The sequence below is a fragment of the Weissella thailandensis genome (assembly GCF_005405465.1).
GTDB classification, from domain to species: Bacteria; Bacillota; Bacilli; order Lactobacillales; family Lactobacillaceae; genus Weissella; species Weissella thailandensis.
This window is the reverse complement of record NZ_BJEC01000015.1, coordinates 1-52,862: the sequence shown is the minus strand read 5'-3', so window position 1 is coordinate 52,862 and position 52,862 is coordinate 1. Positions and strand designations below refer to the sequence as shown.

Genomic DNA, 52,862 nt, shown 5'->3' with positions numbered 1-52,862 from the left:
AAATACTAGACCCAAATTAAATTACCGTTTAACAATCCACTCTGACCAGGGATTCCAGTATCAAAATTATGAATATGTCTCACGTTTGCAGAACAACCATGTGTTTCAAAGTATGAGTCGCAAAGCGACCTGTCTAGATAATGCTATGGCGGAGAGCTTCTTTCATCTCTTGAAGGTAGGAACTGTCCATAATAACCATTATCAAAACTATGACGAGCTGAAGTCTGCCGTCAATAATTATATCTATTACTACAACAATAAACGGATTAAAACAAAGCTGGCCGGAAAAACTCCGGTTCAATACCGAAGTCTTTCCGACCAGCTAGTTGCTTAAACTTCTCTCCAATTTTTGGGGTTCAGTTCAATCAGCGCAATGCTCATGGTACTTTATAAATCTATTTAATTAGAAGCTAAACTTGTTACCGTTATCTTCTTTGATGTACTTTGAAGTTAGACCTTCAGCTTCAAGGAACTCACGGAATGGTACAAGATCTTCTGCTTCGTACTTTTCCTTGTATGACTTAACAACATCTTCGCTGTACAAGTTAGTATCAAGCTTCAATGTTTCAACAGGGATTGGACGATCCTTAGTGATCTTAGCATCAATAACAACAACACGGCCTTGGTTGTAGTATTCAACAGCCTTCTTCATGACACTATCAATGTCTTCGATACGGCTAACAGTCAAACCAACAGCACCTTGTGCCTCACCGATCTTAGCGTAGTCAACGTCAGTAAAGTCAACACCGAAGTTGTACTCGTTTGTATCCTCGTACTTGTTCTTGATGAATCCATACTCAGTGTTAGTGAAGACAACGTTGATGACAGGCATGTCATAACGAACGTTTGTCACAACGTCTGGGTAAGTCATTGAGAACGCACCATCACCCATCAAGTTCCAAACTTGACGATCTGGGTAAACGTTCTTGGCACCGATACCACCTGGCAAACCAATTCCCATTGTTGCAAACAATGGTGAAGTACGCCACATGTTCTTAGGTGTCATGTGCAAGTGACGGATTGACATTTGTGTAACGTTACCAACATCAGTTGAGAAGATTGCATCTTCTGCAGCGTACTTGTTAATAGCATTGTAAACTTGGTAAGCTTGAAGATCACCTTCAGACTTTTGCTCAAGCTTGTTCATGTAATCGCGCCAGTTTTGCACGTTCTTGATGTTGGCAGCCCACCAAGCTGATTCTTCAACAGATGCAACCTTAGAAAGGATAGCATCGATTGCTTCACCAGCATCACCAAGGATAGCAACATCAGTTTCATGACGCTTACCTAGCATAGCTGGGTTGTTGTCAATTTGAATAAACTTTTCAACGTTACGGAAAGTACCCTCAACCTCAGAGAATGGGAAGTTTGTTCCGACGAACAATACTGTATCTGCTTCAAGAACAGATTCGTTAGCTGGCTTCCAACCAACACGGAATGTTGATCCAGTCAAAGCTTCGAAGTCCCAGTCGAAAGTCTCAAAGTTCTTACCAGTAGTAATAACTGGTGCCTTGATCTTACGAGCCAATTCTTGAACGGCTGGTCCATGTCCCATTGTACCAACACCAGCGTAAATAACTGGACGCTTTGCTTGGTTCAATAGTTCAACAGCTTCATCAATATCCTTCTCATCAACAGGAGCTGACTTGTAGTTCTTGAACTTTAGTCCTGAAGAATACAATGGTGTTGAGTAGATTGAGTCTGCATCAAGTTCAGCAAATCCAAAGTCTGCAGGTACTTCAAGTACGGCTACACCGCGCTTAGCAATAGCAGTACGGATAGCATCGTCAACCAAGTGAGGCAATTGCTCAGCAGTTGTTACACGACGGTTGTAAACGGCAATGCTCTCGTACATTGGGTTTTGGTTCAACTCTTGGAATGAGTCCATGTTCAATTCGCGAACTGGCTTTGAACCTAAGATTGCCAATACAGGAACGTTATCCATTGCTGCATCGTACAAACCGTTGATCAAGTGTGTTGCACCAGGTCCACCAGATCCAACAGTAACACCAAGCTTACCACTAAACTTCCATTGCATAACGGCAGCCATAGCACCAACTTCTTCGTGCTTAACTTGTAACCACTTAACGTTGTTTTCAGGATCACCCATGGCGTTCATGAATCCACTCAAAGTTCCAGATGGCACACCGTATACAGTGGGCACACCCCAACCTTCCATAACCTTCAAAGCTGCTAATCCAGCAGTTATCTTATTCTCTGACATTTAACATATCTCCCTACATGTTTGCGTTCTGGAAACGCTTTCTTACTTCTACAAATTCTATTGTATTTTAAATAACAGTATGCGTCAAGTTAGTTTTTGATTAGATAAATAAAAACAATATAAAAGTGCATGCGTCCAATACTACAAATAGACTATATTTGAAATCAAATTAATAACATATATAATACTTTAAGATTATTTTATATAATATTACTATGTGCAAAAAAATGTTTCATATATAAAATAATTGTTTTTTATTGTCATATTTATTTCATAACCCAGCACCTAATAATTAATGAACAATTTCACAAAACCTTCAAATGTTTAAAAAATACCGTTTTATAACAAGTTATGAAATATAATTTCAATTAATCGTTTTAAAATAGATTAATTGAAATTAAATTGCTATAACGATATAATGACTGCATAAAAAGAAACCGCTTTCATACAAGGAGAAATTAATGAATCTCAATGAACTAACTAACTTAACAACGGAAAAGCGAAATCAGCAGACCATGAACCTAGATAGCTTAACAATTCATGAAGCAGCCATTTTGATGAATAATGAGGATCAAAAGGTAGGTTTGGCTGTCGCTGAGGCCCTACCCGCTATTGAAAACGCGATTGCAAAGACAACCGCCTCCCTCCAATCTGGCGGTCGAATCATTTATATGGGGGCTGGTACCAGTGGTCGTCTAGGCGTCTTGGATGCCGCTGAATGTGTACCAACTTTTGGGGTCAGTCCTGATACAGTGATTGGTTTAATCGCTGGTGGTAATAAGGCCATGATTCATGCCGTGGAAGGTGCTGAAGATAGTCTGACTTTAGGTCCAAGTGATTTAAAAAATTTGAATTTAACAAAAAATGATACGGTGGTAGGCATCGCGGCGAGCGGTCGCACCCCTTACGTGATTGGAGGGCTAGATTACGCGAAAAGTGTTCATGCGGCAACGGTTAGTTTGGCGCTAAACACCGATGCTTTGATTAGTCAACACGCAGACACCCCCATTGAAGTTAACGTTGGCGCTGAATTTTTAACTGGCTCTACTCGTTTGAAATCAGGTACTGCTCAAAAAATGGTATTAAATATGATTTCAACTATCTCAATGATTGGTATTGGTAAAGTATATAAAAACCTAATGGTTGATGTCCAACCAACCAACGAAAAATTAGTCGAACGTGCAAAACACATCATCATGGAGGCAACAGATTGCTCTTTTGAAGTTGCAGAACAAACTTTTATTGTCGCAAATCAAAACGTCAAAGTAGCAATCGTTATGATTCTAACAGGCGTTGATCGTAATGAATCTGAAGAAAAATTACGACAGGCCAACGGTTTTATTAACAAATCAGTTTAATTACTTAATTGGGGAGATATTATTATGGCGAAAGAAGACTATGATCAATTAGGACAAGACATTTTCCAGCATGTGGGTGGTAAAGAAAATGTTTCAAAGTTAATTCACTGTATGACCCGCGTTAGGCTAACTTTAAAAGACGAAAGTAAGGCTGACCTTGAAGAATTAGAAGCACTCCCAGGCGTGCTCGGCGTTGTTGAGGATGAAACCTTGCAAGTCGTTGTGGGGCCTGGAAAAGTAAATAAAGTCGCCCAAAGCATGGTTGATTCTGTCGGGGTTAAATTGGGGGCAGATTTTCCAGGTCAAAATCAGACACCTGAAGATAACAACTTGAATGAACAGACGGATCAAAACAAAGCGGCTGCCAAACAAAAATACAATAAACCAAACAAATTTAAAAACGTTCTCAAGTCATTGGCAAATATTTTCGTTCCCATGATACCGGCACTTGTTGGTGCTGGTATCATTGCCGGAGTCGCTTCTATCCTGCAAAATTTACTAACTGCAGGAACTTTAACAGGCGATGCCATGACGCAACTTGTAACGGTTCTTAATGTTATTAAAAATGGTCTATTCACCTATCTAGCAATCTACACAGGTATCAATGCCGCTGCTGAATTTGGTGCAACACCAGCTTTGGGTGGTACCGTTGGCGCTGTCACCCTACTTTCCGGCGTGACCACGGATACGACTATTCAAAACTTATTTAATGGTCAAGACCTGGCTGCTGGTCAAGGCGGTATTATTGGAGTCATTTTTGCCGTTTGGCTACTGTCATTAGTCGAAAAAAGACTACATAAATGGGTACCAGATTCTATTGATATTATCATCACGCCAACTTTAAGTCTGTTGGCAATCGGTTTAGCAACTATTTATCTAATTATGCCAATCGCAGGTGTCGTATCAGATGGACTACTACAATTTATTAATGTTGTCTTAGACGTTGGTGGTCCTGTCGCTGGCTTTGTTCTGGGCGCCTTATTCCTACCAATGGTTATGCTTGGACTACACCAGATTTTAATTCCTATCCATTTAGAAATGATTAATCAAATGGGAAGTACCCCACTCTTGCCAATTCTAGCCATGTAAGGTGCTGGACAAGTTGGTGCCGCATTTGCATTATGGCTATTCCTCCGCAAAGATGATAAGCAATCAGGATTAATTGAAAATATTAAGGGTGCCTTGCCAGTCGGTTTGTTAGGTGTTGGTGAGCCATTGATCTATGCAGTCACATTGCCTCTAGGTCGTCCATTCATTACAGCTTGTCTTGGTGGTGGTATTGGTGGTGCAGTAATTGGGATGCTCGGTCATGTCGGATCGATTGCTGTTGGACCTTCTGGATGGGCATTAATCCCACTGATTGCCAATAATAAAACGCTATACTATATTATCGGCTTGATTGCTGGTTATATCGGTGGTTTTATTCTTACTTATTTCTTCGGTATTCCGAAAGAATTAAAGCATGAAGCGACTGCAGTGGCCACGCCAACAACACAAGAATCAAGTGTTACAAGCGAAGCTAATACAGCAACACATACTGCGGCTTTTGAAATCAAAGCACCTGCTAAAGGACAGCTAATTACTTTAGACAATGTTCCTGATGAAGTATTTTCTACAGGTATGATGGGTCAAGGAGTCGCCATTCAACCAAGTAATGGCGAAATATTTTCACCCATCAATGGTACAGTACAAACTATTTTCCCTACCAAACATGCGATTGGTTTAGTGGGTGAACAAGGCGCAGAAGTGCTTATTCATATGGGACTAGATACCGTTAACTTACAAGGAAAAGGGTATGATATTTTGGTCACAGAAGGCCAAACAGTCTCGGTCGGCGAGCCACTAGTCAACATGGATTTGCAAGCCATTCAATCTGAAGGCTATCAAACAATAACGCCTATTATTTTGACAAATAGTGCCGACTTTGACTCCGTAACCACTCAAGCGGAACAAGCTGTTGAAATTGGTGATGTTATCATACACGTTAATGAAATATAAATAATCGTCTCTTAAATCACAAAACGAGGTTAATCATGAATTCGTTATTTGTACGTTTATCTTCAGAAAAAAATTTCACAGCTAGTGAACGAAAAATAGCGAATTTTTTCTTAGAAAAACCGCAACTAGCTATTGATGCTACTGCTGGAAAAATCGGTAAACTTACTAGTACAAGCAGTTCGGCAGTCGTCCGCTTTGCAAAGAAGCTCGGTTACAGCGGTTTCCCTGCGATGAAATTAGACATCGCTGTTACAACAACCAATAATCAAAATAATAGTGATTTAACGGAAATCGAAGCAGAAGAATCAATTACGACTATTTTAGAAAAAACCAGTGCTCGTTTTAAAACAATACCTGATGTCATTACAGCGCAAAATGAAACTGCCGATTTTTCTAACGCAACAAAGTTAATAGAAAACGCCCGTCATATTTTCGTCTATGGCGTCACGGCCTCAGCGCTGGCTGCACAAGATATTCAGCAAAAATTCACTCGAGTTGGTCTAGATGTTATCTATCATGCTGATTTTCATCAAATGATGACAACAATGCAAGCAACGGCAACCAACCAAGATTTAGCTATTGTTATATCTGAATCAGGCTACACTTTCGAGACTTTAAAATTCAAAAAAATCAGTCTTGATTTAGAGTTAAAGGTCATTGTTTTGACCAATGAAATTGAATCTGAAATTTCTCGCGGTTGCGACGTCACGCTGACGACGACCTCGCAACAATTTGACAAGGTCCGGTTTGCATCAACGACTGGATTACTATCACAATTATATGTTGTTGATATCTTGTTCTACACCTATATTAGTAAACACTATCAAGAGTCACAACAAAAAGTCGAAGAAACACGCTCGCGCATCAGCAAGATTTATGACGATCATGATTAAATTTTAATACGATGAACTCATAAAGAGGTTGGGACAAATTAAATGTCTCAACCTCTTTTTAACTAACTAAAAGTTTGTAATTTAATTATTTTATCATTTAAATATAATATTTATCATTATTTTATTGACATTAGTCTGTTCCATCGGTACACTAAGCTAACAATATTATATATTGTTTCACCTAAATTTTAGGTAAAACAATTATACGGAAGGAAAAACGTATGTTACAAAAATACATCAGAATCCCTTTAATTGCTCGAATAATAATTGCTATTGTTATCGGTGTCTTCGTTGGAGTTGTTGCCCCTTCCTGGACCTGGATTGATGTATTAGGACAATTATTTATCGGTGCTTTAAAAGCCATTGCACCGTTATTAGTATTTATGGTTATCATGTCTTCGATTTCGGGATATCAAAAAGGTGCTCATAACCATTTTAAAACCGTCATTATTTTATATTTAGGAGCGACCTTTTTATCTGCCGTAGCTGCGGTCATTGCATCATATTTGTTTCCAATAAAACTGGCATTATCTAAGGCAACAACAGCTAATGGTGCTGATGCACCTAAAGACTTAGGATCAATCATGAACGATTTGATTACTAACATTGTCTCAAATCCCGTTTCAGCCGTGATGAAAGGTGACTACCTAACAATTCTATTTTGGTCTGTTTTGATAGGTATTGCTCTACAAATGGCTAGCCAAACAACAAAATCAGTTATTCAAGATTTATCAAGCATCATTGGTAAAGTTGCTAGTTGGATCATTCAATGTGCCCCTTTTGGTATTATTGGACTGATTCATCAAGCTCTAGTGGAAACAGGAACTGATGGTGTGATGCGTTATGGACAACTAGTTCTACTATTAGTTGGTACGATGATATTTGTCTACTTAATTGTTTACACATTATTAGTATGGGTATTGACCCGTCAAAATCCATTTCCACTGGCTTGGTGGACACTAAAAGTTTCAGGAATTCCTGCTTTCTTTACTCGTAGTAGTGCGGTTAACATCCCCATCAATTTGAATGCTTGCAAGAACCTGGGCTTAAATGAAAAAAGTTATAGTGTCTCAATTCCACTAGGTGGATCAGCTAATTCGGGTGGTGCAGCAATTACCATTTCAATTATGACGCTTGCGGCCACTCACACATTAGGTATGGAATTTTCAATTCCGCTTGCTTTGATTCTATGTTTCCTAACAGCCATTGCTTCAACCGGTGTCTCAGGTATCGCTGGTGGCTCATTATTGTTAATTCCAATGGCATGTAGTCTATTCGGTATCGGCAATGATATCGCAATGCAAGTTGTTGGTATTGGTTTCGTCATCGGTGTTATCCAAGATTCTGTCGAAACCGCTGTTAATTCAGCTTCCGACTTATTATTCACTGCAACAGCCGAGTACAGTGACCTGCGTAAAGCTGGTAAACCTGTTAACATTAAGGCCGCCGTGGCACGTGCCAACCAGGCAAATTAAATAAAAACAACTCCGATCTGGTAAGTGTGTCTGTAAACTTACTGAATCGGAGTTTTAATTTAGTTACTAATTGCTGGCGCTTGACGAATAAATTCTGTACTATCTATCTGTTCTAGCATAAACCAAGCTAAGTTAGCCCGTGATAATTTGGCCTTAAATTTATCTCTGCCTAGATAGCCAACTTGCACATTTCTAGTTAATGATGCATTAGTCAATAAGGATGCAATTCTAAGTAATGTCCAATCACATTCAGACTGACGTACTAATTCCGTATATTCAACAATGGCTTCATAAGAGCTAGGGCTACCCTTACGAATCATTGTCCGTCTTAATCTAAATTTTATACTATCAATATCATATGGATCTTGCGCACTTGTTGTTGATAACGCAATAAATCGTTTGATGCCAAGTTCATCAAGCGCAATCAAAATATTACCAATCCCCAAACTAATCTGTTGATCACTCGCTTCTTTACCAGTCGGTCCTAAAGCACTTAAAACAGCTTGACTACCTGTCACTGCCCCTTTAATCATATCCAAGTCGTTCAACTGACCCTGGATAATTTTTAAATTCGCATCCGTCACAGATAACTTTGCTGGGTCTCTGACATAAGCAACAACCTGATAACCACGACTTAGCGCTTGTTGTACAACCTGTTGACCAGTTTTACCACTTGCCCCAAAAACCGTCAATTGCATGATATCATTTCCTTCCTTTCATCATAAAAATAGTATTCATCCCCCACCGCTCCACTACTTTTAGCGTTTTAAATATGGATAAGCAGGTCGTAAATCGATAACGATCAAAAATATTTGTGGCCTTAATTTTAACATATCTCGTTGATCTAACTTAATAAAATAAGCCCCGTAAATTTTAGAAAACACTTTAACTTACAGGGCTCTGTTTATCTGCGAAAATAACCTTTCACAGACATTTTCATTACATATTTATTTGAAATACGCTTTCAATTCATCAACCTTGTCCAAACGCTCCCATGGCAAATCCAATTCTGGACAACCGAAGTGACCGTAGGTAATTGTAATGTTTTAAGATCCTAGCATGTTATTCGTATGATGATAAATGCTTACCTATGATACGATATAACTAATTATTCAACAACTTTGACTGCAATAAACGGAGGTATAGTTTTGTCTGATATTGATAGTGCCATTAATAAAATTGGCCACTTTTTAAGTCGGCGAGATATTGATGATTTACAAAAGGAAATGTTGGCAAAGAAATACGGCATTGAACAAGTAGATGTAATGGTACTTTTTGGGGGTAGTATCATAGCTGGTGGCGATGTTCTTGCCAGAGCAATTAGAAACCATGTTGCTAAACATTTTATCATTGTCGGTGGCGCAGGACATACCACAAACACTTTACGTCAAGTGGTGGATAATCTTTATCCCGGTATAAAAACGGCAGGTTTAACAGAAGCCCAAATTTTTCAAAACTACATCAAACAACGTTACCACTTAGAAGTCGATTGGCTTGAAATGGAATCAACAAATTGTGGTAATAATATTAATAATTTATTAAACCTATTAAAAGAGCACCTACCCGATTGGCAATCAATTATCTTAGCACAAGACGCCACCATGCAAGTTAGAATGTACGCTGGATTAAAAAAATATGTTCAGGATTCAAAACAGATTATTAATTACGCCACATATCAAGTAAACATTAAGGACGGAAAAATTGTTAATCCCCCACATGGGATGTGGACATCACAACGATACGTGAATCTATTAATGGGTGAAATTGCAAGATTGCAAGATACATCAACGGGTTATGGACCTAAAGGGAAAAATTTTATCAGTCATGTAGATATTCCTGATGAAATTTTCCAGGCATTTGAGACGATTCAAACAGTATTACCAGATAGTATTAGAGATGCTGATTCTCAATATGCCAATTAGATAGTTTGCACTGACAATCGTACATAATCGCCCTGTAACAATTTCAATACCTTTCATTTGGCATAAATACGATATGATATTTACATAGACACTTTGTATGCTAAGCTATTGTCCTTTTATACCATGCTATAAATGACCACGATTGAATAATCAAAAAAGAGATGTGAAAATAATTTTTCACATCTCTTTCTTATTATAATTTATTTATTAAAGTAAGCTTTCAATTCATCAACCTTGTCCAAACGCTCCCATGGCAAGTCCAATTCTGGACGGCCAAAGTGACCGTAGGCAGCAGTTGCTTCATAACGTGGCTTACGCAAATCTAAGTCTTCGATAATTCCAGCTGGACGTAATTCAAACAAATCACGAATAGCGGCAACCAAATCATCATCTGATACCTTACCCGTACCGAATGTTTCAACATTAACTGAAACTGGTGCTGCCACACCAATAGCATAGGCAACTTGGATTTCAACCTTTTCAGCTAAACCAGCAGCAACAATGTTCTTCGCAATGTGACGAGTAGCATATGCGGCTGAACGATCAACCTTCGTGGCATCCTTTCCAGAGAAAGCACCACCACCGTGACGAGCATAACCACCGTAAGTATCAACGATGACCTTACGTCCGGTCATACCAGCATCCCCTTTAGGCCCACCAATAACAAACCGACCTGTTGGGTTAATCAAGTAACGTGTCTCGTCGTCAATCATATCTGCAGGTAGAATTGGCTTAATAACAAGATCACGTACATCATGACGCAATTGCTCCAATGATACCGATGCACGATGTTGCGTTGACAAAACAACTGTATCAATACGGAATGGCTTACCGTTCTCATCAAGTTCAACAGTTACTTGTGCCTTTGCATCAGGTAACAAATAATCCAAAATACCAGCACGACGAATATCAGCTTGCTTCTTAACTAACTTATGTGACAAAACAACTGATAATGGTAGATATTCATCGGTTTCATTGGTTGCAAAACCAAACATCAAACCTTGATCACCTGCACCAATTTGGTCAAGGGGATCAATACCACCATCTTCACGTTGTTCAATAGCTGTATCAACACCCTGCGCAATATCTGGTGATTGCTCATCAAGTGTAACGCCCACGTGAATATCATCAGCTAAGAAACCAGCATCAGGATCATCGTACCCAATACGCTTCAATGTCTTACGTACAATATCATTAATATTGACGTATGCTTTTGTTGATATCTCACCAAACACATTAACATAGCCGGTAGTTACCGATGTTTCAACAGCTGTACGTGCTTGTGGATCATCTTTTAAAACCGCATCCAAAATGGCATCTGAAATTTGATCAGATACTTTATCTGGGTGTCCCTCCGAAACTGATTCTGATGTAAATAAACGCTTTTCTGACATGATTTATTAAATATCTCCTTTACGTAGCGAAAAATCAAAATAAATAACCCCGACGACCACACATAGGCGGCACGTCGGGGTTCAGTCGATATGCGCCCATCTGCTAGAAATTACCACATCACCGTACGGTAGTTGGTGTCAGATCACGGGGTCTAGTCCCTCCCTGACTCTTGATAGGATGTCGAGTTATTTACTTTTTAATACTTAACCTATAATACTGATTTTTTTATCATTCTGCAAGTTATTTTTGGCATCTCACATCCTTGTTAATTTTCAATTAATCCTAATGCACTACTCACATAATCAAACATCGCACTTGCCCCAGGATTATTTGCTACCTTGATCTGCCTACCAGACCGGCGCAGACGATGAGCCGCTGTCACCGTTTCGTGATGGGCACCTCGCATGACAATTAATTCAAAATCATACTGTACCTTATTCATCTCATGCATAATTTTATCATTACTAATATCTGATGGATCCAGCCAAACAACCTCTATACCAAAATAGTTTAATTTTTTAGCCGCATTTTTAACAGTCTCACCCCACCAAGAAATTATTAAAACTTGCTTGTTCATCCATCGTACTGGCACATCATTTTCATTTTTATGATTCTCAATTTGACCATTAGTAACCTGTTTGTTTAATTGTCTAATCAACATGATATAACCCGTATCGGAACGTTGACGTGCGGAATAATAATAATTAGTTGTCAATGTCTCTGGTATGATGCCATTTAAAGATAATTCAGATAATTCATAAGCCTGACCATTTTGATCGATGAATTGCCATTGATTATCAACCTTTACGAAATGACCTTGCATTTGCTGCCATAAAACTAAATCTTCAGCAACTAATTCATTATATTTATGCACCAAACGAAGTAACGGATGGTAATCGTCAATACAAGTTAAATCTAACTCGCTAGTTAACTGCCTGATTTTCTCTGAACGACTGACTTGCAAACTAGAAGAACGCTGTTTCCTATATAATTGTAATTCGTGTTGCGCTTTGACAACTTGCTGATGTAAACCAGCGATTTCTTCCTTAAAGAACTTATCATCTAATTTTGGACAGACATGCTCGGTAACCTCAGCTTGTTTCACTAATTTTTTTTGTTTCTGTTTTATCTGTTTAATACGAAATTGTTCACGAATAAGGCCCATTTCATCTTTTTGCTTGGTAAACTCAAACTGATAATCTTTAATTTTTTGCTCGAGTTGTTTAATTTTTAACTGTAACCCCTGATTTTGTTTATCGCTAATCGCTAATTGAGTTAACTGCTGTTTTAACTGTGCTTGGGCATCTTCATATTGTGATGTTAGTTGAATTTTTGTTTCTGTTAGCTGTCTAATTCGTTGTTTCAATGATTGATTCGCCCGGTTTGATTTATCTGCTGTTTCTACTCGTACGCTTGGTTCATATTTCATCATAAGATTATCATAGAAACCATGCTCAGAAATAACTTCTGTTAATAAAGCATTGAGTTGACTCAAATATTGGTAGATTTCGGCTACCTCACCTGTCGGCAAAATAACGTGTAATTGTCTTGACCGTAAGTCATTCTTATAAACAATCAATGATAAATCCAATGGTCGATTTGGTAATTTTTGATCCAAACGTGATTGCAATGAATATAGCATCACTTGACCTGTTTGTGTCAATTTGGTCAATTGCTGTCGTGATAATAAACTATCACTTGTAGACATCTTCTTTACAAAACGATCAAATTCTTTTATTTCAGGAATTATCTCATTCTTGTTCCCTAACACACATTGTTTTTTTAGCTTCATAAGGTAACCTTCCAGCAAATAATTATAGTCACATGTTACTTTGTTTTTATTTATAAAACAATATTTTTCATGACGTAAAATTATGTAAACGTTAAAAAATAGTTCGTTCTTATAAAAATCCCCCATAATTGCTAATTTTTACATCTAACAATTATGGGGGATTCCAATTACTGTACTGCTCTTTACATCACGATGTAATAACAGTAGTTTCAAAACGATTTTATTTAACTACTTTTTTAAATTGCTAACAAAGTTTTGGATGTTTTTGTCCAGATAATCCTGATCACTAATGACTATTGAAGTATTTGGATAGGCTAGTTTTAATACCGCCTGTGAAAAATTCATCAACACTAAATTGCTAATTTCCATTTCAAGATTATTTTGAGCACTTAAATGTCCTTGTTCAATTAAATTACGAAACAATTTAAGTAACATTTCTTTTTGTATAAGTAATAATCTTTGAATCGCTTGACCTAACTCAGGAAATTGTGAGCTCTCCCGTAAAGCTATCAAAAAAATGCTTTTATGTTGTTCAATAAAATATTGATAAATACTGATAGCATGACGAATGTCCATTTCCACATTCCCAGTGGTATGAAAAGAAAGCTCAGCTTTATTTATTTCATCTTGATACCGTTCAATTAGTGCTTTTAAAATACCTTGCTTACCAGAAAAATGTCTAAAAATCGTGCTTTCATTTACACCAGCCTGTTGCGCAATTTTACGGGTCGTCGTTCCCTTATATCCGTAAGATCCCGCTAAATTAGCAAAAGCATCCATAATTTTTTGATCAACTACGTGGTTATCCATCATGCTACTCCCTATACTCACCATAATTTGCAAAATATTTTACTCTTTTAAAGCATGGCTAATTATAACACGCACTATTTTTTGCAAGCAAGTACTTGCTTGCATTAAATAACCATGTTACGATGTTTTTGTTGAAAAGATTAATAACACTATACCGTGACCAAAAAGGAGCTAAATCAATGTATCGTAAATATATGTCAAACGAACAATTTAATTTTCAGGTCAATCGTTTTATGGAACCTTACTATGACGATCCAAAAGTGCAAAACGTAATCCAAGAAGCCGTCAGTCATATTACTAATCAAGAAAACTGGTACCAGACGTGGTATGACTTAGGGAATCAAACAGAAAAACAAAAGCAATATGATTTAGCTTCTGCTTATTTCCAATTAGCTGACTTCTTTTTAAGTGAAGAAGATGAGCGTAAAAAGGAAACATATCGCCGTTTTTCAGAAGATTATTATAAAAGCATCGACACGTCACAGTTAATCTTTGATAAAGTTCCTTATGGTGCTGGTTATATGCCAGTAGTCCGACTCAATCACAAAAATGCTACGAAAACGATTCTTTTCCATGGTGGTTTTGACTCATATATGGAAGAAATCATCCGTCTAACACTTTCCCAAGGATTATACGACGCCCTACCAGATTATAATTTCATTTTATTCGAAGGTCCCGGACAGGGTGTTTGTGTACGAACTGGGGTGCCACTCACTTCAGAATGGGAAAAGCCCGTCGGAGCATTATTAGATTATTACCACATTGAAGAAGCCGATATTTTAGGCATGTCATTAGGTGGCTACTTAGCAACTCGTGCCGCTGCCTATGAACCACGTATTAAAAAAGTACTAGCTTTTGATGTGATGTACGACATGGCCGATGCTTTAATCATGAAGATGCCTGGAGCTGACAAAATCATCCCTAACTTAACTGGCAATGTCGCCTTACAAGAAAAATTTAATGATACACTCATCGAAAAAGCTAAAAACAACGTTGACCTTGCTTTTAAAATGCGTAAAGGAATGGATATAACTTTTGCTAAGCGTCCCGTCGACTTTGTTATGGAAGCTACCAAGTATTCCATGGATGGTAAACTTGATCGGATCACGCAAGATGTTCTCTTAATTGGTTGTTCAAAAGATTTGTACGTTCCTGCTGATACAGCAGCTAAAGAAGCATTACAATTGACAAACGCTCGTTCAATAACCAGTAAAGTCTTTACTGAACGTAGTGGTGGCGAGCGTCACTGCCAAGTTGGTGATAAACCCCTAGCAGCTAAATGCATTATTAGTTTTTTAAACGGTAATTTTTAATTTTAAAATTTTAAAAGGATGAGTCAGGCAAAAAAAATTATTGCTTGACTCATCCTTTTCTTTAGCAGTTATCAGAAATTCCTGATACCAGCTTTTTAGTTAATTTAATATACATGTATTAATAAACAGAAATTTCACTCTCAGGATCAAAGAAATGTGACCGATTCAAATCAAAACCAAGTTTTAACTCTGAACCAGTTTCTTTAATATCACGTCCATCTACTTTAGCAACTACTTCTGTACTCCCAATTTTACTATATAATTGTGACTCAGCACCAAGTAGCTCGGAAACGACAACTTTAGCAGATACCACCGCATTAGGGAAAGTATCCAAAAAAGCATTTTCTGTATGTAAATCTTCGGGACGAATACCAAAAATCAATTTTTTACCTTGATAGCCTTTATCATTTAAGACTTTAACACATCCTTGTGGCACTTCAAGTTCAAAATTACTATCTTCATCAGTAATTTTGTTACCCTCAAAAATCACATTAAAGAAATTCATTGCTGGTGATCCAATAAATCCACCAACAAATACATTTGCTGGATTATCGTAGACTTCTTGAGGCGTTCCAACTTGTTGGATTTTAACTTCTTTCATAATAACGATGCGATCTGCCATTGTCATTGCTTCAGTTTGATCGTGAGTCACATAAATTGTCGTTGTATTTAACCGTTGATGCAATTTTGCAATTTCTGCACGCATTGAAACACGCAATTTAGCATCCAAATTAGATAAGGGCTCATCCATCAAGAAGATTGGTGCATCTCGCACAATCGATCGCCCTAAAGCAACACGTTGCCGTTGACCACCAGATAAAGCGGCAGGCTTACGTTTTAAGTAATCACTTAATCCTAAAATATCAGCAGCATCCTTAACTCGCTTATCAATTTCAGCTTTGTCATACTTACGTAATTTAAGGCCAAACGCCATATTATCATACACCGTCATGTGTGGATACAAAGCATAATTTTGGAAGACCATCGCAATATCACGGTCTTTTGGAGACTCATTATTAACAATCTTATCTTCAATTTTTAACTCGCCCTCTGAAATATCTTCCAGACCAGCAATCATCCGTAAAGTTGTTGATTTTCCACATCCTGAAGGACCCACAAAAACAATAAATTCTTGATCTTTAACATGCAGATTAAAATCGGTCACCGAATAATCCGAAGCGTTTTCGTACTTTTTATAAATGTGATCCAGCGCTATTTGAACCATTTGAACATCACCCTATCCTTCTATAAACTCTTCTTGAACACTTAGTCCAAATTATCATCCAACACATCAACGATTTCTAAATCCTTTTGTGGCGTTTCAACAAATGAGCGAATGAAAAAATCATTAGCTTTTTTGATGATACTTGGATCAACTTTCGGTTCGTGATCAACCGTTAACAGCCCATTAACTTCTTGTTCCGTATCTGCCAATTGTGTATAAACAATTCCGTATAAGCAATGTGATTGACTGACAGCGTTTATAATTCTTTGATACTCACTGATAAACTCCTCATCAGATTTTGCGCCTGTATAACCCCATCCTTCTGATGGTGCTTGTTTATTATAGCCAATGCCCCCAAATTCAGTTAACAAGATAGGTTGACCTTTGTATGAAAAACCATCAGCAAAAATATCCCATACCGGTGGATTCCGTATGATTTTTTCCCACGAACTTAATGTTTCCGTGTAATAATTATACGTTTCCGAATCGTCCTTCGTACCATGCGCATAATTATGAACAGCACAAATATCCGTTTCTGTCTGTGCCCAACCATCATTTGACTGTACAAGTCGCGTTGTATCTAATGAATGGATCATATGGTACAAGGCCTGTGTAAAGTGTTGTTGTTGTCGGTCAATGTGTACTTGTGGTACACCCCAACTTTCATTAATTGGCACCCATGTCAAAATTGATGGATGATTATAATCTCTTTCAATAATTTCTAACCATTCTTGATACAATGTTGTTTCAGCTTTTGGTGTAAAGACTGGTGCAGCAGCACATTCCCCCCAAGTAATAAAGCCTAACTGATCTGCCCAATATAGAAAACGTGGATCTTCAACTTTTTGGTGTAAACGAGCCCCATTGACTCCCATCTCCTTTGCTAAGGCAATATCCTTCTTAAAAGCTTCATCATCAGGAGCTGTCAACAATCCTTCCGGCCAATATCCTTGATCTAATACTAATTTTTGATAGTATGTTCGATTATTTAAGTAAACCATCCCCTTAGATGTGTGGATTTTACGCATACCAAAGTATGATGACACTTGATCAGTTTGTGCACCTGGTGCTGTTGTTTGGAAATCAACCGTGAACAAATTAGGATGTTCCGGTGACCACAACCAGCCCTCGTTGTGATAACCTATCCGGAAAATATGCTTACCCAACACATTAACACTTAATTCAAATGAACTTTCTTCTGGATAAATAGCTACTTTCGCTAATTGTTCATCTTTAAATTTAATATTGGCAACAACTTCTGTTCCAGAAACAAAATTAGCGATTTCTCCAGTCATGTGAACAGTACCTTTATCGATGTCTGTCACATACTTAATGTTTGCTAAATTAGTTAACGGTTTCATTTCTAACCAAACGGTCTGCCAAATCCCGGTTGTGTTGGTATACCAAATACCAGCGCTCTCACCTGTCCAGTTTTGTTTACCTCTAGTAAGTTCTTCATCACGAACTGGATCTTTTGCACGAACGGTTAAAATCTGTTTTTCACCAATTTTAATATAATCTGTAATATCAAAAGAGAAGCTCGTATGACCAGCTAAATGAGTCCCAATGTGCTGTGCATCAATCCAAACGTCTGTTTCAAAATCAACAGCACCAAAATGTAAAATCGTTGCAATATCAGTATTGTCTTCAACTGTGAAATCGCGTTGATACCAAACAACCCCGTGTTCACTTTGATCATCAATACCACTTAATTTTGTTTGATAAACAAATGGCACTTCAATCGTTTGGTCAAAATCATGTTGCTGATACCAACTTTCCTTAACACCTAAATTTTGATCATCAAAAGCAAATTGCCAAGTACCATTGAGGTTCATCCAGTGATCTCTTTGAAATTGCGGTTCTGGGTATTCTGTACGATACATACTTTTTCTCACTTTCTTTACTGCGTATTTGCTAACCTTTGTCTTTTTTTCTTTAGGCTAATGATAATCGCTGCTGGCACCAAGGTACCAACTGCAATTACATCCATACAAAAGTATGAAATAATAATTTCTATCACTAGTATTGGCATAATCCATTTATTGATTTCTTTTTGTGACAGGAAATAATGAGCAATCAACAGATTTGTTAATCCGGCTAAGATAAACATTGTCCCGACTAGACCATTAAATGAACTAATTGGTAATGTGCCGCTGATGTCACTCATCTTCATCATATTCAGAAATCCTAAAACAATCGTTATCATCCCGTCGATAAATTGCCATGTCGCACAAGCAATCAATATTTTTTTATCCCACTGCTTATCTAACATTAACAACTATCCTTTCACACCTACAGACAACGACATTGATTGTAGGAAGTATTTTTGTGCAACAAGATATAAGATAAATGTTGGGATAATTGCAATAATCGCTCCTGCCATTAATGTTGGAATATCTGCAACATACATACCTTGCAATAACTTTAATCCTGGCGTAATTGGCATCTTATTAATATCTGAAAAGACGATTGATGGCCACAAAAAGTCATTCCATGATCCTGTAAATGTAAATAATGCAACCACAAATAAGACTGGTTTAATTAATGGTAAAATAACGATTCTAAAGATTTGCCAATCACTGGCACCATCAATTCTCGCAGCTTCATCATATGCGATAGGAATATTATCCATAAATTGTCGGATTAAGAAAATATTAAATACGCCTGTTGCAGCTGGAAATATCATTGCCCATGGCGTGTTTGCCCAACCTAAAGTTGTCATGATTTTATATAGAGGGATAATGTTCATAACTGGCGGAAACATCATCGTTGATAACAAAAACATAAACAAGACATTACGACCTCTAAAGCGTAAACGTGAAAAAGCGAATGCCGAAAGTGATGTCACAACTAATACCAGCAAAGTTGATCCACCAGAAATAATTATTGAATTTAAAAACCAGCGAAATACTGGTGTGTTCGATGTATTTTGTAGTAATCGTGTGTAATTAGTAAAAATCCAATTGATGGGCAAAAATTTAAATCCTACCGATTGCATCTCAAGATTACTCTTAAATGATGACATCAAACCATATAACAATGGTGTAATCCAAACAATTCCTAACACAATTAGGAAAATGAGGGATAACCATTGAACTGACCCTTGTTTTTTATTCTTCATGATCTTCTCACCTTCCCGTATTAATCTTTATTTCTCAGTAGAAATAGTTGAACCATTGAAACAATAGTTATACAAATACCCAAAATAACGGCCATAGCTGACGAAATACCAGCTAATGATTGCCCCGATCCAAAGGCATTTTGTTGAACATTCATCATTAATACAGTTGTCGATCCATTTGGCCCACCATTGGTCATCATTAATGGTTGTCCATATATATTAAATTGCGCAATTGTTGTTGTTACGATGGTAAATAACAATTGCCCGCGAATGCTAGGCAATGTGATGTGAATAAATTTTTTCCATCGTGAAGCACCATCAATATCGGCTGCTTCATAATAATCTTGTGGAATACCGTTTAAAGCTGCTTGGTAGATAATCATATTTCCACCAATAGTCCACCAAACTGTCAAAATAACGATCGTCATCCATGCCCATGGTTGTGTACCTGTCCAAACTTGGTCTAAGTGAAACAACGTGTTTAAGGGGCCGTAATTAGGATTAAAAATTAGTGACCAAACAATAACCACTGCCGAAATTGAAAATAGACTGGGCAAATAGAACAATCCTTGAAATAATTTTGCAAAAGCTGGTTTTGTATTTAACACCACCGCCAAAAGTAGTGGTACCAAAATACAAAATGGCACTGAAATCAACACAAACAAAATTGTGTGCCATAGCCCACTCGTTAATTGGTCATGAAATATTGAGTCTGAAAATAACAGTGTTTTGAAATTATCCCATCCAACAAACACAGGTGTTCGAACTAAGTCCCACTTCGTAAAGGCTATATAAATACCAAAAATTAATGGAATTAAAAAGAATATTGTGAAAACTACTAAGTGCGGTAGCAAATATAATATAGGGAAACTCTTCCCATGCAAGTGCCACGTCTTTTTTCTATTTGTACTAACATTTCCTGATTTAGAAGAAATATCTGCCATTTGTTTTTTACTCCTATCAATATGTTGCAATAAAGTTACCTTTTGACTAGTCAGTCATTTGTGCATCCACTTCATCCTGAACAGTGTTTTGTAACTTATTCAAATAGCTAGAAATACTAGTCTTACCAAAAACTGAATCATAAGCATACCGGTCTAAATAGTCTGCTAAGTATCCGTTATATCGGTAATTAAATATCTTTAATGATTCTTGTTCAGTCTTATCAGTTAATAAGAAAGACTGTTGCATTTTTTGATATTCCTTGTCTTTAGTAATTGCCAACGTTGCAGGGTTTTGACCAGCCTTTGCCCATTCTAATGAATTGGTCCGTACCCAACTAAGAAACTTCAAAGTCGCCTCTGTCTTAGCTTTATCACGCTTTGGTTGTTTTAATAGTACAAACTGATGGCTTGAGGACCAATTAACCATTTTGTCGGGATCATCTGATAATTGCGCTGCGTTAGTAACCCCATACTTCACATCGGATTCTTTAATTTGATTGTTCATCCAAATACCTTCTGGGAAAAATATTTCTTTATTCGTCAAGAACAATTGCATTGGATCTTGACCATCTTGAGAAGTAATTTTTTTATCATAAAGCCCTTTATAAATTTGGAGAACTTTTCGTGATGTTTGATTATTTAAATTAGGATTTTTGCCATCCTTTGTTAATTGCCCCCCAATTGGCCATATAGTGATAAAAAGTTAGGCTTCCACCAGGTTAATCCTATACCTGTTATTCCATCCTTCTGAGATTTTTCGCCAGCTGCTTTAATTTCATCAAAAGTGACGATATTATCATCAAGCGCATGTGGTGCATACTTTTTAACTAATGCCTTATTGTAGTACATAAAGGTTGTATGTATATCTAATGGCACACCATACCGCTTCCCCTTATAGGCTCCATTATTCCAAGCCTCAGGTACATAATTCGATTTATTAATATCAGAAAAATCGTCTAAGTAAGGATTATAGTTGTCCAATAACCCGTTATTCACATAATCCTTAATGCGCTCCACATGCACAATCTGTAAATCGGGTATTCCCTTTTTAGAATTAACAATTGTTGGAATCTTAGAATACATATCCGCCTCAGTCAGTGACACATTCTTCACTTTGTATTCAGGATTCGTCTTGTTATATTCATTCACTAACTTTTGCATGCTCGTACCATCTGGACCAGTAAACGGATTCCAAAAAACAATTTCTTTGTTAGAGTCCGCATGAACCACTGGATTAAACACTTCTGTTAGCCCAAATGATAAAAAAAATGATGCAATAATTGCACCAAAAATTTGTGCCTTTTTCATAAATATCCCCTCTTAATAAACCTACATTGTTAAATAATTAACATCATTATTAACCATCCCAACGATTGAATTATCACGCTTTATGAAAGCGATGTCAATACTATTGAAACGGTATTGAAAACGGTTGATCATATTGACAACTAAACACTTTATACGGATAATTGTCTTTATAATAATTAACATAAAGGTTAACAAATTTGTTAAGGAGACAAATATATGGATATTGATATTAGTCCAAATTCTTTACATGTCTATCAGGCCTTGGACTCCGAGGTTAGATTGGAAATTCTGGAAATCATTTCCGGCGAGACAGTAACTGCTACTGAATTAGCTCAAAGAATGAATATCAGTAAAGCAGCAATCTCTAAAAATTTACACATTTTAGAAAAAGCAAATATCATTAGTTTCAAAAAAAATGCTGATAGTCGAAAAAGTTATCCAGTTATGAATATCGACCAGATTAATATTCATTTTCCACAAAAAATATTTCCAGAGTACCATAAAAAAGCTTACGACATTCCCATTGGTAACTATTTTGCAATCAACCATGTCGTGCCATCTTGTGGTTTATCATCTGAAAGCTCACTGATTTCTAAAATGGACGACGTGAATGCCTTTTTCTCAGCTGAACGTTTTCGTTCACAAATTTTATGGATTACTCAGGGAACGATTGAATACATCATCCCAAACGAACTACCATCCGATAGTAAAATTGAGATGATTGAATTTGAGTTAGAAATGGCGAGTGAATTTCCGCTATCTAACAATAACTGGCACTCTAGAATCGGCTTTTGGATCAATGATAACTATATTGGTGAAACCGAACTACCTGGTAATTATTCTGATGTTCAAGGTAATTACACGCCCGATTGGTGGCCAGAAAAGTTTAGCCAATACGGTCTACTAAAACACCTCCGAGTCGGTGAACTTGATACTTCTATTGATAGTAATAGTATTTCAAACGTTAAAATTAGCGACTTAAATCTATCTGACAGTTCACGGCTAACCTTAAAAATGTCGGTGTTACCAATTAAAAATGATGTCTATGGTGGTCTAACACTTTTTGGTGAACATTTTGGTAATCATCGTCAAAATATAAAAGCAAATGTTTACTATTCAGACTAAATAAAATAGGCGATATTTTTATTGCAGGAAGAACAATTTGGAGGAACAATGTCTTTAACTCATATCACGCGCTTTTCAGCAGTTTTACAAGAACATTTAAAAATTAGTGTTATCTTACCGGATAATCTATCTAACAAGCCCCTACCAACTATTTGGTTGCTACATGGACTAGGTGAAAACGGATCATGTTGGTATCGTTTTACAACTATTGAAAATCTGGCAACGCAATATCAAGTTGCCGTGATTATGCCTAATGTATACCGTAGTTTTTACATGGATGAAGTCAACGGCCTATCCTATTGGACTTATTTAACCGAAGAACTCATGCCTGAATTACGCCGTATGCTACCACTAAGTACATTGCGTAATCAAAACTTTGTCATAGGTAATTCCACGGGCGGCTTCGGTGCATTAAAACTTGGCTTTAAACACCCAGAATGGTTCAGTGCCATTGCAGCGCTGTCTCCTGCTGTTAATTTACGTGATATCATTCCAATCATGTCCGATATCTCACGTGTTTTCGGTCCAAATTTACCTGAAAACTACTTAGAAAACTTAGCACTAGCAGCGCCAAATGAACAGCTTAAAGAAATACAGTGGTATCGATCAATTGGTGATCATGATTTTATGCGTGATTCTAATGACCATTTCACTGATTTTATGAATTCATTAGACATTAACGAAACCTACTCTGTTACTCCTGGTTATCATGATTGGAACTTCTGGGAAAACGAAATTAAAAAAGTTTTCGCTTGGTTACCTCTTTCTTCTAATTAGAATTCATAGCAATAAATACCAAATCTAGACAAAAAAGCAACTAAATTCATAATGGATTTAGTTGCTTTTTTAATTATTTAATTCTGAGATCAGTTCCATTTGTACAAATAATACAAATTGTCATTTCTAGTTCAACACCAACTTGACGTTAGCAAACTCAAAGAGTCCCCAATCACTGAGTTCTCTGCCATATCCAGAGTCTTTCACGCCACCAAATGGTACTTCGGCTTGTTCATCTAGTACTTGATTAATTGCCACTTGTCCGGTTTCAATCTTGGTAGCTAATTCGTTACCATGGGCAACGTCAGCTGTATAAATTGCACCGCCTAACCCATAACGAGAATCATTAGCTATCTTAATCATCTCTTCTTCCGAACTTACACGATAAATTTGTGCAACTGGTCCAAATAATTCTTCGTCATACATTGGATTATCGTGAGTCATCCCTGCCAATATTAATGGCGAAAATTGAAAACCAGGACCTTCATTTTTAGTAAGGTCACCATACAATATTTCAGACCCACCCGCAACAACTTTCTCGACTTGTTCTTGCAAATTATCTTTTGCACTCTGCGATGATAGTGGTGCTAAAGTAGTTTTCTCATCTAGTGGATTACCAAATTGATAACTATCAAAGGCTTGTTTAACCTTATCCAAAAATTCATCATAAACTTCGTCACTAACCAAGTATCGTTTTGCCGCAGTGCAAACTTGACCTGCGTTAGCTAGCCGAGCTTCAGCAGCATCTTTGGCTGCTTTATCAATGTCTGCATCAGGCAAGACTGCAAAGATATCCGTACCACCTAATTCTAAAGTAGTTTTCATAAGATTCTTTGCGGCCTTAGCAGCTAAGTTTCTACCTGCTCGTTCTGAACCGGTTAAAGCAAATCCTTGCACACGTGGATCGTCAATAATCTTATCAATTTGATCGTGGGTCGCAAAAATATTAGCAAACGCACCTTGAGGTAAGCCCGCTTCTTGACAAGCGTCCGCAAATGATTGGGCAGCTTGAGGCACAATACTTGCATGTTTTAGAACAACTGGATTACCCAGCATGAAGTTTGGTGCAAACACGCGCATCACCTGAGTGAACGGAAAATTCCATGGTTCCACAGCTAAGACGATACCAATACCGGAAAATTCAACATGAGCACTCGAACCCACAGACAATTTATCATAATTCTTTTGTTGTAAAAATTTTGGCCCTTGTTCAGCAAAATAACGAGCATAACTCACAATTTTTTCAACTTCGGTGCGTGATTCTCCAATCAACTTCCCCATGTTGGTGGATGCCAAACGCGCATAATCATCTAAATGGTTTTCAAACTCATCCGCTAATTGATTGAGTAGCTCCGCACGCTTAGAAAAAGAAACTGATTTTTCTTTTTGGTAATAATTCTCAGCTTGATTCAAAATATCATGAATTTCATTATCTGTTGTATTCGAAAATTCTTGGATAACCTCGCCATTATATGGATTAATAGCAGTATATGCCATAATTGATATTTCCCCTCTTTCTTTAATTTACCACCATCATATCAGTCATTAAAAATAACAACAAAAATTTAGCGTACACGATTTACTCGGTACGCTAAACTTTTAACCTTAATACTAATAGATACTTAAATCATTCCAATTAGGACCTATGCTAAGGCTGCAACAACAGCTTCGTTGAATGCCGGAATATCTTTAGGTTCACGACTTGTAATTAAATTACCATCAACAACCACTGGTTGATCCTCAATACGTGCACCTGCATAATACAAATCTGGTTGTACAGTTAGATAAGAAGTCATTGTACGACCATGTACCAAACCAGTTTGAATCATCAATTGTGGACCGTGGCAGATACTTGCAGTCAACTTATTCTTTGATAAGAATGACTTTGCAAAGTCAACAAAGCGTTGATCGGCACGTAATTGATCAGGTGAAAAGCCACCAGGAATAAACAAGGCATCAAAATCTTCAGGTTTTACATCAGCGATAGACTTGTCGATGTTAATCTTAGTACCATGCTTACCTTCCACAGTGCCCTCTTCAAAACCAATCGTTGTCACATCATGTCCTGCGTCCTTGATTGCTTCAACCGGATCAGTAAATTCAATATCCTCTACTAAATCGGTAACCACAACTGCAACTTTCTTTGTCATAATTAACAACCTCCTTTATTATGGTATATAATTTATACCTAATAAAACCATAACACAATAACGCACTTTTTTGTGCGTATCAACGCTAATATGAACGGAGTACACCTTATGACTGATGTCATCAGAAAATATGCCATTGAAAAAATTCAAAAAAAAGATTTTAATTGTGCCAAAGAATATACCCTATCAATGTTTTCAGGCAAATATAAAATCGTCATTATCTATCATTTATCACATGACGGCCAAATGCGTTTTAGCCAAATCCAACAACTTTTAGATAACGCAACCCATAAAGTATTATCACAACAACTCAATGAATTAGTTGAAGATGGTTTAGTAACCCGCCATGAAACACTCGTTAAAAATCGCAAAGCTGTGTTCTATGCTTTGACAACAACTGGAGAAAGCTTGATGCCAATCATTGAATTAATGTTTACTTGGGGAACAGAACGGTTAGCGACACTAGATGTTGATTATGAACCGAAGATATAAAAGGAAACAATAAAAATTATTTTTAATACATTAAAAGGGCTGCCAACCTACCAATTATTAGTTAGGTCAACAGCTCTTTTAATTTGTATTAATTTTCTACCTTAATCACGCAAAATGTAGCGATCAATCAATGCCCCAAAAATCGAACCTACAAATGGTGCCGTTAGATATACCCACAAATCGTCCATGGCCATACCACCAGCGAAGAGTGCTGGGAACAATGAACGAACCGGGTTCATTGATGCACCAGTTAAGTTACCAGCAGCAAAGACCAAAATAGCGATTGTTAAACCAATGGCAATTGGTGCCTGTAGATTATATACCTTAGTTTTATCATTGTTCAAAACCAAGACAACCACTAACAATACTGTGGTCAAGACTACCTCAACAAGAAATGCCATGCCGGCAGAAATGTTAGGGAATACTGTTGAATTCAAGTTATTCTTAGCGACTTCAGTTGCCCAGCTCAAGCCAGCCCCCTTTAGGTAAGCTTTATAGGTCAAGACCAAGAACAAACCACCAATCAAACCACCAACTAATTGTGAAACGATATAAATAAGTGTTTCAGCGGCTTTCATTTGTTTTGTTAAAAACATCATCACGGTAACAGCTGGATTAAAGTGAGCACCTGATAAAGGACCAAATGCGTAAACCAAAACGGCTAGTGAAATACCCCAACCAAGTGAAGGTCCCAATAGGTCATTGTACCCACCCATAACTACCAAAGCTGGTCCAAAGAAGACCAACAATGCACTTCCAAAAACTTCCCCAAAGATTTTCTTTTTCATTTTTTTATTTTCCCCTAAATAGCATCGTTAACCATACTCAAGAATGCAGTTGGTTCAAGTGACGCACGCCCAATTAATAATCCATCAATATCATCTAACCCAAGAATGTCTTTTGAATTTTCTGGTGTAGCTGAACCACCGTATTGAATGCGAATCTTATCAGCAACTTCTTGTGAAAACAAGATGGCTAACGACTTACGGATAACCCGTGCTGCATGTTCAATAACCTCTAGTGAAGGTGTTTCGGCAGCACCAATCGCCCATGCTGGCTCGTAGGCAATCACAATATTTTCCGCTCTTTGCCGATCAACACCTGCTAGCCCAACCGCAATTTCAGTCAAAGGCGCCATATCCTCGTCATCTGGATTATAGCGGGTGGTATCTTCAGCAATGGCAACAATTGGAATTAGCCCGTTACGTAGTGATGCAGTAACCTTTAGCCCCACTGACCCGTTGGTTTCTTTAAACATCTTGCGTCGCTCATAGTGACCAATAATTGATCCTGAAACTTCGATATCTGCCAAGGCAGCTGGTGAAGTTTCACCCGTATAAGAACCCTCATCAGCCCAGTGAACATTTTCAGCAATCACTGAAACTGGTAGCTTTAGTTCTTTACTTTGCTTAACCATCTCATGCAAATAAATATCTTGTGCGGCAATCCCGACTTTTACTTTTTTAGCATCTGGTAACTTTCCTTGAATTTCTTGTAAGAAATCATAAACCTCTGCTACTTTTTTATTTGTTTTCCAATTTGCAACAATTAAAGGAATTCTCTCTGCCATTATTTAAACTCCTTTTTTAGCGCTTTTAATTGTGATTCATCACGTGCGCTGATATATTCTTCCGTCATAGCTTGCTTTGTTTCGTCAGACCAAGACAACATTTTAGCCATTTCATCAATCACTGGTGTTTCAAGTCGTGCCAAGTCCTCTGACTTAAACAATAAGTAATTGGTACGTCGCAAGAAGTAATCAATTGGACGTAAAACAAATTCTTTTTCGATGGCATAATGCAACATACTGGTTTCAGCAACAGATAACTTAGGCGCTGAAACACCTGTCTTGATATATTCAATAATTTCAGGTGTGTTAGATCCATAAAGGCTAGCAATTTCCTTAGCTTTCACTTCATTAACTTCATACTTCATTAACTCTTCAGCATACTTTTCAAGTTCACCATCAACATTATTTGGGTCAAAGTGACCTCCTGAAACAGGATACTGTGTAGCATCAACTGGTGTGACCGTTTTTTCAAATTTATCAGCAAAAATCTTTGCGATTTCTTCCATTGTTTCTGTTGCCATCAGACGATAATCAGTAAGCTTACCCCCAGACACATTAACAATGCCGTTTTCTGCCTTAATTTGGAAACCACGTGAAACACTTGAAGTACTCTTCTTATTACCTGCTAAGCTGTCTAGTTGCTCATCAACGACTTCACGATCAATTTCATGCTTGAAATATTTATCGAGATTTTCACCTAATGTATGTAGATTTTCATCAGATGCAACCTTCTTTTTCGTATTCCCGTTATAATCACCAGTACCACCAATTAATGGCCGTAGTCCTGCCCAACTTGCTTGAATATCATCAACAGTGATATTTGCATGAGGGAAATGATTATTCATGGCCGTCAATAGATACTCTACATCGGCTTTTTCTACCTTTGGATGCAAGTAATCACCGGTATAATCAGTATCTGTCGTTCCAAAATAGGTCTTGTTTGCACGTGGAATAACGAATAACATACGGCCATCATGGAAACCAGAATCAAAATATACCGTATTTGGTACTGGTAAACGGTCCTGATTAATCACTAAATGCACACCTTTAGTTGGACGAATAGCATCTTGTGTTGTTTCATCCGCAAATTCTGTAATCGAATCATGCCAAGGTCCAGCCGCATTGATCACGACTTTTCCTTTAATATCAAATAATTCCTTCGTAAATGTATCTGCAACACTAATACGCTTACCAGAACCATCAGGAGTAACTGAAGTTGCCTTCAAATGACTAACAGCAACTGCACCATCACTAACAGCTTGTTTAATATTTTCAATTGTTAAACGTGCATCATTATTTTGATAATCTAGATAAATGGCCAAGCCCACTAATCCTTTACTATCTAACATTGGTAGGTAGTCATGGGCTTCTTCAGCTGATAGTAGCCGATGCACATAAGGGCTATCCTTAGGAACGTTAGCTAACTTATCATAAATTCCCATCGCAACCTCAGCACTCATTGGTGTAAATGTTGCTTCAGGATCATCATAAAGTGGCATTAACATATGTGATGGACGTGGAATATGTGGTGCAACTTGCTGCACACGCGCACGTTCCGAAACTGTATCAGCAACCACATCAACGTCAAACGTCTTTAAGTAACGAATACCACCATGTACTAATTTTGTTGAACGACTACTAGTTCCTTCAGCAAAATCCTGCATATCAATTATCGCTGTCCGTAATCCGGAAGCAGCTGCTTGAAGCGCGATACCAGCACCAGTAATTCCAGCACCAATAATGACAACATCAAAGTCGTCTTCTTTCAATTGTTGGATTGCTGATATGCGCTGATCACTTTTAAACTGCATTATTTCTTGCCTCGCTTCTTAGGCTTGAAGGTCTGTGTTGCCTTCACAGCCAATTGCCATCCTTCATACAACTCATCAGCATCATCTTCTGCCATTTCTGGCTTAAATTCAGTTGATTGTTGTGTCATTGTCTTTAATTCATCAACATCCTTCCAGAAACCAACTGCTAGACCAGCTAAGAATGCTGAACCTATCGCCGTTGTTTCAACATTGGCAGGACGTGAAACCTCTGTTTGTAGCAAATCTGATTGGAATTGCATGAGGTAATTATTCATTGATGCACCACCATCGACGTGCAACTTAGCAATATCAAGTCCGGTTTCCTTACGCATCACATCAACAACATCACGACTCTGATAAGCCAATGATTGCAAGGTTGCCTTTACGAAGTCCTCACGAGTTGTTCCACGTGTCAAACCAAAGACTGATCCTCGTGATTCTGAATCCCAGTAAGGTGCACCCAATCCGGTAAAGGCAGGTACCACGTAAACTTCATCCTCATCGGTAGAAGCCTTGGCCATATCTTCACTTTCAGGGCTTTGTTCAATAACTCGCATACCATCACGCAACCATTGCAAGGCTGATCCAGCAACGAAGACTGAACCTTCAAGTGCGTATGTTACTTTGCCATCCATTCCATAAGCAATGGTCGTTAATAGACCATTCTTAGAAATGTTTACATCATCACCCGTATTCATGACAACGAAAGCACCAGTACCATAAGTGTTCTTAACGTCACCCTTATCAAGAGCTAATTGACCAAACAAAGCTGCCTGTTGGTCACCGGCGATTCCAGCAATTGGTACCTCAGCACCAAAGAAGTGAACTGGAATGGCAGTTCCATAAATTTCTGAAGATTGACGAACTTCTGGCAACATCTGTGATGGAATGTTTAATAGATTCAATAAGTCTTGATCCCACTTCAAGTTCTTAATATCAAACATCATTGTACGAGAAGCATTGGTATAATCGGTAATGTGAACTTCACCACCGGTCAACTTCCATACCAACCAAGAATCAATCGTACCGAATAGTAATTCACCATTTTCAGCACGGCTTTGCGCACCACTGACTTGATCCAAAATAAAACGAATCTTCGTTGCTGAGAAGTACGCATCTAAAATTAAACCAGTCTTCTCTTGAATCATGTCTTGATAACCATCAGCAATTAACTTTTCCGCAATTGGTGCCGTTTGACGTGATTGCCAAACAACCGCATTATAAATTGGTAATCCAGTTTCCTTATCCCAAACAATTGTTGTCTCACGTTGATTGGTAATACCTACTCCGGCAATATCACCTGGGTGAATTCCTGATTGAATCAAGGCTGTTGCAATAACTGCTTGGACAGCAATCCAAATTTCATTAGCATCTTGCTCAACCCAACCTGGTTCTGGATAGAACATTGTGATCTCACGCTGAGCCGATGCAATCACTTTACCCTTTTTGTCATAAATGACAGCTCGAGTACTGGTAGTCCCCTCATCAATTGATAATACGTATTTTGGCATAGTTAATATCCCCCCATTGGATGACTTACACATTAACAAAACATTTAAATTTAATGTTGTTATTTATGTAAGCGGTTTCTAACTTCACAACAAGGTTACAACGAAATAAAAAAATTCACAATGTTCAATTTTAATTCGATTTATATCATTAAAAAATTCACAAAAAGTTCATAGGTTAGCGCTCATATAACTTTATTCTTATCATTTAGTAGAAAAACATTGTCATATCGCCTGCCAACAAATGTTTATGCTTCACTTATGTGAAACTGTTTTACATTTTTTTGTTTTATACAATTTACATAATGTAAGTCTTTAACAAAAGGTCATAAAAAAAATTCACAAAATATTTTTTTCACAAGTAGCTTTTGTTCCTGTATTTCATATTTTTAAAAAATAATAAGCCTAAATATACGACAAAATTATGACTGGTTTTTATTTCTAGAACTAAAAACAAAAAAAGTTCTGGCAAGAATTGCTTTCACAATTCCTGCCAGAACTAAATCTAAACCAATATGATATTCTGTTTTTCATTAAAAATGATTATACAAACACTAATCAGCCTTTTTATAATCAGCTGGTGCCGGTCTTCCCTTAACCTCTTCTTGTGGACTAAATTGTGTTGTTTCCTCTTCTTGAGAATCTTTCTCTACTTCTTCTGATTTCTTATTGTTCTCAGTCATAAATAGAATCCTCCTCGGTGAATAAAACTAATTAATCCTGCTAGGATATGGCGTCATTTTAACAAAAATAACTAATAGTTAAAAACAAAACGACTTACTAGACTAGCCAAGAGCAGCGACGACTGCATCATTAAACACTGGCAAGTCCTTAGGTTCACGACTAGTAATCAAGTTACCATCGATGACCACTGGCTTATCTTCAATACGGGCACCAGCATAATACAAATCAGGTTGTACAGTCAGGTAAGATGTCATTGTCCGTCCGTGTACTAACCCTGTTTGGATCATTAATTGTGGACCATGGCAAATACTTGCAGTTAGCTTGTTCTTTGCTAAGAAGTATTTGACGAAATCAACAAATCGTTGATCAGCACGTAATTGATCAGGTGAAAACCCACCTGGAATGAACAATGCATCAAAGTCCTCTGGCTTTACGTCAGAAATTGCTTTATCGACTGTAATCTCTGTACCATGCTTTCCTGTAACGGTTCCTTGTTCAAAGCCAATTGACGTCACTTCATGGCCGGCATCTTCAATTGCTGTAACCGGATCAGTATACTCAACATCTTCTACAAAATCAGTAACAAGAACTGCAACTTGTTTTTTCATTGTTAATAACCTCCCGTGGTGTAGCATTTGATTACCACGCGTATACAATAACACAACTTTTTTGTCGTTGTTAAGTGGTAGGTTTTAAGAAATTATCTCGTTAACACATTATTTAACTGCTTTTGTGCCACCAGCATCGCCATTAACGCCTTCTTCAACACCTGGGTTGTACCAATCAGCATGGGCATTTGTCTTTTGCTTTGTTAAATCAAAATATTGCATAACCTGATTGGGTACCTTTTTCCATGAATAACTAAAAATTGCCGGATACTTTATAAACGCACCTGGCAATTTTTAGTTCATTTTATATTATATACATCCAAACTTATGGCAAATCATTTCCTGCTGCAAAGTAAATGTCATACCATTCTTGGTGTGTCAATTGCACATCGCGACCATCAATCATTTCTGTTAATCGGCTTGGTGTCATTGAACCCAAAACAACCTGCATGTTTGCTGGCATTGACAAAATGAATGCGACAGCAATCCCGTTCTTAGTTGAATGATGATTATCAGCAATTTCTTGCAACTTGGCATTCAACTCTGGGAACTTGTCGTTATCCACAAAGTGACCTTCAAACATACCGTATTGGAATGGTGACCAAGCTTGGATCGTCATATTCTTTAATTGTGAATATGGTAAGATACCGCCATCATGATCAACTGAACGAGCATCTGACATGTTAACATGCAAACCTGCGTCGACCATCCCCGTATGCATCACACCAAATTGTAATTGATTAGCAACCAACTTCTGGTCCAATACAGATTGGAGCAACTCTACTTGCCAAGGATTCATATTTGAAACCCCGAATTGCTTAACCTTACCAGCCGCTGACAAAACATCAAATGCTGCGGCAACTTCTTCTGGCTGCACTAATGCATCCGGACGATGTAGTAAGAAAACATCCAAATAATCTGTATTCAAACGTGATAATTCAGCATCGACCGACGCAATGATATGGTCTTTAGAAAATTCATAGCGTGGTCCCAAAATACCATCACCAGCGACAGGGCCGTCATCTGATAAAATACCACCCTTTGATTGTAGGATAATATCTTCACGTTTAACGCCCGCCGCTTTAAGGGCACCAGCTAACTTTGAAGTTGACTGACCATCACCATAAATATCAGCGGTATCAAAAAAGTTAACACCCTTTGACATCACGGTTTCAACGACTTCTTGTGCTTGGGCGTCTGATTTTTCCCCCATACGCATAGCACCCAACGCAATCGTTGGGACCATCAAACCAGAACCACCTAAATTAATTTGTGACATTTTTGCATTCCTCCCTTTTCAGGTACATTTTACACCCTTTTATACTATGAAACAGTGTTGACATTATGAACGAATTTTGATTGATTCATTGCTTATTTTTTGCATACTTAGCTTCTACATTTGCTTTATCTTTTTGCCACCAAGATTGGTTTTGATGATACCAAGTAATTGTCTGTCTTAGTCCCTCATCGAAATCCGTATACTTTGGTTGCCAGTTCAATGTACTGCGTGCTTTTGTAGCATCAATGGCATATCGTAAATCATGTCCTGCACGATCTCGGACAAATTCAAAATCGTCTGGAGATTTTCCTAGGGCCTGTAAAATTTTCCTCAATACAAAAAGATTATCATGCTCGCCATTTGCCCCCAACAAATAGGTTTCACCAATCGTGCCATGCGCCAAAATCTCCCAAATACCAGTCACATGATCATAAACATGAATCCAATCACGAATATTACGGCCATTGCCGTACAGCTTCGGTTTGATACCGCTAATAATATTAGTAATTTGCCGCGGGATAAACTTTTCAATATGTTGATAGGGACCATAGTTATTTGATGTATTTGAAATCGTTGCTTTCAGACCGAATGACCGCACCCATGCACGAACCAGCAAATCTGATCCTGCCTTAGTTGCTGAATATGGAGACGATGGATCATATCTTGTCAGCGGTGTAACCTTTTCATCACGGTTAGTACTCTCTAATGGCAAATCACCGTAAACTTCATCCGTTGATACATGATGAAAACGAACATCATAACGACGTGCCGCTTCAATCAGGGTAAATGTACCCATTAAATTAGTCTGCATAAATGGCGACGGATCATTTAACGAATTATCATTATGACTCTCAGCTGCAAAATGAACAATGGCATCTGCTTTTTGCACCAATTCATCAACCAATTTTGCATCATTGGTATCACCCACGACTAACGTCACCTGATCTGTTGGTAAATCAGCTAAGTTTTCAGCATTACCAGCATAAGTCAACTTATCCAATACTGTTATTTTGACATCTGGATGCTCAGCAACCACATAGCGAACAAAATTTGTGCCAATAAATCCAGCACCACCTGTCACCAATATATTTTGATATTTAGTCATTTCGTTTCTCCAAAAATCATTTATATAAAAAAACTGAGAACCTCATCTTTAGTTCTCAGTCTCTATCTTAAGAATTCACAATTTTTATTTCAAGAAATCCGAATCCGCAAAGGCTGGATTAGGATATTGATAGAATCCTTCTCCTGACGCAGCACCTGTCTTACCATCATCAATCATGGTCTTTAAAGCCTTAGCAATTTCTGCAGACTGTTCATCTGTATCAGCTTTAGCCAAAGCAAGATTGTAAGGTGTATTTAATCCAACCACATCTAGGATAGCAAATGGGCCTTGTGGTGCGCCAGTGGCTATCATCCATGATTTATCAATCGTCTTCGGATCAGATACTCCATTGACCCAAAGCTTTTGTGCGGCATCTAGTAATGGCACTAACAATGAATTCAAAATATAACCATGCTGTTCCTTATATAAGCGGAATGGTACCATCCGAATATCTTTAGCAAATTGGACAACTTCATCCAAATACTTATCTTCAGTTCCTGGATGTCCCATAATCTCAGCGTTGTTATTCTTCCAAATTTGGTTAGCAAAGTGAATGGCCAAGAATTTTTCAGGACGGTCAACATACTCTGCAAACTGCGAAGGTACAAATGTTGATGAATTAGTTGCAAAGATTGTCTTAGCTGGAGCAACCTTTGACAATTCCGTGTAATAATCAACCTTGATTTTTACACTCTCCGGAATAGCTTCAATCACCAAATCAGCGTCAGCGACCGCCTCGGCCAAACTTGTACTAAATGACATTTGGTCGATCACTGAATCAGCTCTATCCCCATCATCATAGAAATCCTCAAATTCGGGTACATAGCTAGCTAATAATTGCTTGGCATGGTCTAATGCGCCATCATTAATATCATAAAGTGTCACTTTAAAACCTGTAAAGGCAGCTTGAAATGCAATCTGGCTGCCTAAAACACCACCACCAGCAACGGTAACATTTTTAATTGTCATACAAAATTCCTCAATTCTATACTTATTCATTAATATACCTTACAACATATATCAATTATAACACCGTTACCGCTTTCATTCTGTTTAAAAGATTATTACTTTAAATTTTTAATCACCTAAATATTGAAAGGCATGTGCCAAATCAGCCAACAAATCCGCTTGGTCTTCAATACCAACAGACAAGCGTATCAATTCATCCTTAATCCCATTTTGTAATCGAATGTCTCGTGGAATAGCACCGTGGGTCATCACAGCTGGTACTTCTACCAAACTTTCAATAGCGCCCAAACTCTCGGCTAATGTGATAACTCTTAGCTGTTCAACAAATGCCTTAGGATCTAATCCTGGTTTCAATTCAAAAGAAATCATCGCACCAAAACCATGCATTTGCTTCTTAGCGACTTCATAATCTGGATTTTCTGGATCACCTGGATAATAAATTTTACTTACCATAGGTTGCTTATTTAGATAGTCAAAAACCGCTTGGGCATTTTTTAAATGTGCCTGCATACGTAGTGACAAGGTCTTAATCCCTCGTTGTAATAACCAACTTTCTTGTGGTGCTAAAACACCCCCGATGGCATTTTGCAAAAAGCCGATTTGCTCGCCCAATTCTGGATCTTTCGTAACGATCAGACCGGCAATGACATCACTGTGACCACCCAAGTACTTTGAAGCACTATGTAATACGATATCAACACCCAATTCGATTGGACGCTGAATATAAGGTGAAGCAAACGTATTATCAATAATACTTAGTACACCATGTTGCTTCGCAATATCGGCAACTGCCGCAATATCAGTTACCCGCAACAAGGGATTGGTTGGCGTTTCCAAATAAATAGCTTTTGTTTCTGGTGTGATAGCTTGTTTAACAGCTTCCAAATCACGCGTGTCAACAATTGTAAATGTCATGCCAAAACGCTTTAATACCGAATTGATCAAACGGAAAGTTCCACCATAAACATCATTACCGACAATAAAATGATCACCTGCTGAAAAGAGTGAAAATACTGTATTGATAGCTGCAGAACCTGAAGCAAAAGCAAAACCATCATTACCGCCCTCTAAATCAGCAATTAATTTTTCAACCGCTTCACGGGTTGGGTTACCTGAACGTGAATATTCATACTTACCTTCCCCAATTTTATTTTGGTGAAAAGTTGACGCCATATAAATTGGTATTGATGTTGCCCCAGTAAACTCGTCTTCGCTAATACCACCATGAATTAATTTTGTACCGAATTCCATTTTATTTTCCCCCTATTCGTCAATGTCTCAATTTCCCCTAATAAAAAAAGCGCGAAATTCTGATTCTCATCAGAGACTTCGCGCCCGTAGCTCAATCCCAGCCAAGCGGGTATTGAACTTTTAAGGTTATTATTCCTCAAAAATGCCAATACTAACAGGCCGAACATCGCATAAAGCGCGTTGTTCGACAGAAACAAACTGTTACATTAAGCATTGATTGATTCATAATGACCCTCCACTGAATTTATTGACATAAGTGTACCTGCATTATGATGCGACTGTCAAGAACTGAAAATACAACGCTAACCTGTTCATAGTTAATACTAGACAAAAAAAGCTCCACAAACCTAGTCAAACCAAGTTTGTAGAACTTAAAATATGCCGTCGATGGGGGTCGAACCCATACTCCCTTGCGAGAACTGGATTTTGAGTCCAGCGCGTCTGCCAATTCCGCCACAACGGCATGTAATAATTAAATAAGAAATATTGCTAATAAACGGTAATACCGAATGCCGTCGATGGGGGTCGAACCCATACTCCCTTGCGGGAACTGGATTTTGAGTCCAGCGCGTCTGCCAATTCCGCCACAACGGCATATTTAACTATTATCATATACAAATATAAAAGGAGTTACCAATTAATAACTCCAAGGGCGGTAGATGGGGATCGAACCCACGCGTGCCGGAACCACAAACCGGTGTGTTAACCACTTCACCACTACCGCCATCATCAAAGAAACAGGGGTAGAGGGAGTCGAACCCCCACCGACGGTTTTGGAGACCGTTGTTCTACCATTAAACTATACCCCTATTTTGAGATGGTTATTATTGACAATACAATGTATCATCAAATGGCGCGGGGCGGAATCGAACCGTCGACACTACGAGCTTCAATCGTATGCTCTACCAACTGAGCTACCGCGCCATTATAAACGGTCACAACGGGATTCGAACCCGTGATCTTTCGCGTGACAGGCGAACGTCATAACCAACTAGACCATGCGACCAATGGACGTTACAGGGATCGAACCTGTGACCCCCTGCTTGTAAGGCAGGTGCTCTCCCAGCTGAGCTAAACGTCCATTTTTCTGTTGCTGTAAACTCAACAACAGAAATTATTATACCTATATTTCGCAAGGTTTGCAACCCTTAACGACATATGATTTTAATTTTATCTGAGTATGAAGTGATGAGGTTCGTTTGGTGAAGGATAAGATTGTCTGCTTTGCTTTATAACTTCTCACTTAGCCGATAAATTACTACCCTATTTTCTTATAATAAATCAAAACCAAATCAACCATTGATTTTAATTAAAATAAGATTATAATTCTAATTATAGTTTAATCAAGGAGGCCCAGGTTATGGTAATTAACACAAGTTCAAATAAAATATCAGCAATTATTACTAATTTATTAGGCTTAGTGTTAGTTCCATAAAGGACTTCAACAGTAAGTCCTTTTCAGAAACTTTGAAACTGGACTTGCTAGGTTAAGACTAATTAATTATTTCTAGTGATTTAAAGGCTCCAGCTTTCAATAGCTGGGGCCTTTTTATTTTTAGAATAATAAAAACTACGGAGAGGATAAGGTATTGAATTATGAATAGATATTTTTATCATACTACCCTATTTGAAAAAAATTTAATAAAACATATCCGGGTAAGACTATAAGCCAAAAAATATGAAGCCTCATAGATATTATTAATTTACTTATTATAGGAGAGAGTTTATATGGAAAATTTGTTGTTTTTCTGCTTTGTCATGGCAGCAATGTTTATTGGTGAATGTATTTCAACCAGGACTAAATCATGGATACCATCTATTTTTGTTACTGCACTCATTTTTTTAATTGGATTTTGGACAGTATTACCAAAAGATTTAATTGCAAAAGCATCCTATAGTACCCCGTTTATTAATATCTGCATTGGCCTACTATTAGTTCATCTAGGGACCTTAATGAATTTAAAAAAATTACTACAACAATGGAAAGCAGTCTGTATCGCACTAATTGGCGTTGCTGGTACGATGTTACTAACACTATCCATCGGGTTAGCATTTTTTGGTAAAAACTTAGTTTTAGCTACCGTGCCCACATTAACTGGTGGACTCGTATCAGCCGCTTTGATGACTCAGGGAATCAAATCTGTCGGTTTAACTGCAATTGTTGCTTACCCTGTGGCAATGTTTGTTGTACATCATATTGTTAGTTTTCCACTGATTTCATTAATGCTTAAACAAGAAGGTCATCGTTTACAGAAAGTTTATGCAAATGATCCCACTAAAGCCCAGGCAAGTGTTATCAACGACAAAACTGACGAATCTAAACGTCATCAATTCTTTAGCTTCGGTAAGGATTATGAAACATCTGCTTTCATCATGGCTAAAGTGGCACTAATTGCGGCAATCAGTTATTGGATAAGTGATTTGGTAGGCGGATCAATTAATGCCAATGTTTTATGTTTGATATTTGGTGTTGTTTTCCACGAAATTGGCTTTTTAGATGATAATGCGATGAACAAAGCCGGTGTTTTCAACTGGCTAATGTATGGTTTATTAGCATATATTTTGGCCGAATTGAATGCGACAACACCCCAAACAATTGGCCAAATCTTGCTACCAGTAATCACTCTCATTGCCTTGGGTCTCATAGGAATGTTTATTGCATCATTCCTATTAGCTAAACCCTTTGGTATGTCTCGTCAGATGGCGTTTGCTTGCTCGTTGACTGCTTTGTGCGGTTTCCCTTCGGATTATATTCTAACCACTGATGTCGTTAACAACTTAACAAAAGACAAGCAAGAACAAGTATTCTTACTAGATAACATGTTGCCTAAGATGCTGGTCGGAGGTTTTGCTACCGTTTCAGTAGCTGCCGTATTTGTCGCTTCTTTCTTTCTAAAAATGTTGTAAAAAGGAGGTTCTTATGAATCAAGAAAACATTTATCAATACGCTGAAAAAGAACTTAAAAAGGATGCTGATTTTTTTCGAATTCAGAGTGTGTCCGCACAAAATAAAGGTATTCAAGAAGGTGTAAACTACTTAACCACAACGTTTAAACAATTAGGTGCAAGTGAAGTGAAAGTCTATTCAGAATATCGCAATCCTGTTGTCTATGCCTTTTTTAAAGGGCACAGTGATAAAACATTATTGTTTTATAACCACTACGATGTCCAACCGGAAGATCCGATTGACGAATGGGAAACTGACCCATTTGAACCTACTTATAAAGATGATAAAGTATATGCCCGTGGAATCTGTGACGACAAAGGAGAAATAGTCTCGAGATTAGCAGCAGTACGTTATTATCAAGAAAACGGTGGTTTACCTTGTAATGTGAAATTTATGATTGAAGGAGAAGAAGAAATCGGTAGTCCCAATATAGATAAGTATGTTCAAGACGCTACCGCTGATTTAGCATGTGATGCGTTGATTTGGGAAGGTGGTGGTATGGATGAAGATAATAACTTTCAAATTATCGCTGGCACTAAGGGAATCACCTCTTTTGATGTGGATGTAAATACAGCCACATCCGATGCACATTCTTCATTAGCAGCTTATCTGGATAACGCTGCTTGGCGGTTAGTTCAAGGATTAGCTAGTTTATATGGGCCTGACCGCCAAATTAATGTTGAACATTTTTATGATGGCATTGCACACTTGAGTGACTACACCCAAAAACAAATCGACACATTAGAACAACATTTTGATACTGAAACAATCATCGATACTTTTGGTGTAACTAATGGAAAATTGCCAGTAAAAAAGCCTTTCTATGCCGTAATGAATGAACCTACAATGACTATTAATGGACTAAGTGCCGGATATGAAGGAGCTGGTGTTAAAACAGTTATTCCAAGATACGCTAAAGCCAAGTTGGATTGTCGATTAGTACCAGGCCAAGACCCTGAAAAGATAGCTTATTATATTCAAGAGCAATTGAAACACAATGGCTTTGGTGATTTGCAAGTCCATTTTAATTTATCAGAAGATGCTCATCGGACACCCCTAGAAACCGAGTTTGTACAACAAAATTATAAATTAGCTCAGGAACTATTTGGTAATAAAGTAGCATTAATCCCAAATCAGCCAGGTGCTGGTCCTATGAGAGCATTTTATAATCATTTACAAGTACCAATCGTCGGTTTTGGTATTCATTACAGTGGTAGTACGCCTCATGCGCCAAATGAAAACATCCGTATATCTGACTTCAAGCAAGGTACTTATTATTTGGTAAACCTAGTTCAGAAATTTGCGGAGGAATAATTAAAGTTAATAGTTAAAACACAAATGGTCGGTAAACTTGCTATATAGCAAATTTACCGACCATTTTTATCAGCTCATCAAATTAATAATATAAATACCTATTCGACAAGTACACATACGCTCTTTATTTAGTATCACTTACCTTAACCTTTTACAGATATGAAAAAAGGGAGCACCAACCTATGGATGCTCCCGCAATTTTAAAACAACTTAAATAATTTAATTTTTTCAGCAACCATTGAATCATTTACCACTGAATACAGGAAAATCACTTGAATCGCCATAGTCTTTAAACTGTGGTAAATTCTTTAAAATTTCCATATCTGCCGCATCAATTTTAAAATCAACAGCCGCATTATCAGCAATATGCTCTGGGGTCTCACTCTTAGGTAATGGCAAAGTTCCCAACTCTAAACAATAGCGGATTGCCAATTGTGGGACTGACACTTGATACTTAGCCGCCATTTGTTTGATTTGTCCATTTTTCAAGATTTCACCATGCGCCACTGGCGAGTATGCTTCAACTAAAATATCATTTTGCTTGGCTTGTTCTAATAAATCGAAAGACGTGTTTCCAATGTGTGTTAACAATTGATTCACTGCCGGTTTGATTGAGCCATTTTCTAAAATATTAGTTAAATCAGCTTGTTTAAAATTTGAAACACCAATTGCTCGGACCTTGCCATCTTGAACAGCTTCTTCCATAGCACGCCAAACTTCTAGGTTCTCTTTAAAATAATGATTTTCTCCATGAAATTCAGCCCATGGCTCAGGTGCATGAATCAACAATAAGTCCACATAATCCAATTCTAATTTTTGCAAAGATTCATCAATTGAGTTTTTGACAGTTTCATAATCTTTAAATTCAGCTTGCACTTTAGTTGTCACAAAAATTTCATCGCGATTAAGTCCACTGGCCTTTAATCCAATGCCCACACCTTCCTCATTACCATAGGCTTGTGCGGTGTCAAAGTGACGTTACCCAAGTTCGGCTGCCTGTTGAACTGCTGTTGCTACCTTATCATTGTCAATCAACCAAGTTCCAAAACCTAATTTTGGGATTTGAACACCATTATTTAGCGTGTACTTTTCATTTAAGATTGTCATCTTGCCGCCTTTCTTATTTAATCAGCTACCACTAACTTAGCGTATTCCTCATCCGTAACTGGCTCTAACCATTCTGATTCACCTGTCGTAATAGCCAAGTGACTGAACCAAGAATTTTCCGTGGCACCATGCCAGTGCTTGACGCCATCATGTGCTATCACAACATCTCCTGGTTTTAATAATTGTGCCGCTTTACCTTCTTCTTGATACCAGCCTTCACCACCAGTAATCAATAAAATTTGACTACCATGATGATGAATATGCCAATTATTGCGACAACCAGGTTCAAAAGTAACATTGCCGACTGGCACACTAACGTCTTTTCCAGGGATTACTAACGTATTGTTATAGCTTTGTCCAATAAAATATTGGGCGTAAGCATCATTTTTTGGTCCGGTTGCAAATACCCCAGGTTGTTCAACTTTTTCTAATGTCATATTCTCTTCCTTATTTTTCTTGCCAAATTTCTTTTGCTCGATTAAAAGCTGACCAAGCTTTGGGCCAGCCTGTATAAAAGGCTAAATGAGTAATTTCAGCGACAACTTCTTCTTGGGTAATACCATTATTTTTTCCAATTTGTAAATGAGCAGATAATTGTTCAGTATTTCCCGTAGCAATCAGCACTGCAATCGTTATTAACGAACGATCATGCGCAGACAACTCATCTTCTTTGCTCCAAACTTCCCCAAATAAAACATCATCATTCAAGTGGGCAAATTGTGGTGCAAAATCACCCAATTGTTCTTGCCCAGCAGTTTGTTTCTTAGCCATAACTAATTCCTCCAATAACTTACCTAGGTAAAATCTTAACTGTGGCACTTACTGGTCCCGCTTGTAACATAGGTGGTAAATAAGGACTATCTTGATACTTTTTTTGATATGCCGCATTGATTTTTAAATCTAATTCATTGCTACCAGCTGCATCGATAAAATTCACTTCGAATTCTTCACCAGCTATTTTGATTTTACCGGCCCCTTGTGCCATAGCTGATTGATACCATCTTGAATTTTGGCCATTATAAGCTCGCACATATATATCATTGTCGACAACAACTGACCAAATCCATGTTGGCGTACCATAAGTCTTACCATCCGCATAAAATGGTGACACGTGTAAGTCGTCAGCACTTGTAAATTTGTCCAATTGCTCTGATGTCCACTGTAAAGTCATTTTTCATCCCCCAATTCTTAGTATCTGTAGCAAGCATACTACTTAAAGTACACTTTAAGTCAAAGTAAACGATTGGCAGTTATTCCTGTATAATATAAACTAAACCCAACTTTAAGAGGTGTATAAAAATGAATTATTTATCTGATAATAAAAAATATACTATCGGCGAATTTAGCCGTAAATTTAATTTACCAACTTCCACCTTACGATACTATGAAACAGAAGGTTTGATTAAACCGCAAAGATTTCCTAATGGCCGTCGTTACTACACGACAGAAGATATTAGCTGGCTTAAATTCTTGAATCATTTAAAAGGTACTGGTATGAGTGTTAAAGAGCTTAAACAATATATTATCTGGCGCGAACAAGGAGATAGTACCATTCCACAGCGTCTTGAACTTTTAAAGACTACCAAGAATGATTTTTTAAACGAATTTTCAGAAATACAACATCATCTACAAATTTTAAATGACAAAATTAATTGGTATGAAGCAAAAGAAGCTGGCATTTCTTCTGAAGATGAATCCTTTGCTGACTATCTGCAAAAATTAGGGCATCACGAATAAAATAAGCACTTGGCTACTCCCTATTCAAACAACTTCCACCACAATTTAATTAGGTAATTGCAACTTTGCTTAATTTCCCCTATAATATGTAATCGTGGTAGCAAATGTATATGGTAGTGTAGCCAAGTGGTAAGGCAATGGTCTGCAAAACCGTCATCACGGGTTCGATTCCCGCCACTACCTTATTAAAAAAGGACAAACTGACAGTGTCGCGTCAGTTTGTCCTTTTTTATTTAATTCAGTACTTGTTGCCAAATAGTTGCCATTTTCGATTCTGCAAATGCTTGTGCTTTATCATAAGCAGCAACCGACATTTGGGTCCATTGATCATCATCAAGTAACAACTCGCTTACTTTTTGAGCCATTACCAGATTCGATCCATCTGGGACGACGTAACCATTAACCCCATCTTCAATCAAGGCATGGGCCCCATATGGTACATCAAAGCTAACACTTGGAACCCCATTTCCCATTGCTTCAACCAAGTTCATCCCCAAACCTTCGCCAACGGATGTTTGTAGGATAACCTGCGCTTGCTGATAATCTTTTTGTAGATCCGTACTTGGCACATAACCACCAAAAGTAACGTGATCAATAACTTGTAGTTTTGTTGCCAATTCCTGCAAGTCATGCATCATTTCTTGTGTCGCTGCATAACCGTAATAAACCAGCGTTGCATCTGGCACATCTTTCACTACCCGTGCTAAAACTCGTAACGCTTGTTCTGGGCGCTTTTCAGGTGATAGCCGACCAACATACAGTAATTGATGTGGCTGGCGCTCTGACAGCGTCACACGTGGCTGTGCCAACGTTTGTTCATCAATCACAACATCTGGCGCCACTTTGATAGTCAAGCGTGGGTAACGGGTCTGTAAATCTCTTTGTTGCGCCAACGTTGACACCAAGATTGCTGTAAATGCTCCCCCATAGCGCTCTAATACATTGATATAGGCAGGATATAACTTACCACGTACGGGATGTTTCGTATCGCCAGTATGAATATCATGCAAATAAGCGAATTTATGAGTCGTTCCCTGCACCCCAGCCACAATATGATCCAAACCACGCCGATCTGAAATCAGTGTCGTATCAGGTTGCTGACGCGTAATTTCATTCAAAAAGAACAGGAATAATTGTTCCTCAGTGTTAAATCGGTAGTCATGACCTAAATAATTAATTAGCCTATACATACTTGGTAGTAATTGGCCATTAATATTCATATGGGTCACTTCCAGAACCGTTTCGCCGGATAAATTCAAAAATTTCTGCACAGCCAATCGACCATCTGGATGAAAGTAGTCAACAGATGACTTAAAGCCACGCCAATCAAAATTTTCACGCGCCGTCACATTATCAGCCCGATCGTAATACGTAATGTCATTAACTAAGCCAACAGTTGCCGGCATCACATTAATTTTCGCAACGACACGACCAGCATCTTCAAGGGTGGAATAATTTGGTCCATGACCAACAATATGGTACTTGTCAACGGGAATTTGTGATAACAAGCGTAATGGCTGTTCTTGACGCAACACATGAGTCGTTCCTTGAAAATAGTCATACATGTTCAATACTTCGTCAGTATTCAACCCGATGGCATTCGCATCCCGACTTAAAAAGCGATTATAATCTCGCGTCACGTATGCTGCTTGACCCAAGCGCCCTTGCTCCGCTCGTCGATTAAAGAACTTAACACGTTGGGCTTGCGCATGTTCAGTTCCCGAATTATAGGCAAATATATTTTCACTCACAAAATAATACATTAGAGTTGTCCTCCTCGATAACCTGGCATACCCGCAAGTTTAGCTGGCCAACTTTCTTTAGCATCCACTAATAATGATTGCCAGGCCGACCAAACAGAAGCTTCTGAATAACGCTCGGCTGACTCATACGCACCAGTCATATATTGTTCTGCTAGCTTTGGATCACGAAGAACTTGTAAAATTGCTTGTGCCAAAGCATTGTAATCACCGTATGGCACAACGGCACCATTAACCCCATCTTCAACAATTTCATTTGGCCCATAATTAACATCATAAGAAAAGGCAATTAACCCGTGGGAAATAGCTTCCATGATTGCCAAATTAAAGCCTTCCATACGAGAGGTCAAGCCATACATCATGGCTTCATTTTGCACCTGATCAATATCTGTCGTATAGCCTTTCAAAGTAACAACATCTGACAATTGATATTCGTCGATCACCTGTTCAACTTCACGACGCGCCTTGTAATTATCACTAGGATCAGGATAACCGTATAAGTCTAAGGTCACTTCAGGAAATTCCTGATGCACAAGTCCAATTGCCCGCACTAAATCATCAAGATGCTTTTCCCAAGCAATCCGTGCAAAAACAACCATTTTACCAAATTTACGCTCAGCTACTGGCACACGTGGTGCACCTAATAAACGGTCTGGCACAACACCCACAGGAATAGTAAATAACTTTGTTTTGGGTTGAAAACGTGCGCGAACATCAGCCGTTTGCTTGTGCGTAGCCGATACTACTGCATCATACCCATCAATATTATTCAATGAGAATTCATAATTATTATTCAGCAAAGGTGCTGCCGGATTTCGGGCATTCGCCGTATGCGCATTATGTAAGTGGAAAACCGTATACGCTGGCTTTTTCAGATGTAATAGTCCCCAATCACCCAAATGGGCCCGATCGGCAATGAAAACATTCGGTTGATCAAGCGACCAATAATCATCATTCAGGCAATCAAAGAAATATTTTGTCAGTTCAGCCAGAGTATCAAATTGATAAACCTGATTAGCACGATCAATCAACCGCCAACTTGTTTTATTGATTTCACCACTCATTGTATTTTTATGAAAGGCTTCAATCACAGTGCGACCAGATGGTGTTTGCCAAGTTTCAGTCCCAATTTTATTATCTGGCGTATACCACTGTTGTAATGAAATAAATCCTCGTGAATCATAATGGTCCACACGGTAAAGATTATTAAAGCCATCAAACCATTCAACAGATTTTACCTGACGATCGGCATCGACATTGTAGTTCACACGTGCAACAAGTTGCTCATTCGACTTCACTAAATAGCGGGATTTTTCTACATCATCAGCAAATTTGATGTTTAAAGCCCCAAATTCAATATCTTGAACTTGTAATTTTTTCGGCTCGATTTGTAGTGATTCTTGAAAATAATCAAACATATTAATTAATTGATTATCAACAATCCCCGCATCATTGGCATTGATATGGGCATTAGGATCCCAGTCACGTAACACGACCATGACTGGCTCATTATTTTTGTTGAATAAATCTAATCGCTTTAATTCAGCATGCTCAATTCCCGATTTTTGCTTCGGCATTGTTGCATTAATAAAAAAGTTCATTTGTTCCGCCTTTCATGGCTGATTGCTGAAAAAGTATCAACCACCATTGTTCATGTACTATGCAAATTGGGACCACAACTTAACAATTGCTTGTGTTCCTGCATCTGCTAACTTATTTTCATCTGCTAATTTTGTATACATCTGCTCAGCTAATGCGGTCATTGGTAGATCGATTTGCAATTTAGCAGCCTCATCTAATGCAATGCGTAAGTCTTTAATAAAATGCTTCACATAGAATCCAGCAGCATAGTCGTCTGCTAAAATACGTGGCCCATAATTATCTAATGACCAGTTTTGCGCAGCACCACCACCTAATGTCTGCAACACTTGATTAACATCTAGTTCAGCAGCACGTGCATAACTCATGGTTTCTGCCATCCCCAACATGGTACCAGCAACCATAATTTGATTAGCCATTTTTGCATGTTGACCACGACCAGCACCACCGAATAATGTGGTATCTTTGGCAATAACTTTAAAAATTGGTTGTAACTCATCAAAAGCTGCCTTTTCGCCACCAACCATAACAGTCAATGTACCATTTTTAGCGCCCGTATCACCACCAGATACTGGTGCATCCAAAACAGTCATCCCTTGTTTTGCACCTGCCTCAGCCAGTTCTTGCGCTAAGGTTGGGGTAGACGTCGTCATATCAACAACAATTTGTCCGGCATGGGTTCCTGCAAAAATACCCGTTTCGCCATAATATTGACTCGCAACATCTTTGGGATAACCAACCATCGTAATGACCACATCAGCAACTGAAGCAATTTGACGTGGTGAATCTTGCCACACAGCACCATGATCAATGACTGCTTGCGCATGTGCTTTGGTTCGATTATAAACAAACACATCATAGTTTGCCTGTAATAAATTATTTATAATGCCACTTCCCATAACCCCTGTACCGATAACACCAATTTTCATTTCAAATGCCCCCCTGTTTGTTATATTATTTCTATTTTACCTTGCTTATCTTAAAAAATAAAAATGAGAGCGAGATAAAAGTCGTTTTGAAGCTGTTGTGTAACGATGATTACGTTATTTTGACTCGTAGTGCAGCGAAGAGGCGGAATTGTGTAATCGTTGTTACATTGAGGCTTCAGACTTTTGGAACGTGTTTATACTATCAAAATTACAGACGTAACTTAATACATTTTTAGCAAAAAAATGGTCGGAACATTTATTTTGTTCCAACCATTTCGTACTTAAAATATATTAATCAGCAAACACAACCTGACCATCTTCAAAAGCTGCAATACGTGCCAAAGATTCAACATGAACCCCTTGATCATCTAACATCGCACGGCCCTTTTGGAACGTCTTTTCGACAACAATTCCAACGCCAACAACTTCAGCTTTAGCATCTTCAGCAATTTCCATCAAACCAGTTACTGCTTGACCATTTGCCAAGAAATCATCAATCAACAATACACGTTCACCTTCATGCAAGAAACGCTTATCGATCATCACATGATTTGTTTCTTGCTTGGTAAATGAGTAAACATCAGCAATGTATGATTCTGAAGATAGCGTAATTGACTTCTTCTTACGAGCAAAGACCATTGGCACCTGTAATGATAATGCTGCAAAAACAGCAGGCGCGATTCCTGATGATTCAACAGTCAATACCTTGTCTATCTTTTCATCTGCAAACAAACGCGCAAATTCTTCACCCAAAGCTTGCATTAATTCAGGATCTACTTGATGGTTCAAGAAATTATCAACCTTCAAAACATCTTCACCTAAAACACGGCCGTCTTGCTTGATGCGATCTTCTAAAATTTTCATGTCTGCTAATTAACCTCTTTCTCACGTCCTGGTAATAAAATATTCAATAATACAGCTAATACTGACGTTATAACAACTGAATTTTCAATAACTAATTTCACTAATTCTGGTAGATGTTGGAAAATTTGTGGGTACACTGTCACCCCAATTGCTGCACCAATCGAAATACCTGCAATCATCAAATTTCGTTCAGCATTAAAATCAACTTGCTTTAGAATCGTGATTCCTTGTACACCGATTGTACCAAATAGGATAATCATTGCACCACCCAAAACAGATGATGGAATAATCGTAGCTAGTGCGCCAAACTTTGGTAACAAACCAATCAAGAGCAAAATCAATACGGCATAATAGATTGGTTGTCGTGTCTTAACACCTGACAAACGAACCACCCCAACATTTTGTGAGAACGTTGAATATGGGAATGTGTTAAACAAACCTGAAAGGATAACTGCCAATCCTTCAGCACGATATCCCTTCGCCATATCCTCATTCGTTAGTTTACGCCCCGTTAAACCAGCTAAGGCGAAGTAAACTCCGGTTGATTCCATCATCGATGTTAGTGCCACAATCATCATCGTAATCATCGCTGACCAGTGAAATGTTGGTGTCGCTAAGAAAAATGGTGTTGGCATATGGAACCATGAAGCTTCAGCAACTGGTTGTAATGATACTTCTCCAAGAAGTCCTGCAAAAACCGTTCCCAGAATGATCCCCAATAAAATAGCAATTGATTTAATAAAGCCTTTGGCGAAAATAGTAAATAACAGAATAATCAATATGGTTACCAAACCAATTGATAAATTCGTCAAACTACCAAAACTTTTCGCTGCAGTGTCGCCACCACCCCAATTTTGGAAACCAACCGGAATTAAGGTAAATCCAATCACCGTAATCAATGACCCGGTCACCACTGGTGGGAAAAATTGACGTAGACGCGAAAACAAACCACCAATCAGAAAGACAAAAATACCGGCTGCTATCGTGGCACCATACATCGCACCAATCCCGAGTGTACTACCAATATTAATTAACGGTGAAACCGTTTGTACCGCTGAACCGATCACAACTGGCATTGCAATACCAGTATATCGGGTACCTTTAACTTGGAATAAAGTTCCAATCGCCGTCATAAAAATGTCAGCTGAAATTAAATACGCCATTTGTTGCGCATTAAAATGTAATGCTGCACCAATCAATAATGGTACTAAGATCCCACCAGAATACATTGCCAGAACGTGTTGCAACCCTAAAATCAGATTACGTAACTTGTTAAAACGTCCTGTCGATGTCCGTGTGTTCGACTCCATAACTTAACTCTCCTCCAATGTAGAAACAACACACGTAACCACTATCCCTATAGATATTTGGCAATAAAAAAGCACCCAAACACGCAAAAGCATGCAGAATGGGTGCATCAAAATATTAAAACACTATCGGTAGTCCATCTCTTGGGAGAAGGGTAGGAACTCGTTGGCCATTCTCCAACAATTATACCGACAGTGATTACGTTTCAATTATTATGTACTTAAATATAACAGACATTTCGTCATTTGAAAACATGATTATTCGGCATTAATGCTGTCTTGCTCACTTTTCTTATCTATTAGCGCTTTCATTCCTATAAGACCAAAGTAGTTTAAGTAAATTAGCGTCACACACGATGTCATAGCGATTATATTTCCTATGCTTTGTCAGTTAAAAAACATTGACAACAGGGGTTAAAGTTTTATATTTTATCCTGAGTGGAAAAAATATTGTGGGTTTATATTATTACTATCTAGTAATTAAGGAGGATTCGTGTGAAAGAATTTAAAATTCAAAGTTTTGTACTGATTTTAATCTCTTTTATCTTAGGTTTTAGTGAGTTTATTATTATTGGTATTCTTGATGATTTGGCAAAAGAATTTTCAGTTAGCGTGGCCACAACGGGCTATTTGGTGACCATCTTTGCCTTGGTTTATGCCGTGAGTACACCAATCATCACATCAACGCTTAAAAACAACTTATATCACGCCATGGTCGTTTTAGCGCTGATTTTTACATTCGGAAATGCCCTAACGATTTTTGCGCCAAATTATACGATACTTGTAATTTCGCGTATCATCGTTGCCATTGTTTCCGGATCGCTCCTGTCATTATCGATGACATTCGCAACCGTTATTGCCCCAATGCCCAAACGTGCTTGGTTAGTTAGCTGGATTTTTTCTGGTTTCAGTGTCGCATCAGTATTCGGGGTACCTTTAGGAACTTGGATCAGTACAACATTAGGTTGGCGTTTCACCTTCATCACGATTACCTTGCTCAGCATCATAACTGTATTCTTAATCATCAAAACGTTACCTCATAACTTGATGCAAGAGAAACAAGGTCACGTCCTACAACAATTTGTTATTTTCAAGGATCCCAGAATTTATCTCAGTGTCTTTATTCAAACTTGTAGTCTAGCTGGTGTATATGTCTTTTATACTTATCTACGACCAATTTTTTCAAAGACATTATCATTCAATCCGGGTGTGATTACGTTTTTGCTAACTATCTTTGGTGTGATGTCACTGATTAGTAATCAGGCAAGTGGCCGAATCGCCAACAATAAAGGCTTGCGTAGCATGCCACTACTTTACATCATTGAATTTATTGTCCTAATCACGATGCCATTATGGCTACAAAACACCTGGTTAGGTACAGTTGACATTATGCTAGTTGGTATTTTGATGTATCTTGTTAATTCACCACTTCAACTACACATTATGGGTGTTGCTGAAAATGATTATCCGCAATCACTTGTGTTAGCTTCTTCAATCAATTCAATTTTCTCAAACTTAGGTATCTCATTAGGATCTGCAGCTGGAGGTCTGGTCGTTTCAAACTTTGGCTTGAATAATGTAGGTATCGGTGGTGCTGCCTTTACTGCATTTGCCTTAATTTCAACGGTTATGTTGAACAAGGTTAATGCAGCACGAGGACCATTGTATTAAAAATAATTTAGCAGCTTATAATTAGTATTAATAAAAAGGGTTGGATGAACTGAACCCCAAAAATTGGAGAGAAGTTTAAGCAACTAGCTGGTCGGAAAGACTTCGGTATTGAACCGGAGTTTTTCCGGCCAGCTTTGTTTTAATCCGCTTATTGTTGTAGTAATAGATATAATTATTGACGGCAGACTTCAGCTCGTCATAGTTTTGATAATGGTTATTATGGACAGTTCCTACCTTCAAGATATGAAAGAAGCTCTCTGCCATAGCATTATCTAGACAGGTCGCTTTGCGACTCATACTTTGAAACACTTGGTTGTTCTGCAAACGTGAGACATATTCATAATTTTGATACTGGAATCCCTGGTCAGAGTGAATCGTCAAACGGTAATTTAATTTGGGCCTAGTATTTAATAGTTCATCCAGTGGTTTCGTAACGAAATCAACGGTTGGATGAAGATCAATATTCCAAGTGAGAATCTCACCACTATAAACATCAATATAGGCCGTAAAATATGCTCGT

Annotated in this window: 46 protein-coding genes, 8 tRNA genes, 2 pseudogenes and 2 riboswitches; of the genes and pseudogenes, 15 read left to right on the top strand and 41 right to left on the bottom strand. The window is 38.0% G+C overall.

Annotation, left to right across the window (positions count from 1 at the left end; translation table 11 throughout):
* A partial coding sequence (locus FFM62_RS07585; RefSeq protein ID WP_137604531.1) for an IS3 family transposase occupies window positions 1–334 on the top strand: 334 nt, incomplete at its 5' end.
* 69 nt (window positions 335–403) lie between these two features.
* Here FFM62_RS07585 and spxB read toward each other — a convergent pair.
* Complete coding sequence (gene spxB / locus FFM62_RS07580) at window positions 404–2,224, bottom strand: pyruvate oxidase (protein ID WP_115471376.1); 1,821 nt, start codon at window positions 2,222–2,224, stop codon at window positions 404–406.
* Between the two features lie 461 nt (window positions 2,225–2,685).
* Here spxB and murQ point away from each other — a divergent pair, with 461 nt between their 5' ends.
* The 4 genes and pseudogenes from murQ (at window position 2,686) to sstT (ending at window position 7,948) form a co-directional block, all read left to right on the top strand.
* A complete protein-coding gene (gene murQ / locus FFM62_RS07575; protein ID WP_115471377.1) occupies window positions 2,686–3,582 on the top strand; it encodes an N-acetylmuramic acid 6-phosphate etherase in 897 nt (298 codons plus the stop codon).
* 24 nt (window positions 3,583–3,606) lie between these two features.
* Window positions 3,607–5,580, top strand: a pseudogene (locus FFM62_RS10495) (glucose PTS transporter subunit IIA).
* 35 nt (window positions 5,581–5,615) lie between these two features.
* Entirely contained in the window at window positions 5,616–6,473 is an 858-nt protein-coding gene (locus FFM62_RS07565) for a MurR/RpiR family transcriptional regulator (RefSeq protein ID WP_115471378.1), read from the top strand.
* Window positions 6,474–6,694: 221 nt separating this feature from the next.
* Entirely contained in the window at window positions 6,695–7,948 is a 1,254-nt protein-coding gene (gene sstT, locus FFM62_RS07560; RefSeq protein WP_115471379.1) for a serine/threonine transporter SstT, read from the top strand.
* 59 nt (window positions 7,949–8,007) lie between these two features.
* Here sstT and FFM62_RS07555 read toward each other — a convergent pair whose 3' ends face one another.
* Window positions 8,008–8,646 (bottom strand): NAD(P)-dependent oxidoreductase, encoded by a 639-nt coding sequence (locus tag FFM62_RS07555; protein ID WP_115471380.1) that lies wholly within the window; start codon window positions 8,644–8,646, stop codon window positions 8,008–8,010.
* 444 nt (window positions 8,647–9,090) lie between these two features.
* On the opposite strand from FFM62_RS07555, the gene FFM62_RS07550 reads away from it, so the two are divergent.
* Window positions 9,091–9,870, top strand: coding sequence for a YdcF family protein (locus FFM62_RS07550; protein WP_115471414.1), 780 nt, complete (start codon window positions 9,091–9,093; stop codon window positions 9,868–9,870).
* A gap of 200 nt (window positions 9,871–10,070) precedes the next feature.
* On the opposite strand, the gene metK is transcribed toward FFM62_RS07550, so the two are convergent.
* From metK to FFM62_RS07535, 3 genes are all read right to left on the bottom strand, one after another.
* Window positions 10,071–11,264, bottom strand: coding sequence for a methionine adenosyltransferase (gene metK, locus FFM62_RS07545; RefSeq protein WP_115471381.1), 1,194 nt, complete (start codon window positions 11,262–11,264; stop codon window positions 10,071–10,073).
* Window positions 11,265–11,357: 93 nt separating this feature from the next.
* A riboswitch (SAM riboswitch) is annotated at window positions 11,358–11,444 on the bottom strand.
* A gap of 86 nt (window positions 11,445–11,530) precedes the next feature.
* Window positions 11,531–13,057, bottom strand: coding sequence for a hypothetical protein (locus FFM62_RS07540; RefSeq protein WP_115471382.1), 1,527 nt, complete (start codon window positions 13,055–13,057; stop codon window positions 11,531–11,533).
* A gap of 228 nt (window positions 13,058–13,285) precedes the next feature.
* Window positions 13,286–13,867, bottom strand: a complete 582-nt coding sequence (locus FFM62_RS07535; RefSeq protein WP_186822216.1) for a TetR/AcrR family transcriptional regulator — start codon at window positions 13,865–13,867, stop codon at window positions 13,286–13,288.
* A gap of 179 nt (window positions 13,868–14,046) precedes the next feature.
* Here FFM62_RS07535 and FFM62_RS07530 point away from each other — a divergent pair, with 179 nt between their 5' ends.
* Window positions 14,047–15,180 (top strand): alpha/beta fold hydrolase, encoded by a 1,134-nt coding sequence (locus FFM62_RS07530; RefSeq protein ID WP_115471384.1) that lies wholly within the window; start codon window positions 14,047–14,049, stop codon window positions 15,178–15,180.
* A gap of 118 nt (window positions 15,181–15,298) precedes the next feature.
* Here the strand turns inward: FFM62_RS07530 and FFM62_RS07525 are convergent, their stop codons facing one another.
* From FFM62_RS07525 to FFM62_RS10420, 7 genes are read right to left on the bottom strand one after another with little or no spacing between them, the layout of a single operon-like run.
* Window positions 15,299–16,405 carry an ABC transporter ATP-binding protein gene (locus tag FFM62_RS07525; protein WP_115471385.1) on the bottom strand — a complete coding sequence of 369 codons (1,107 nt, stop codon included), beginning with the start codon at window positions 16,403–16,405 and terminating at the stop codon, window positions 15,299–15,301.
* Between the two features lie 41 nt (window positions 16,406–16,446).
* Complete coding sequence (locus tag FFM62_RS07520) at window positions 16,447–18,288, bottom strand: glycoside hydrolase family 2 protein (RefSeq protein ID WP_115471386.1); 1,842 nt, start codon at window positions 18,286–18,288, stop codon at window positions 16,447–16,449.
* Window positions 18,289–18,305: 17 nt separating this feature from the next.
* Entirely contained in the window at window positions 18,306–18,677 is a 372-nt protein-coding gene (locus FFM62_RS07515; protein ID WP_115471387.1) for a hypothetical protein, read from the bottom strand.
* A 6-nt stretch (window positions 18,678–18,683) separates the two neighbouring features.
* Window positions 18,684–19,526 (bottom strand): carbohydrate ABC transporter permease, encoded by an 843-nt coding sequence (locus tag FFM62_RS07510; protein ID WP_115471388.1) that lies wholly within the window; start codon window positions 19,524–19,526, stop codon window positions 18,684–18,686.
* Between the two features lie 20 nt (window positions 19,527–19,546).
* Window positions 19,547–20,470, bottom strand: coding sequence for a carbohydrate ABC transporter permease (locus FFM62_RS07505; protein ID WP_174855248.1), 924 nt, complete (start codon window positions 20,468–20,470; stop codon window positions 19,547–19,549).
* A 46-nt stretch (window positions 20,471–20,516) separates the two neighbouring features.
* Window positions 20,517–21,152, bottom strand: coding sequence for an extracellular solute-binding protein (locus FFM62_RS10425; RefSeq protein ID WP_371851243.1), 636 nt, complete (start codon window positions 21,150–21,152; stop codon window positions 20,517–20,519).
* Window positions 21,137–21,778 carry an extracellular solute-binding protein gene (locus FFM62_RS10420; protein WP_207798775.1) on the bottom strand — a complete coding sequence of 214 codons (642 nt, stop codon included), beginning with the start codon at window positions 21,776–21,778 and terminating at the stop codon, window positions 21,137–21,139. Before FFM62_RS10420 ends, FFM62_RS10425 begins: the two co-directional genes overlap by 16 nt.
* Window positions 21,779–21,994: 216 nt before the next feature.
* Between FFM62_RS10420 and FFM62_RS07495 the strand changes: the two genes are divergently transcribed.
* Both FFM62_RS07495 and FFM62_RS07490 read left to right on the top strand, forming a co-directional pair.
* Window positions 21,995–22,903, top strand: coding sequence for an ArsR/SmtB family transcription factor (locus FFM62_RS07495; RefSeq protein WP_115471389.1), 909 nt, complete (start codon window positions 21,995–21,997; stop codon window positions 22,901–22,903).
* A 48-nt stretch (window positions 22,904–22,951) separates the two neighbouring features.
* A complete protein-coding gene (locus FFM62_RS07490; RefSeq protein ID WP_115471390.1) occupies window positions 22,952–23,680 on the top strand; it encodes an alpha/beta hydrolase in 729 nt (242 codons plus the stop codon).
* A 126-nt stretch (window positions 23,681–23,806) separates the two neighbouring features.
* Here the strand turns inward: FFM62_RS07490 and FFM62_RS07485 are convergent, their stop codons facing one another.
* Complete coding sequence (locus tag FFM62_RS07485; RefSeq protein WP_115471391.1) at window positions 23,807–25,177, bottom strand: aldehyde dehydrogenase family protein; 1,371 nt, start codon at window positions 25,175–25,177, stop codon at window positions 23,807–23,809.
* A 146-nt stretch (window positions 25,178–25,323) separates the two neighbouring features.
* Window positions 25,324–25,830, bottom strand: coding sequence for a type 1 glutamine amidotransferase domain-containing protein (locus tag FFM62_RS07480; RefSeq protein WP_115471392.1), 507 nt, complete (start codon window positions 25,828–25,830; stop codon window positions 25,324–25,326).
* Window positions 25,831–25,938: 108 nt separating this feature from the next.
* Here FFM62_RS07480 and FFM62_RS07475 point away from each other — a divergent pair, with 108 nt between their 5' ends.
* Window positions 25,939–26,322: a winged helix-turn-helix transcriptional regulator gene (locus FFM62_RS07475; RefSeq protein WP_115471393.1), complete on the top strand. Its 384-nt coding sequence runs from the start codon at window positions 25,939–25,941 to the stop codon at window positions 26,320–26,322.
* A gap of 101 nt (window positions 26,323–26,423) precedes the next feature.
* Here the strand turns inward: FFM62_RS07475 and FFM62_RS07470 are convergent, their stop codons facing one another.
* The 17 genes from FFM62_RS07470 to FFM62_RS07390 all read right to left on the bottom strand — a co-directional run bounded on the left by FFM62_RS07470 (window position 26,424) and on the right by FFM62_RS07390 (window position 38,188).
* Window positions 26,424–27,110: an MIP/aquaporin family protein gene (locus FFM62_RS07470; protein ID WP_115471394.1), complete on the bottom strand. Its 687-nt coding sequence runs from the start codon at window positions 27,108–27,110 to the stop codon at window positions 26,424–26,426.
* 14 nt (window positions 27,111–27,124) lie between these two features.
* On the bottom strand, window positions 27,125–27,892 hold the full coding sequence (gene tpiA / locus FFM62_RS07465) for a triose-phosphate isomerase (protein WP_115471395.1): 768 nt from the start codon (window positions 27,890–27,892) through the stop codon (window positions 27,125–27,127).
* The gene (locus tag FFM62_RS07460) at window positions 27,892–29,703 is read right to left on the bottom strand and encodes an FAD-dependent oxidoreductase (protein WP_115471396.1); all 1,812 of its coding nucleotides are present in this window, start codon (window positions 29,701–29,703) and stop codon (window positions 27,892–27,894) included. The genes tpiA and FFM62_RS07460 overlap by 1 nt, the downstream gene beginning before the upstream one ends.
* Complete coding sequence (glpK, locus tag FFM62_RS07455) at window positions 29,703–31,214, bottom strand: glycerol kinase GlpK (protein ID WP_165845921.1); 1,512 nt, start codon at window positions 31,212–31,214, stop codon at window positions 29,703–29,705. The genes FFM62_RS07460 and glpK overlap by 1 nt, the downstream gene beginning before the upstream one ends.
* Before the next feature lie 551 nt (window positions 31,215–31,765).
* On the bottom strand, window positions 31,766–31,894 hold the full coding sequence (locus FFM62_RS10415) for a hypothetical protein (RefSeq protein ID WP_257787096.1): 129 nt from the start codon (window positions 31,892–31,894) through the stop codon (window positions 31,766–31,768).
* A 102-nt stretch (window positions 31,895–31,996) separates the two neighbouring features.
* On the bottom strand, window positions 31,997–32,503 hold the full coding sequence (locus tag FFM62_RS07450) for a type 1 glutamine amidotransferase domain-containing protein (RefSeq protein WP_075268919.1): 507 nt from the start codon (window positions 32,501–32,503) through the stop codon (window positions 31,997–31,999).
* A gap of 325 nt (window positions 32,504–32,828) precedes the next feature.
* A complete protein-coding gene (locus FFM62_RS07440) occupies window positions 32,829–33,782 on the bottom strand; it encodes an aldo/keto reductase (RefSeq protein ID WP_115471398.1) in 954 nt (317 codons plus the stop codon).
* Window positions 33,783–33,867: 85 nt separating this feature from the next.
* Window positions 33,868–34,887 carry a dTDP-glucose 4,6-dehydratase gene (rfbB, locus tag FFM62_RS07435; protein WP_115471399.1) on the bottom strand — a complete coding sequence of 340 codons (1,020 nt, stop codon included), beginning with the start codon at window positions 34,885–34,887 and terminating at the stop codon, window positions 33,868–33,870.
* 84 nt (window positions 34,888–34,971) lie between these two features.
* Complete coding sequence (locus tag FFM62_RS07430) at window positions 34,972–35,856, bottom strand: 3-hydroxyacyl-CoA dehydrogenase (RefSeq protein ID WP_115471400.1); 885 nt, start codon at window positions 35,854–35,856, stop codon at window positions 34,972–34,974.
* Between the two features lie 108 nt (window positions 35,857–35,964).
* On the bottom strand, window positions 35,965–37,107 hold the full coding sequence (locus FFM62_RS07425) for a trans-sulfuration enzyme family protein (protein ID WP_115471401.1): 1,143 nt from the start codon (window positions 37,105–37,107) through the stop codon (window positions 35,965–35,967).
* A gap of 379 nt (window positions 37,108–37,486) precedes the next feature.
* Window positions 37,487–37,570: transfer RNA gene (locus FFM62_RS07420), tRNA-Leu, on the bottom strand.
* Window positions 37,571–37,617: 47 nt separating this feature from the next.
* A tRNA-Leu gene (locus FFM62_RS07415) sits at window positions 37,618–37,701 on the bottom strand.
* Window positions 37,702–37,758: 57 nt separating this feature from the next.
* A tRNA-His gene (locus FFM62_RS07410) sits at window positions 37,759–37,831 on the bottom strand.
* 14 nt (window positions 37,832–37,845) lie between these two features.
* Window positions 37,846–37,916, bottom strand: a tRNA-Trp gene (locus FFM62_RS07405).
* 42 nt (window positions 37,917–37,958) lie between these two features.
* Window positions 37,959–38,031: transfer RNA gene (locus FFM62_RS07400), tRNA-Phe, on the bottom strand.
* Between the two features lie 8 nt (window positions 38,032–38,039).
* Window positions 38,040–38,113 (bottom strand) — tRNA-Asp (locus tag FFM62_RS07395).
* 2 nt (window positions 38,114–38,115) lie between these two features.
* Window positions 38,116–38,188 (bottom strand) — tRNA-Val (locus FFM62_RS07390).
* Window positions 38,189–38,835: 647 nt separating this feature from the next.
* Between FFM62_RS07390 and FFM62_RS07385 the strand changes: the two genes are divergently transcribed.
* Both FFM62_RS07385 and FFM62_RS07380 read left to right on the top strand, forming a co-directional pair.
* Complete coding sequence (locus FFM62_RS07385; protein WP_115471402.1) at window positions 38,836–40,014, top strand: hypothetical protein; 1,179 nt, start codon at window positions 38,836–38,838, stop codon at window positions 40,012–40,014.
* A gap of 13 nt (window positions 40,015–40,027) precedes the next feature.
* Window positions 40,028–41,368 carry a M20/M25/M40 family metallo-hydrolase gene (locus FFM62_RS07380; protein WP_115471403.1) on the top strand — a complete coding sequence of 447 codons (1,341 nt, stop codon included), beginning with the start codon at window positions 40,028–40,030 and terminating at the stop codon, window positions 41,366–41,368.
* Window positions 41,369–41,611: 243 nt separating this feature from the next.
* Here FFM62_RS07380 and FFM62_RS07375 read toward each other — a convergent pair.
* From FFM62_RS07375 to FFM62_RS07360, 4 genes and pseudogenes are all read right to left on the bottom strand, one after another.
* Window positions 41,612–42,475: pseudogene (locus FFM62_RS07375) on the bottom strand (aldo/keto reductase).
* A 17-nt stretch (window positions 42,476–42,492) separates the two neighbouring features.
* The gene (locus tag FFM62_RS07370) at window positions 42,493–42,912 is read right to left on the bottom strand and encodes a cupin domain-containing protein (protein WP_115471404.1); all 420 of its coding nucleotides are present in this window, start codon (window positions 42,910–42,912) and stop codon (window positions 42,493–42,495) included.
* A gap of 10 nt (window positions 42,913–42,922) precedes the next feature.
* Window positions 42,923–43,246 carry a carboxymuconolactone decarboxylase family protein gene (locus FFM62_RS07365; RefSeq protein WP_115471405.1) on the bottom strand — a complete coding sequence of 108 codons (324 nt, stop codon included), beginning with the start codon at window positions 43,244–43,246 and terminating at the stop codon, window positions 42,923–42,925.
* A 19-nt stretch (window positions 43,247–43,265) separates the two neighbouring features.
* Window positions 43,266–43,646 carry a DUF2255 family protein gene (locus tag FFM62_RS07360; RefSeq protein WP_115471406.1) on the bottom strand — a complete coding sequence of 127 codons (381 nt, stop codon included), beginning with the start codon at window positions 43,644–43,646 and terminating at the stop codon, window positions 43,266–43,268.
* A gap of 128 nt (window positions 43,647–43,774) precedes the next feature.
* On the opposite strand from FFM62_RS07360, the gene FFM62_RS07355 reads away from it, so the two are divergent.
* Window positions 43,775–44,212, top strand: a complete 438-nt coding sequence (locus FFM62_RS07355; protein WP_115471407.1) for a MerR family transcriptional regulator — start codon at window positions 43,775–43,777, stop codon at window positions 44,210–44,212.
* A gap of 112 nt (window positions 44,213–44,324) precedes the next feature.
* A tRNA-Cys gene (locus tag FFM62_RS07350) sits at window positions 44,325–44,395 on the top strand.
* Window positions 44,396–44,445: 50 nt separating this feature from the next.
* Here FFM62_RS07350 and FFM62_RS07345 read toward each other — a convergent pair.
* The 5 genes from FFM62_RS07345 to FFM62_RS07325 all read right to left on the bottom strand — a co-directional run bounded on the left by FFM62_RS07345 (window position 44,446) and on the right by FFM62_RS07325 (window position 50,674).
* A complete protein-coding gene (locus FFM62_RS07345) occupies window positions 44,446–45,975 on the bottom strand; it encodes a glycosyltransferase (RefSeq protein ID WP_115471408.1) in 1,530 nt (509 codons plus the stop codon).
* Complete coding sequence (locus tag FFM62_RS07340) at window positions 45,975–47,573, bottom strand: glycosyltransferase family 4 protein (RefSeq protein ID WP_115471409.1); 1,599 nt, start codon at window positions 47,571–47,573, stop codon at window positions 45,975–45,977. The genes FFM62_RS07345 and FFM62_RS07340 overlap by 1 nt, the downstream gene beginning before the upstream one ends.
* 57 nt (window positions 47,574–47,630) lie before the next feature.
* The gene (locus FFM62_RS07335; RefSeq protein ID WP_338117873.1) at window positions 47,631–48,524 is read right to left on the bottom strand and encodes an NAD(P)-dependent oxidoreductase; all 894 of its coding nucleotides are present in this window, start codon (window positions 48,522–48,524) and stop codon (window positions 47,631–47,633) included.
* 267 nt (window positions 48,525–48,791) lie between these two features.
* Window positions 48,792–49,364 carry a xanthine phosphoribosyltransferase gene (locus FFM62_RS07330; protein ID WP_115471411.1) on the bottom strand — a complete coding sequence of 191 codons (573 nt, stop codon included), beginning with the start codon at window positions 49,362–49,364 and terminating at the stop codon, window positions 48,792–48,794.
* Window positions 49,365–49,369: 5 nt separating this feature from the next.
* Window positions 49,370–50,674: a nucleobase:cation symporter-2 family protein gene (locus tag FFM62_RS07325; protein ID WP_115471412.1), complete on the bottom strand. Its 1,305-nt coding sequence runs from the start codon at window positions 50,672–50,674 to the stop codon at window positions 49,370–49,372.
* A gap of 110 nt (window positions 50,675–50,784) precedes the next feature.
* Window positions 50,785–50,883, bottom strand: a riboswitch (purine riboswitch).
* Between the two features lie 283 nt (window positions 50,884–51,166).
* On the opposite strand from FFM62_RS07325, the gene FFM62_RS07320 reads away from it, so the two are divergent.
* On the top strand, window positions 51,167–52,342 hold the full coding sequence (locus FFM62_RS07320; RefSeq protein ID WP_165845922.1) for an MFS transporter: 1,176 nt from the start codon (window positions 51,167–51,169) through the stop codon (window positions 52,340–52,342).
* Between the two features lie 75 nt (window positions 52,343–52,417).
* Here FFM62_RS07320 and FFM62_RS07315 read toward each other — a convergent pair.
* A partial coding sequence (locus FFM62_RS07315) for an IS3 family transposase (protein WP_137604536.1) occupies window positions 52,418–52,862 on the bottom strand: 445 nt, incomplete at its 5' end.

What these genes read in the sequence shown, in the direction of transcription:
- FFM62_RS07490 (WP_115471390.1), top strand. Translation starts at nt 22,952, where the DNA reads ATGTCTTTAACTCATATCACGCGCTTTTCAGCAGTTTTACAAGAACAT.
- FFM62_RS10415 (WP_257787096.1), bottom strand. Translation starts at nt 31,894, where the DNA reads ATGACTGAGAACAATAAGAAATCAGAAGAAGTAGAGAAAGATTCTCAA.
- FFM62_RS07470 (WP_115471394.1), bottom strand. Translation starts at nt 27,110, where the DNA reads ATGAAAAAGAAAATCTTTGGGGAAGTTTTTGGAAGTGCATTGTTGGTC.
- spxB (WP_115471376.1), bottom strand. Translation starts at nt 2,224, where the DNA reads ATGTCAGAGAATAAGATAACTGCTGGATTAGCAGCTTTGAAGGTTATG.
- FFM62_RS07360 (WP_115471406.1), bottom strand. Translation starts at nt 43,646, where the DNA reads ATGACTTTACAGTGGACATCAGAGCAATTGGACAAATTTACAAGTGCT.
- FFM62_RS07430 (WP_115471400.1), bottom strand. Translation starts at nt 35,856, where the DNA reads ATGACAATTAAAAATGTTACCGTTGCTGGTGGTGGTGTTTTAGGCAGC.
- FFM62_RS07555 (WP_115471380.1), bottom strand. Translation starts at nt 8,646, where the DNA reads ATGCAATTGACGGTTTTTGGGGCAAGTGGTAAAACTGGTCAACAGGTT.
- FFM62_RS07370 (WP_115471404.1), bottom strand. Translation starts at nt 42,912, where the DNA reads ATGACATTAGAAAAAGTTGAACAACCTGGGGTATTTGCAACCGGACCA.
- FFM62_RS07520 (WP_115471386.1), bottom strand. Translation starts at nt 18,288, where the DNA reads ATGTATCGTACAGAATACCCAGAACCGCAATTTCAAAGAGATCACTGG.
- FFM62_RS10420 (WP_207798775.1), bottom strand. Translation starts at nt 21,778, where the DNA reads ATGAAAAAGGCACAAATTTTTGGTGCAATTATTGCATCATTTTTTTTA.
- FFM62_RS07380 (WP_115471403.1), top strand. Translation starts at nt 40,028, where the DNA reads ATGAATCAAGAAAACATTTATCAATACGCTGAAAAAGAACTTAAAAAG.
- murQ (WP_115471377.1), top strand. Translation starts at nt 2,686, where the DNA reads ATGAATCTCAATGAACTAACTAACTTAACAACGGAAAAGCGAAATCAG.
- FFM62_RS07325 (WP_115471412.1), bottom strand. Translation starts at nt 50,674, where the DNA reads ATGGAGTCGAACACACGGACATCGACAGGACGTTTTAACAAGTTACGT.
- FFM62_RS07535 (WP_186822216.1), bottom strand. Translation starts at nt 13,867, where the DNA reads ATGGATAACCACGTAGTTGATCAAAAAATTATGGATGCTTTTGCTAAT.
- FFM62_RS07345 (WP_115471408.1), bottom strand. Translation starts at nt 45,975, where the DNA reads ATGTATTATTTTGTGAGTGAAAATATATTTGCCTATAATTCGGGAACT.
- FFM62_RS07495 (WP_115471389.1), top strand. Translation starts at nt 21,995, where the DNA reads ATGGATATTGATATTAGTCCAAATTCTTTACATGTCTATCAGGCCTTG.
- FFM62_RS07525 (WP_115471385.1), bottom strand. Translation starts at nt 16,405, where the DNA reads ATGGTTCAAATAGCGCTGGATCACATTTATAAAAAGTACGAAAACGCT.
- FFM62_RS07480 (WP_115471392.1), bottom strand. Translation starts at nt 25,830, where the DNA reads ATGACAAAGAAAGTTGCAGTTGTGGTTACCGATTTAGTAGAGGATATT.
- FFM62_RS07505 (WP_174855248.1), bottom strand. Translation starts at nt 20,470, where the DNA reads ATGGCAGATATTTCTTCTAAATCAGGAAATGTTAGTACAAATAGAAAA.
- FFM62_RS07475 (WP_115471393.1), top strand. Translation starts at nt 25,939, where the DNA reads ATGACTGATGTCATCAGAAAATATGCCATTGAAAAAATTCAAAAAAAA.
- tpiA (WP_115471395.1), bottom strand. Translation starts at nt 27,892, where the DNA reads ATGGCAGAGAGAATTCCTTTAATTGTTGCAAATTGGAAAACAAATAAA.
- FFM62_RS07365 (WP_115471405.1), bottom strand. Translation starts at nt 43,246, where the DNA reads ATGGCTAAGAAACAAACTGCTGGGCAAGAACAATTGGGTGATTTTGCA.
- FFM62_RS07530 (WP_115471384.1), top strand. Translation starts at nt 14,047, where the DNA reads ATGTATCGTAAATATATGTCAAACGAACAATTTAATTTTCAGGTCAAT.
- FFM62_RS07565 (WP_115471378.1), top strand. Translation starts at nt 5,616, where the DNA reads ATGAATTCGTTATTTGTACGTTTATCTTCAGAAAAAAATTTCACAGCT.
- FFM62_RS07515 (WP_115471387.1), bottom strand. Translation starts at nt 18,677, where the DNA reads ATGTTAGATAAGCAGTGGGATAAAAAAATATTGATTGCTTGTGCGACA.
- FFM62_RS07450 (WP_075268919.1), bottom strand. Translation starts at nt 32,503, where the DNA reads ATGAAAAAACAAGTTGCAGTTCTTGTTACTGATTTTGTAGAAGATGTT.
- FFM62_RS07460 (WP_115471396.1), bottom strand. Translation starts at nt 29,703, where the DNA reads ATGCAGTTTAAAAGTGATCAGCGCATATCAGCAATCCAACAATTGAAA.
- FFM62_RS07510 (WP_115471388.1), bottom strand. Translation starts at nt 19,526, where the DNA reads ATGAAGAATAAAAAACAAGGGTCAGTTCAATGGTTATCCCTCATTTTC.
- metK (WP_115471381.1), bottom strand. Translation starts at nt 11,264, where the DNA reads ATGTCAGAAAAGCGTTTATTTACATCAGAATCAGTTTCGGAGGGACAC.
- FFM62_RS07425 (WP_115471401.1), bottom strand. Translation starts at nt 37,107, where the DNA reads ATGGAATTCGGTACAAAATTAATTCATGGTGGTATTAGCGAAGACGAG.
- FFM62_RS07540 (WP_115471382.1), bottom strand. Translation starts at nt 13,057, where the DNA reads ATGAAGCTAAAAAAACAATGTGTGTTAGGGAACAAGAATGAGATAATT.
- FFM62_RS07440 (WP_115471398.1), bottom strand. Translation starts at nt 33,782, where the DNA reads ATGTCACAAATTAATTTAGGTGGTTCTGGTTTGATGGTCCCAACGATT.
- glpK (WP_165845921.1), bottom strand. Translation starts at nt 31,214, where the DNA reads ATGCCAAAATACGTATTATCAATTGATGAGGGGACTACCAGTACTCGA.
- FFM62_RS07355 (WP_115471407.1), top strand. Translation starts at nt 43,775, where the DNA reads ATGAATTATTTATCTGATAATAAAAAATATACTATCGGCGAATTTAGC.
- sstT (WP_115471379.1), top strand. Translation starts at nt 6,695, where the DNA reads ATGTTACAAAAATACATCAGAATCCCTTTAATTGCTCGAATAATAATT.
- FFM62_RS07385 (WP_115471402.1), top strand. Translation starts at nt 38,836, where the DNA reads ATGGAAAATTTGTTGTTTTTCTGCTTTGTCATGGCAGCAATGTTTATT.
- FFM62_RS07330 (WP_115471411.1), bottom strand. Translation starts at nt 49,364, where the DNA reads ATGAAAATTTTAGAAGATCGCATCAAGCAAGACGGCCGTGTTTTAGGT.
- rfbB (WP_115471399.1), bottom strand. Translation starts at nt 34,887, where the DNA reads ATGACTAAATATCAAAATATATTGGTGACAGGTGGTGCTGGATTTATT.
- FFM62_RS07340 (WP_115471409.1), bottom strand. Translation starts at nt 47,573, where the DNA reads ATGAACTTTTTTATTAATGCAACAATGCCGAAGCAAAAATCGGGAATT.
- FFM62_RS07485 (WP_115471391.1), bottom strand. Translation starts at nt 25,177, where the DNA reads ATGGCATATACTGCTATTAATCCATATAATGGCGAGGTTATCCAAGAA.